54 protein-coding genes, 1 tRNA gene and 2 pseudogenes (1 of these 57 only partly in view) are annotated in these 57288 nt (G+C 58.4%); 38 read left to right on the top strand and 19 right to left on the bottom strand.

The features are described from left to right. From ATY80_RS14795 to ATY80_RS14725, 14 genes and pseudogenes are all read left to right on the top strand, one after another. On the top strand, positions 1 to 158 hold the 3' end of the coding sequence (locus ATY80_RS14795) for an acetyl/propionyl/methylcrotonyl-CoA carboxylase subunit alpha (protein ID WP_088693127.1). It extends 1828 nt beyond the left edge of the window; 158 of the gene's 1986 nt are visible here — the last part of the coding sequence; the start codon falls outside the window, past its left edge; its stop codon occupies positions 156 to 158. After that, positions 155 to 1042, top strand: a complete 888-nt coding sequence (locus ATY80_RS14790) for a hydroxymethylglutaryl-CoA lyase (RefSeq protein ID WP_088693126.1) — start codon at positions 155 to 157, stop codon at positions 1040 to 1042. The genes ATY80_RS14795 and ATY80_RS14790 overlap by 4 nt, the downstream gene beginning before the upstream one ends. Continuing rightward, on the top strand, positions 1042 to 1818 hold the full coding sequence (locus ATY80_RS14785) for a crotonase/enoyl-CoA hydratase family protein (RefSeq protein WP_088693125.1): 777 nt from the start codon (positions 1042 to 1044) through the stop codon (positions 1816 to 1818). The genes ATY80_RS14790 and ATY80_RS14785 overlap by 1 nt, the downstream gene beginning before the upstream one ends. A 143-nt stretch (positions 1819 to 1961) precedes the next feature. Further along, positions 1962 to 2210 (top strand): annotated as a pseudogene (locus ATY80_RS29610) (transcriptional regulator); the annotation flags it as partial. Between the two features lie 206 nt (positions 2211 to 2416). Further along, a complete protein-coding gene (locus ATY80_RS14775; RefSeq protein ID WP_088693124.1) occupies positions 2417 to 2683 on the top strand; it encodes a helix-turn-helix domain-containing protein in 267 nt (88 codons plus the stop codon). Positions 2684 to 2695: 12 nt separating this feature from the next. Beyond that, positions 2696 to 3940 (top strand): type II toxin-antitoxin system HipA family toxin, encoded by a 1245-nt coding sequence (locus ATY80_RS14770; protein ID WP_088693123.1) that lies wholly within the window; start codon positions 2696 to 2698, stop codon positions 3938 to 3940. A gap of 403 nt (positions 3941 to 4343) precedes the next feature. Continuing rightward, positions 4344 to 4640: pseudogene (locus ATY80_RS14765) on the top strand (helix-turn-helix domain-containing protein); the annotation flags it as partial. 809 nt (positions 4641 to 5449) lie between these two features. Then, the gene (locus ATY80_RS14755; protein ID WP_088693121.1) at positions 5450 to 5785 is read left to right on the top strand and encodes a hypothetical protein; all 336 of its coding nucleotides are present in this window, start codon (positions 5450 to 5452) and stop codon (positions 5783 to 5785) included. Between the two features lie 239 nt (positions 5786 to 6024). Continuing rightward, entirely contained in the window at positions 6025 to 8469 is a 2445-nt protein-coding gene (locus ATY80_RS14750) for a DEAD/DEAH box helicase family protein (protein WP_088693249.1), read from the top strand. Between the two features lies 1 nt (position 8470). Then, on the top strand, positions 8471 to 9316 hold the full coding sequence (locus ATY80_RS14745) for an FRG domain-containing protein (RefSeq protein ID WP_189637157.1): 846 nt from the start codon (positions 8471 to 8473) through the stop codon (positions 9314 to 9316). Positions 9317 to 9334: 18 nt separating this feature from the next. Continuing rightward, positions 9335 to 10789 (top strand): class I SAM-dependent DNA methyltransferase, encoded by a 1455-nt coding sequence (locus ATY80_RS14740; protein ID WP_088693119.1) that lies wholly within the window; start codon positions 9335 to 9337, stop codon positions 10787 to 10789. Then, entirely contained in the window at positions 10786 to 12516 is a 1731-nt protein-coding gene (locus ATY80_RS14735; RefSeq protein ID WP_088693118.1) for a restriction endonuclease subunit S, read from the top strand. Before ATY80_RS14740 ends, ATY80_RS14735 begins: the two co-directional genes overlap by 4 nt. Before the next feature lie 19 nt (positions 12517 to 12535). Further along, positions 12536 to 13714, top strand: a complete 1179-nt coding sequence (locus tag ATY80_RS14730) for a phospholipase D family protein (protein WP_088693117.1) — start codon at positions 12536 to 12538, stop codon at positions 13712 to 13714. Beyond that, positions 13714 to 14649: a restriction endonuclease gene (locus ATY80_RS14725; RefSeq protein WP_088693116.1), complete on the top strand. Its 936-nt coding sequence runs from the start codon at positions 13714 to 13716 to the stop codon at positions 14647 to 14649. Before ATY80_RS14730 ends, ATY80_RS14725 begins: the two co-directional genes overlap by 1 nt. A gap of 155 nt (positions 14650 to 14804) precedes the next feature. Here the strand turns inward: ATY80_RS14725 and ATY80_RS14720 are convergent, their stop codons facing one another. From ATY80_RS14720 to ATY80_RS14695, 6 genes are all read right to left on the bottom strand, one after another. Next, positions 14805 to 15677, bottom strand: a complete 873-nt coding sequence (locus tag ATY80_RS14720) for a hypothetical protein (RefSeq protein ID WP_088693115.1) — start codon at positions 15675 to 15677, stop codon at positions 14805 to 14807. A gap of 1 nt (position 15678) precedes the next feature. Next, a complete protein-coding gene (locus tag ATY80_RS14715) occupies positions 15679 to 18039 on the bottom strand; it encodes a S8 family serine peptidase (RefSeq protein WP_189637156.1) in 2361 nt (786 codons plus the stop codon). Between the two features lie 139 nt (positions 18040 to 18178). Further along, the gene (locus tag ATY80_RS14710; protein WP_088693113.1) at positions 18179 to 19264 is read right to left on the bottom strand and encodes an ATP-binding protein; all 1086 of its coding nucleotides are present in this window, start codon (positions 19262 to 19264) and stop codon (positions 18179 to 18181) included. A 275-nt stretch (positions 19265 to 19539) separates the two neighbouring features. Next, positions 19540 to 20304 (bottom strand): hypothetical protein, encoded by a 765-nt coding sequence (locus tag ATY80_RS14705; protein WP_141105561.1) that lies wholly within the window; start codon positions 20302 to 20304, stop codon positions 19540 to 19542. Next, positions 20288 to 21331 (bottom strand): hypothetical protein, encoded by a 1044-nt coding sequence (locus tag ATY80_RS14700; protein WP_088693111.1) that lies wholly within the window; start codon positions 21329 to 21331, stop codon positions 20288 to 20290. The genes ATY80_RS14705 and ATY80_RS14700 overlap by 17 nt, the downstream gene beginning before the upstream one ends. Before the next feature lie 90 nt (positions 21332 to 21421). Continuing rightward, positions 21422 to 21511 (bottom strand) — tRNA-Ser (locus ATY80_RS14695). 305 nt (positions 21512 to 21816) lie between these two features. Between ATY80_RS14695 and rplU the strand changes: the two genes are divergently transcribed. The 4 genes from rplU (at position 21817) to ATY80_RS14675 (ending at position 23805) form a co-directional block, all read left to right on the top strand. Continuing rightward, positions 21817 to 22134 carry a 50S ribosomal protein L21 gene (rplU, locus tag ATY80_RS14690; protein ID WP_007528566.1) on the top strand — a complete coding sequence of 106 codons (318 nt, stop codon included), beginning with the start codon at positions 21817 to 21819 and terminating at the stop codon, positions 22132 to 22134. A 34-nt stretch (positions 22135 to 22168) separates the two neighbouring features. Then, positions 22169 to 22438, top strand: coding sequence for a 50S ribosomal protein L27 (rpmA, locus tag ATY80_RS14685; RefSeq protein WP_004127267.1), 270 nt, complete (start codon positions 22169 to 22171; stop codon positions 22436 to 22438). A gap of 126 nt (positions 22439 to 22564) precedes the next feature. Beyond that, a complete protein-coding gene (locus tag ATY80_RS14680) occupies positions 22565 to 23221 on the top strand; it encodes a GNAT family protein (RefSeq protein WP_088693110.1) in 657 nt (218 codons plus the stop codon). Next, entirely contained in the window at positions 23218 to 23805 is a 588-nt protein-coding gene (locus ATY80_RS14675; RefSeq protein WP_189637155.1) for a GNAT family N-acetyltransferase, read from the top strand. The genes ATY80_RS14680 and ATY80_RS14675 overlap by 4 nt, the downstream gene beginning before the upstream one ends. Before the next feature lie 41 nt (positions 23806 to 23846). Here the strand turns inward: ATY80_RS14675 and ATY80_RS14670 are convergent, their stop codons facing one another. After that, a complete protein-coding gene (locus tag ATY80_RS14670; protein WP_088693248.1) occupies positions 23847 to 24710 on the bottom strand; it encodes an endonuclease/exonuclease/phosphatase family protein in 864 nt (287 codons plus the stop codon). A gap of 84 nt (positions 24711 to 24794) precedes the next feature. Here ATY80_RS14670 and obgE point away from each other — a divergent pair, with 84 nt between their 5' ends. From obgE to modC, 7 genes are all read left to right on the top strand, one after another. Further along, entirely contained in the window at positions 24795 to 25877 is a 1083-nt protein-coding gene (gene obgE / locus ATY80_RS14665; RefSeq protein WP_088693108.1) for a GTPase ObgE, read from the top strand. Further along, on the top strand, positions 25864 to 27033 hold the full coding sequence (gene proB, locus ATY80_RS14660; RefSeq protein ID WP_088693107.1) for a glutamate 5-kinase: 1170 nt from the start codon (positions 25864 to 25866) through the stop codon (positions 27031 to 27033). The genes obgE and proB overlap by 14 nt, the downstream gene beginning before the upstream one ends. Continuing rightward, positions 27026 to 28309 carry a glutamate-5-semialdehyde dehydrogenase gene (locus tag ATY80_RS14655; RefSeq protein WP_088693106.1) on the top strand — a complete coding sequence of 428 codons (1284 nt, stop codon included), beginning with the start codon at positions 27026 to 27028 and terminating at the stop codon, positions 28307 to 28309. Before proB ends, ATY80_RS14655 begins: the two co-directional genes overlap by 8 nt. A 37-nt stretch (positions 28310 to 28346) precedes the next feature. Further along, positions 28347 to 28940 carry a nicotinate-nucleotide adenylyltransferase gene (locus ATY80_RS14650; RefSeq protein ID WP_245306845.1) on the top strand — a complete coding sequence of 198 codons (594 nt, stop codon included), beginning with the start codon at positions 28347 to 28349 and terminating at the stop codon, positions 28938 to 28940. A 489-nt stretch (positions 28941 to 29429) separates the two neighbouring features. Continuing rightward, entirely contained in the window at positions 29430 to 30215 is a 786-nt protein-coding gene (gene modA, locus ATY80_RS14645; RefSeq protein ID WP_088693247.1) for a molybdate ABC transporter substrate-binding protein, read from the top strand. A gap of 72 nt (positions 30216 to 30287) precedes the next feature. Beyond that, entirely contained in the window at positions 30288 to 30989 is a 702-nt protein-coding gene (gene modB / locus ATY80_RS14640; protein ID WP_088693104.1) for a molybdate ABC transporter permease subunit, read from the top strand. Continuing rightward, the gene (gene modC, locus ATY80_RS14635) at positions 30986 to 32053 is read left to right on the top strand and encodes a molybdenum ABC transporter ATP-binding protein (RefSeq protein ID WP_088693103.1); all 1068 of its coding nucleotides are present in this window, start codon (positions 30986 to 30988) and stop codon (positions 32051 to 32053) included. Before modB ends, modC begins: the two co-directional genes overlap by 4 nt. Here the strand turns inward: modC and ATY80_RS14630 are convergent, their stop codons facing one another. Next, positions 32054 to 32425 carry a winged helix-turn-helix domain-containing protein gene (locus tag ATY80_RS14630; RefSeq protein WP_088693102.1) on the bottom strand — a complete coding sequence of 124 codons (372 nt, stop codon included), beginning with the start codon at positions 32423 to 32425 and terminating at the stop codon, positions 32054 to 32056. A gap of 204 nt (positions 32426 to 32629) precedes the next feature. Between ATY80_RS14630 and rsfS the strand changes: the two genes are divergently transcribed. From rsfS to ATY80_RS14600, 6 genes are all read left to right on the top strand, one after another. Beyond that, positions 32630 to 33073, top strand: coding sequence for a ribosome silencing factor (gene rsfS, locus ATY80_RS14625; protein ID WP_007791018.1), 444 nt, complete (start codon positions 32630 to 32632; stop codon positions 33071 to 33073). 111 nt (positions 33074 to 33184) lie between these two features. Next, on the top strand, positions 33185 to 33667 hold the full coding sequence (gene rlmH / locus ATY80_RS14620; protein WP_088693101.1) for a 23S rRNA (pseudouridine(1915)-N(3))-methyltransferase RlmH: 483 nt from the start codon (positions 33185 to 33187) through the stop codon (positions 33665 to 33667). Between the two features lie 149 nt (positions 33668 to 33816). Beyond that, positions 33817 to 35226, top strand: a complete 1410-nt coding sequence (locus tag ATY80_RS14615; protein ID WP_189637165.1) for a murein hydrolase activator EnvC — start codon at positions 33817 to 33819, stop codon at positions 35224 to 35226. Continuing rightward, positions 35216 to 36538, top strand: coding sequence for a S41 family peptidase (locus ATY80_RS14610; RefSeq protein WP_088693099.1), 1323 nt, complete (start codon positions 35216 to 35218; stop codon positions 36536 to 36538). Before ATY80_RS14615 ends, ATY80_RS14610 begins: the two co-directional genes overlap by 11 nt. A gap of 81 nt (positions 36539 to 36619) precedes the next feature. Then, complete coding sequence (locus ATY80_RS14605) at positions 36620 to 37825, top strand: divergent polysaccharide deacetylase family protein (protein WP_088693098.1); 1206 nt, start codon at positions 36620 to 36622, stop codon at positions 37823 to 37825. Positions 37826 to 37838: 13 nt separating this feature from the next. Then, positions 37839 to 38372 carry an RNA pyrophosphohydrolase gene (locus ATY80_RS14600; protein ID WP_088693097.1) on the top strand — a complete coding sequence of 178 codons (534 nt, stop codon included), beginning with the start codon at positions 37839 to 37841 and terminating at the stop codon, positions 38370 to 38372. Positions 38373 to 38410: 38 nt separating this feature from the next. Here ATY80_RS14600 and bfr read toward each other — a convergent pair whose 3' ends face one another. The 5 genes from bfr to ATY80_RS29605 form a co-directional block, all read right to left on the bottom strand. Further along, a complete protein-coding gene (gene bfr, locus ATY80_RS14595) occupies positions 38411 to 38896 on the bottom strand; it encodes a bacterioferritin (protein ID WP_007528518.1) in 486 nt (161 codons plus the stop codon). Beyond that, the gene (locus ATY80_RS14590; protein WP_088693096.1) at positions 38862 to 39263 is read right to left on the bottom strand and encodes a (2Fe-2S)-binding protein; all 402 of its coding nucleotides are present in this window, start codon (positions 39261 to 39263) and stop codon (positions 38862 to 38864) included. The genes bfr and ATY80_RS14590 overlap by 35 nt, the downstream gene beginning before the upstream one ends. Before the next feature lie 74 nt (positions 39264 to 39337). Then, positions 39338 to 42772, bottom strand: a complete 3435-nt coding sequence (locus tag ATY80_RS14585; RefSeq protein WP_088693095.1) for an error-prone DNA polymerase — start codon at positions 42770 to 42772, stop codon at positions 39338 to 39340. Further along, the gene (locus ATY80_RS14580) at positions 42772 to 44217 is read right to left on the bottom strand and encodes a DNA polymerase Y family protein (RefSeq protein WP_280950688.1); all 1446 of its coding nucleotides are present in this window, start codon (positions 44215 to 44217) and stop codon (positions 42772 to 42774) included. The genes ATY80_RS14585 and ATY80_RS14580 overlap by 1 nt, the downstream gene beginning before the upstream one ends. 10 nt (positions 44218 to 44227) lie before the next feature. Then, complete coding sequence (locus tag ATY80_RS29605; protein WP_245306843.1) at positions 44228 to 45175, bottom strand: hypothetical protein; 948 nt, start codon at positions 45173 to 45175, stop codon at positions 44228 to 44230. A gap of 161 nt (positions 45176 to 45336) precedes the next feature. On the opposite strand from ATY80_RS29605, the gene ATY80_RS14575 reads away from it, so the two are divergent. Next, positions 45337 to 45774 carry a metallopeptidase family protein gene (locus tag ATY80_RS14575; protein WP_088693093.1) on the top strand — a complete coding sequence of 146 codons (438 nt, stop codon included), beginning with the start codon at positions 45337 to 45339 and terminating at the stop codon, positions 45772 to 45774. Between the two features lie 8 nt (positions 45775 to 45782). Here ATY80_RS14575 and ATY80_RS14570 read toward each other — a convergent pair whose 3' ends face one another. After that, entirely contained in the window at positions 45783 to 45989 is a 207-nt protein-coding gene (locus tag ATY80_RS14570; protein ID WP_088693092.1) for a DUF1737 domain-containing protein, read from the bottom strand. Positions 45990 to 46002: 13 nt separating this feature from the next. Next, positions 46003 to 46911, bottom strand: a complete 909-nt coding sequence (locus ATY80_RS14565) for a CoA ester lyase (protein ID WP_088693246.1) — start codon at positions 46909 to 46911, stop codon at positions 46003 to 46005. Positions 46912 to 47023: 112 nt separating this feature from the next. Here ATY80_RS14565 and ATY80_RS14560 point away from each other — a divergent pair, with 112 nt between their 5' ends. From ATY80_RS14560 to leuD, 3 genes are all read left to right on the top strand, one after another. Beyond that, positions 47024 to 47266, top strand: a complete 243-nt coding sequence (locus ATY80_RS14560; RefSeq protein ID WP_016556764.1) for a hypothetical protein — start codon at positions 47024 to 47026, stop codon at positions 47264 to 47266. 112 nt (positions 47267 to 47378) lie between these two features. Then, a complete protein-coding gene (locus ATY80_RS14555; RefSeq protein WP_088693091.1) occupies positions 47379 to 47807 on the top strand; it encodes a VOC family protein in 429 nt (142 codons plus the stop codon). 138 nt (positions 47808 to 47945) lie between these two features. Then, complete coding sequence (gene leuD, locus ATY80_RS14550; protein WP_018855928.1) at positions 47946 to 48554, top strand: 3-isopropylmalate dehydratase small subunit; 609 nt, start codon at positions 47946 to 47948, stop codon at positions 48552 to 48554. A gap of 61 nt (positions 48555 to 48615) precedes the next feature. Here the strand turns inward: leuD and ATY80_RS14545 are convergent, their stop codons facing one another. Next, positions 48616 to 49548, bottom strand: coding sequence for a pyridoxal-phosphate dependent enzyme (locus ATY80_RS14545; protein ID WP_088693090.1), 933 nt, complete (start codon positions 49546 to 49548; stop codon positions 48616 to 48618). Positions 49549 to 49720: 172 nt separating this feature from the next. On the opposite strand from ATY80_RS14545, the gene leuB reads away from it, so the two are divergent. Both leuB and ATY80_RS14535 read left to right on the top strand, forming a co-directional pair. Continuing rightward, on the top strand, positions 49721 to 50833 hold the full coding sequence (gene leuB / locus ATY80_RS14540; RefSeq protein ID WP_088693089.1) for a 3-isopropylmalate dehydrogenase: 1113 nt from the start codon (positions 49721 to 49723) through the stop codon (positions 50831 to 50833). Between the two features lie 117 nt (positions 50834 to 50950). After that, positions 50951 to 51712 (top strand): phosphatase PAP2 family protein, encoded by a 762-nt coding sequence (locus ATY80_RS14535; protein WP_088693088.1) that lies wholly within the window; start codon positions 50951 to 50953, stop codon positions 51710 to 51712. 65 nt (positions 51713 to 51777) lie between these two features. Here the strand turns inward: ATY80_RS14535 and ATY80_RS14530 are convergent, their stop codons facing one another. From ATY80_RS14530 to ATY80_RS14520, 3 genes are all read right to left on the bottom strand, one after another. After that, positions 51778 to 53664: an MFS transporter gene (locus ATY80_RS14530; protein WP_088693087.1), complete on the bottom strand. Its 1887-nt coding sequence runs from the start codon at positions 53662 to 53664 to the stop codon at positions 51778 to 51780. Between the two features lie 210 nt (positions 53665 to 53874). Continuing rightward, positions 53875 to 54228: a VOC family protein gene (locus ATY80_RS14525; RefSeq protein ID WP_088693086.1), complete on the bottom strand. Its 354-nt coding sequence runs from the start codon at positions 54226 to 54228 to the stop codon at positions 53875 to 53877. A gap of 113 nt (positions 54229 to 54341) precedes the next feature. Then, positions 54342 to 56105, bottom strand: coding sequence for a glucan ABC transporter ATP-binding protein/ permease (locus tag ATY80_RS14520; protein ID WP_088693085.1), 1764 nt, complete (start codon positions 56103 to 56105; stop codon positions 54342 to 54344). Positions 56106 to 56423: 318 nt separating this feature from the next. On the opposite strand from ATY80_RS14520, the gene ATY80_RS14515 reads away from it, so the two are divergent. After that, positions 56424 to 57164, top strand: coding sequence for a LuxR family transcriptional regulator (locus ATY80_RS14515; protein WP_088693245.1), 741 nt, complete (start codon positions 56424 to 56426; stop codon positions 57162 to 57164). Positions 57165 to 57288 lie beyond the last annotated feature (124 nt).

The following is a 57288-nucleotide window of genomic DNA, read 5'->3' as shown; positions in this document are numbered from 1 at the left end:
TCTCCAAGGGCGATGCGCTTGTCGTCATGGAGGCCATGAAGATGGAACTCACGCTTGTCGCGGCCCGCGACGGCACGGTGGAGGCTGTCGAGGTGAGCGAAGGACAGCAGGTCGATGAAGGCGCGGTGCTTCTGACACTCCGGGTAGAGGAGACGTGATTGTGCAGCCCGGAGAATCCACACTGCTGCCGCGGGATGTCTCGATCGTCGAGATGGCGCCGCGCGATGGCCTCCAGAACGAGAGGGACCTGATACCGACGGCGACGAAGATCGCCCTGATAGATATGATCTCGGAATGCGGTTTCGAGCGAATCGAAGCGACGAGCTTTGTCAGCCCGAAGTGGGTGCCACAGCTTGCCGACGCCGCCGAGGTGATGGCTGGTATCAAGCGCAGGCCAGGGGTGCGCTATGCAGTTCTGACGCCGAATATGAAAGGGTTCGAGGCTGCAATGGCCGCGGGCGCGGACGAAGTCGCGATCTTCGCTTCCGCCTCGGAGAGCTTCTCGCAACAGAATATCAACTGTTCCATCGCCGAGAGCATCGAACGCTTTAAGCCGGTTGCCGAAGCAAGCCGTGCGCGCGCCATCCCGATGCGTGGCTATGTCAGCTGCGTCGTCGAATGTCCCTACGAGGGAGCCGTTTCGCCCGATGCGGCGGCACGCGTCGTCGAGAGCTTGCATGCATTGGGTTGCTACGAGATCAGCCTGGGCGATACGATTGGTAAAGGACGACCGGAAGAGGTCGATCAGATGCTGGTGACCGTCCTCTCCTATGCACCCGCGACGATGCTCGCCGGTCACTTCCACGATACCGATGGTTGGGCCCTCGACAATATCGATGTTTCCTTGAAGCACGGACTGCGGGTTTTCGATGCGTCGGTTGGCGGATTGGGCGGTTGCCCTTATGCACCGGGCGCAAAAGGCAATGTCGATACGCTGGAAGTCGCACAGTTCCTTTCCCGAAAGGGGTACCGAACAGGGCTCTCTCCGGAGAAGCTCGAAGAGGCTGCGCGTTTTGCCCAAAGCCTTAGGAGCGCAGGATAATGCCGGAAACGCTGATGATTTCGATCGACGAACGGGGTGTTGCTCGGCTTACGCTGAGCCGCGAAGACAAGCACAACGCAATGTCCGCCGAGATGATCGACGAATTGACCGAAGCTGCAAGCACTCTCGGGTCGGACAGGAATGTGCGCGTCATCGTGCTTGCCGGGGCGGGAAAGAGCTTCTGTGCTGGCGGCGATCTCGAGTGGATGAGAGTCCAGTTCAAGGCAAGCCGGGCGGAGAGAATCGCCGAAGCGCGACGACTGGCGATGATGTTCAAGGCATTGAACGAGGTTCCGAAGCCGCTCATTGGCAGCGTCCACGGGAACGCTTTCGGCGGTGGGGTCGGGCTGATCAGTGTCTGTGACACGGTTATCGCTTCGGAGGCCGCACGTTTCGGTTTGACAGAGGTCCGGCTTGGCCTGATACCGGCAACGATCAGCCCTTATGTCGTGGCGCGGATCGGCAGCCCAGCCGCTAGATCCCTGTTCGTATCAGGGCGAACGTTTGATGCTGCCTACGCCAAGTCGATCGGTCTTGTCGTTTCCGTTGTTGCGCCCGCCGGTCTCGATCGCGCGGTCGACAAGGAAATCGATGAATTCATCGCGGCCTCGCCACAAGCTGCTGCACGCGCCAAGGCCCTCGCGCGTTCTCTCGCCTCGCCTATCACGGACGAGATCATCGACAGCGTGATTACTCAACTAGCAGACAGTTGGGAGACGGAAGAGGCACAGGCGGGCATTGCCGCCTTCTTCGAAAAGCGTCGATCGAATTCTTAAGCGGCAGCTCGGACTGTGGGAAGAGCTTGGGATCAAATTGAAAGCGACGCATTCTGTCCAATGGTTGAGAGGGGACTGTCTCACAGCGGTAGCGCGATTCTTGTTTCTGGGATTGCCGGCAAGGCCGACACAGGAGAAGCGAGATGATCAGGTCCGCACGTGACTTCGGAACTGCCGTCAGAAAAAACGCAAGGGACTCGGCAGGACTCAAGCCGAGCTTGCAACCCGCTCCGAGACGGGGGAGCGTTTCATCGTCAAACGTGAACCCGGCAAGCCGAGCTGCCGGCTTGAAAATGCTTTGATCGCCGCGCACACCGTCGGGATCGAGATTGGAGATCTCAACGCGACGCCACCGTCGCCGGTCGCTGCTTAAGGATGATCTCCGTTTCCTGTATAAAACTCCAAGCGAGCAACTTGTCTCGCTCGCCTCCATCCATCGTCAGCTTACCAAAAGTTCAATGGTGATCAAGTTCAGGATTTTAGCCTTCCCGATCGGGAGGATTCCCCAGATGGATGCGATTCCTTCCTCTTCGGTAAGTTTTCATGGATTCTTGAAAATTCTTCCTGTACGGTAAGCTCTACATAAGGAGAGCGTATCATGATCCGTTCGGCCGCGGAGTTCGGCGCACTTGTTCGAGAAAATAGGAAAAAACAGGGATGGACGCAAACCCAGCTAGCGGAACGCTGCGGGACGGGTGAACGCTTCATCGTCGATCTGGAAAACGGCAAGCCCAGTTGCCAACTCGAGAAATCCCTCATCGCGGCCCGAACGGTCGGCATCGATCTCGGCGACCTGAAAACCGCAGCACCGCCTGCTGCAACGGATGCCGATGACGATCTCGGCTATCTGCCCCGTTTCTCCTGATCAGGCGTCGCCGTGACCGCGATCTTCTACGAGACATTGCCCGTTGCCAATCTCATCGACCGCGATGGGATTTCGCTCACCTACGAGCCAAGCTGGGAACAACGCGCTTCGGCCTTCCCGATCTCGCTGACCATGCCCTTGCGATCCGGCACGTACGGTGCTGAGCGGGTTATGCCCTGGCTTGCCAATCTTCTTCCGGAAACATACCTCTCCGAGATCGGTCAGCAGTTGAAGGTCTCGCCTCAGGACATTCTCGGTCTTCTCATGCGTCTTGGCCGCGATACCGCAGGAGCCTTTTCGATCGGAGAACCACGCCGAGACGGAAATAATTTCCGCGTCGTGCCGGACGAGGCAGCGCTTGAGCGGATTCTGAATGAACTGCCCGAGCGACCTTTCCTGGTCGGAGAACAGGGCGTGTCGATGTCGCTCGCCGGAGTGCAGGATAAACTGCCTGTCTACCTTGCTGCAGATGGCAAGATCGCCATTCCCGTCGACGGCACGCCATCCACGCATATCCTGAAACCCGACATCAGACGCCTAACCTGCAGTGTTCAGAATGAAGCCTTCTGCATGACCCTCGCCAGGTTGTGTGAACTGGAGACCGCCGAGGTGACGACCGGTAGAGCCGGCAAGCGAGACTACCTGCTGGTCAAGCGCTATGACCGCATAGCCGACCCTCAAGGCACGATCCGCCGGATTCATCAGGAAGATTTCTGCCAGTTACTCGGCCTGTTCCCGTCGGAAAAATACGAGCGGACTGGACTTGGGCATCGGGGCGGTGCATCGCTCGTCCAGATGTTTGACGCGCTGGCGCGTTACGTGTCGCCCGCCGAACGACTGAAGCTCTTCGACGCCGTCATGTTCAACATCCTGATTTGCAACTCCGACTCCCACGCCAAGAACTATTCCGTTCTCGTCGGTGCCGCAGGGACAGCCAAACTCGCGCCGCTCTACGACCTGATGTGCGCGGCTGTCTATCAGCAGGTTGACCAGTCGCTTCCTCAGCAGATCGCGACAAAGAGTAATGCCAACGAACTTCACGGCAATGACTGGCGGCATTTCGCATCGACCGTCGGCCTGAGTCCTGCTGTCGTGACAAAACGGATACGGGAGCTTTCCGACAGGGTTGCCTCAAAGCTCGAAGAGGCACTGGGGGAGACAGAGCGCTATCCCTCATTTCATCGAGATTTTGGGGCGAACATCGTGTTTCTCATTCGCAAGAGGTGCCAGCGGATCGGACGACAGGCTATCGGCTAGCCCGTATTCGCCCTGCCCCGAGCTTTGACGTCGATTGAGACAAGACAGAGGATGCACCTGATCTTGTTGGCTCCAAAAAGCTATTCCGCGCGTGTTGGGGTGGAACCGGATTTTCCGAAGCAGCGGTGACAAAAACAGGTTGTTTGGTCGTTGCCGATGAAAAGGTCTCGCGATCAATCGCGAGCTCGGCATTGGGGACGCGCTACCTGATTAGCGGAGGTGTCCGTGCATACTCACGAACACCCGACGGCAACTATGAAGTGCATCTGTCAGGAATTTACGAGGAAACCCAAGGGCTTGTGAGTAATTGGGGAAGAGTGACCCCTGCCCGACCTGAGAGATAGGTGACGTTTCGTACCGGAGACATGGGTGACACTTTTCGCTTTTTTTGCGGGAGGTGTTGATGCCGTGGAAAGAGACTTCGGTGATGGAGGAACGTCTACGTTTTGTCGCCCGGCTGCTTGAGGGCGAAGGCATGAGCGATGTGTGCCGGGAGTTCGGCATCTCGCGCAAGACCGGCTACAAGATCTTCAATCGCTACAAGGATGACGGCCTGGAGGCGCTGACGGATCGGTCTCGACGGCCGGTGCGTTACGCCAACCAGCTGCCTGAGCCGGTCGAGGCAATGATCGTGCGGCTCAAGAAGGAGAAGCCGCATTGGGGTGCCAGGAAGATCAGGGAGCTTTTGGTGAAGCGCCTGCCGTATCCGTCGGCTGGCCATCCTCGATCTTTACGAGCGCGCCTCAGTCGTCGGGTTGCTGGAGGGGGACTTCATCGTCGCCGGCGACGAGACGACCGGCACGGTCTGGCGCGTCCCTGAGCAATTCCTGCGGCTGCTCGACGCTGACCCCGCCAAGGCGCGCGCCGAAATCATGCGGCGTCTCGGAAGGGCACCGCGCCAGATGACGACGATCGATGTGCTGATCCAGGTTCATCGTTCCAGAATGCCGATTCCGAAGTCGCGGAAATCGATTCCGATCTGCGGCAGGTCGATTCCTGTGCCGCCACCGGCACCGTTGGGATGAGTTCGGGTGACCTGCCATCGGCACAACCGCCTGAGGTATCTGAGGCTACAAGAATAAGGCGCGGTGCCAGTGATAGGACCAGTTGGTGCCTCGCGGGAATATGGCCGGATAGCTGATGCCAGGGGTAGGTCGAGAATGATTACGTAGGCCGTCCCGCAACACGTCATCTCAAGTTGGCGACGAAGCGCCTCAAGCCGGATCAAGTCGTCTGTAAATCAACTCCCGTTAGATCAAAGCGTCACGCCCTGGCCTACGTTTCGGGCAACTCGAATCACATCATCTCAAATTACCCTTCCGCGATTCCTGTTCCAGTTTTGCCGTTGCCAAAGTCCCGATTGGCGATTCCGGCAAACCGCGTTTGCGGGCGGCCGTCCGGCTGGCGATTGGAGACGAGCCGGCTGTCCGAAATGTCAACACAGGCAGTCGCCCTTGTTCCTTGCATGGCCGGCCCCGAGGCTGAGGCTCCACAACAAGGAGACAGGCAATGCCCCGGAAATCGAAACAAGAACGCAGTGCAGAACAAGTCGCCCGGCAGCAGCGGGTGAGGGATGCGGCCAAGGCCCGACGTCGGCCGTCTCGCGACGATCTAGCGAGGGTGCTGCTCTGGCAGATGATCACGGCCGCTCAGGGACGGGAAGATGCGCGGCTCGCCCTGAACAAGCTCAGCGAAGCCATCGTCGGCGAGCTGGAACGCCAGGGCTTCGATGTCCGGGAGAGCGAGAACGTCTTCGAAGACTTGGCCGATCGGTATTCGGATGGCCTGTTTCCATTCCGGCCCAAATGGCATCTCAAGCCCCTACCTAAGGTCTCCCAACCATGATGGTGATGGCGCGGTATAGTGGTGTTTGCTCACACTTCCTCTGAAGGCCTGCAACATTGTTCCGCAAACGGCGTTCCATACTTCCCAACGTCTTCCCCCCCATTACTCCTCATCACGGCGTTTGCAGTGGAATCGAAAATACTCAGCAGTTCGTGATTGCCTGTTCTCTGGGTTGCAATGGTGCTGCGAACACTATTCATATTGAGTAATCAATGGGAATGCGGGGGAACGGCATCCAGATGGACAAGCGCTCTTTGACGGAACGCGATATCTGCACGAAGTTCATCCTGCCGGCCGTCAAGCAGGCCGGCTGGGATATGATGCTGCAAGTTCGCGAAGAGGTCTTCTTCACCAAAGGACGCATTACCGTACGCGGTAAGCTTGTCGCCCGCGGCAATGCTAAGAAAGCGGACGTGGTCCTCTACTACAAGCCCAATATCCCCATCGCGCTCATTGAGGCGAAGGACAACGGTCACGCGCTGGGTGACGGCCTGCAGCAGGGGTTGGACTATGCCGAGACGCTCGCTATTCCCTTCGTCTTTGCCTCGAATGGCGATGGCTTCGTATTCCACGATCGTACAGGCCTGCGGGACGTGAAGGAGGAAAACCTCCGCCTCGACCAGTTCCCGTCGCCGGAGAAGCTTTGGCGGCTCTACAGCCGATGGAAGGGGCTGGATACCTCTGCAGAGGCTTTGGTGCTTCAGGACTATTATGATGACGGCAGCGGCAAGGCTCCGCGCTATTATCAGGTCCATGCCGTCAACGCCGCCATCGAAGCCATCGCCAAGGGACAGGATCGTGTCCTGCTGGTCATGGCGACCGGGACCGGCAAGACCTATACCGCCTTCCAGATCATCTGGCGTCTGTGGAAAGCCGGTCGCAAGAAACGCATCCTGTTTCTGGCAGATCGCAACGTGCTGATCGATCAGACCATGGTCAACGACTTCAGACCCTTCGGCGGCGCGATGGCCAAGCTCTCCACCAAGTCGAAGACGATCGAACGCTCGGACGGAACTGAAGTGGATGTGCCGCTGGCGCTGGATCGCAAGCGCCGCATCGACACCTCGTTCGAAATCTATCTCGGCCTCTATCAGGCCGTCACCGGCCCTGAGGAACGACAAAAGCTATTCCGTGAGTTCTCGCCAGATTTCTTCGACCTGATCGTCATCGACGAGTGCCATCGCGGTAGCGCTGCCGAAGATTCCGCCTGGCGGGAAATCCTCGAGTATTTCTCCGAGGCCAGCCAGATTGGTTTGACGGCGACGCCGAAGGAGACGGAATATGTGTCCAACACCGCCTATTTCGGCGAGCCAGTATTCACCTATTCCCTGAAGCAGGGCATCAGCGATGGTTTCCTCGCTCCCTACAAGGTGATCAAGGTCCATATCGATCGCGACGTGGAGGGCTATCGACCCGAGAAGGGCCAGCTAGACCGCGACGGCGAGGAGGTCGAAGACCGCATCTACAATGCCAGGGATTTTGATCGCACCTTGGTCTTGGACGATCGCACCAAGCTGGTCGCCGCTAAGGTGACGGAGTTCCTGAAGGAGAGCGGTGACCGATACCAGAAAACCATCGTGTTCTGCGTGGATGAGGAGCATGCCGCCCGCATGCGCCAGGCGCTGATCAACGACAACAAGCACCTCTGCGACGAGAACGCCCGCTATGTCATGCGCATCACCGGAAGTGACACACTCGGCCAGGCCCAGATCGGCAACTTCATCGATCCGGAATCGCGATACCCGGTGATCGTCACGACATCGCGCCTCCTATCCACCGGCGTCGATGCCCAGACCTGCCGTCTCATCGTGCTGGATCGTCCCGTCGGCTCGATGACAGAGTTCAAGCAGATCGTCGGCCGCGGCACGCGCGTACATGAGGATACGCAAAAATTCTACTTCACCCTCATGGATTTCCGCGGTGCGACGAACCACTTCGCCGATCCCGAATTCGATGGCGATCCGGTGCAGATTTATGTGGCGGGCGAGGATGATCCGATCACTCCGCCCGAGGTGGAGCCTCCCGGCTTCGAAGACAACGGCCAAGACGGTTACACCACCCAGCCGCCGACTACCGGTGGCGATGACGTGACGTTCCCAGGTGGTGGCGGTGAGCGCCAGAAGAAGGTCTATGTTGATGGCATCACCGCGCGTGTTGTGGCCGAGCGTGTCGAATACCTTGATGCCAATGGCAAGCTTGTCACCGAAAGCCTGCGCGATTTCACCAAAGCAGCGCTGCTTCGGCATTTCGCCAGCCTCGATGATTTCCTGAAACGCTGGAAATCGGAAGAGCGCAAGGATGCGCTGGTGAAAGAGTTGGCAGCCGAGGGGCTACCGCTGGACGTGATCGCCAAGGAGCTCGGTATTGACCTCGATCCCTTTGATCTCGTCTGCCATATCGCCTTTGACCGCAAGCCGCTGACGAGGCAGGAGCGTGCTGAAAACGTAAAGAAGCGCGACGTCTTTGGCCGCTACGAAGGCAAAGCACGGGCGGTATTGGATGCAATATTGGCAAAGTATGCAGATGATGGAGTTTTGTCTTTTGATCGTGCGGACGTGCTTCGCATCCCTCCGATCAACACGCTTGGTACGCCCATGGAATTAGTGAATGCCTTCGGCGGAAAAGACGAATTCCGTAGGGCGGTTTCAGCGGTCGAAGAGGCCCTATATGAGGGGGCAGCTTAGCATGGAAACCATTGCAAAGGAGCAACTTTTCAGCTTCACCGACACGGGTCGGCTTGCGAAACGCACGTGCCTTTCCATTAGAAAGGGCGATGGTTGCAGAGTGAGTGATTATCTCGATCTCGCCACGAAGGTCGCTAAGCTACAGTACAAGAATCCGAACTATGTAATGCTGTTTAGAGGGCAAAAATCCGACTATCGACGAACAACGAGCGGCTCCGAATTTTCAACCCTCAAGCCAACTTTGTTTCGCGGTAGTCCCGCACCGTCAGAAGCGACACTCCAGCAGAGATTCGCAAAACTTGAAGCCGCAGAGAATAATCTGTTGATTGAATTCGAAAGAGCCGGGTTCCCTGATTTAGAGCGGTTGCAACGGCATCGAATTCTTCGGTGGTCGATCCTGCAACATTACGAAGTGTGCGACACCCCCCTTCTGGATGTTACGCATTCGCTCAGGATTGCCGCCTCGTTTGCCTCTCAGAATGCACACGCCAAGGCTTATATTTTTGTTTTAGGTGTTCCAAATATCAGCGGAGCGATAACCGCAAGCGCTGAAGCGGGCCTTCAAATTATAAGATTAGCAAGTGTTTGCCCGCCTGCTGCCGTTCGCCCACATATCCAAGAGGGGTATCTGTTGGGCGAATATCCCGATATGGGAGGCAATCACCAGAAGCAGTTCTACGGCCATTACGAGATTGATTTTGGGCGAAGGGTTGCTGCAAAATTTTGGTTTCGTCCTGATGAGTTCAGGAGGAATTCTGATTTTCCGCTAGTCGGGCGGGGTGCACTGTATCCGGATGCGAACGACGAAATGTATGACGTCGCACAGACTATCAAAAACAACCTTTAAGAACGAGTAGCTAATCCAATGTCAGTCCGTAACACCGTCAAATCCATCCAGGATATCATGCGCCAGGATGCCGGCGTCGATGGTGATGCCCAGCGCATCAGCCAGCTCTGCTGGATGTTTTTCCTCAAGATCATGGACGATCAGGATCAGGAACTAGAGCTGACCCACGACAAATACGTCTCGCCGATCCCGGAGAAGTTCCAGTGGCGCAACTGGGCAGCCAATCCGGAAGGCATCACGGGTGAGGCGCTTCTGAACTTCGTCAATAATGAGCTTTTCCCGACTTTGAAGGGCCTGCCGATCTCGGCACAGCCGGGTGATCGCCGCCGCGTGGTGCGCGATCTTTTCGAGGATGCCTATAACTACATGAAGTCCGGTCAGCTGATCCGCCAGGTGGTCAACAAGATCAGCGATGTCGATTTCAACAGCCTGACGGAACGCCAGCATTTTGGCGAAATCTACGAACAGATTTTGAACGACCTGCAATCGGCCGGTAATGCGGGTGAATATTATACGCCCCGCGCGCTGACCTCTTTCATGGTGGAGCGCATCGACCCGAAACCCGGCGAAACCCTTTTCGATCCCGCATGTGGCACTGGCGGTTTCTTGACCTGCGCCATCCGCCACATGGAAAAACACCACGTGCGCACACCGGATCAGCGCGAGAAGATGCAGGCCGGCTTTCGCGCCGTGGAAAAGAAGCCTCTGCCGCATATGCTTTGCGTCACCAACATGCTGCTGCACGGCGTCGAAGACCCGAGCTTCGTACGCCACGACAACACGCTCGCCCGCCCGCTGATATCTTGGGGCAAGGATGAGCGCGTCGATATCGTGCTCACCAACCCGCCCTTTGGCGGGCGTGAGGAAGACGGCATCGAGAACAACTTTCCGACTTTCCGCACCAAGGAAACCGCAGACCTGTTTCTGGCGCTGATCGTGCGCCTGTTGAAGGATGGTGGCCGCGCCGCCGTCGTCCTGCCGGATGGCTCGCTGTTTGGCGAGGGCATCAAGACGCGGCTGAAGGAGCATCTCCTGGAGGAGTGCAATCTCCACACTATCGTCCGCCTGCCCAATTCCGTCTTCAAGCCCTATGCCTCGATCGGCACCAATCTGCTGTTTTTCGAAAAGGGAACCCCGACCAAGGACATCTGGTACTGGGAACACCGGGTGCCGGAGGGCCAGAAGGCCTATTCCATGACCAAGCCCATCCGGCAGGAGCATCTACAGGATTGCGTCGACTGGTGGGGCGGCAAGGAGCGCAAGGGTCGCGAAGAAGGCCCCCAGGCCTGGCGCGTGACCCTGGAAGAAGTGAAGGCGCGCGGCTACAATCTGGACTTCAAGAACCCCCACACGGTGGCTGATGACCATGGCGACCCGGAGACCCTGCTGGAAGAGCTGACGGCCGCTGAAACCAGCGCGGCCCGCCTGCGCGACCAGCTGAAATCCATTCTGGCCGAGGCACTGGCCCGATGAACGCCGAACGCCTGTTGCAGCATTACGAACAGATTGCCGATGCCCCGGATGTGGTTGCCCGGTTGCGGCAGTTCATCCTCGATCTTGCGGTGCGGGGCAAGCTCGTACCGCAAGATTCTAAAGATGAACCGGCATCGGAACTGTTGAAGCAGGTCGCGGCTGAGAAGGCGCGGCTGGTGAAGGCGGGAGACCTTCGTAAGCCCCGTGAAATCAGCGATGGAAACGAAATCGTTGAGCCTTGGCTTATTCCCTCGAACTGGCAATGGGCGCGGCTTGATGCTGTCGGCGCGGTCGTTGGCGGCGGCACGCCGTCCGCGACGGATGCGAGTAATTTCGCTCCACCGGGCGAAGGTGTGCCGTGGCTTACGCCAGCGGACCTTGGGGGATATCCCGACCTCTATATCTCAAGAGGTTCCCGCGACCTTTCCGAAAGAGGTTTGAAAGCATCATCTGCAACCATCATGCCCAAAGGCACCATCTTATTCACGAGCCGCGCACCAATCGGTTACGTTGCGATCGCCGCCAATCCAATCTCAACTAATCAGGGCTTCAAATCGATCGTTCCCTATGTTGCGGATTGTTCGAATTTCATCGCAACCGCAATGAAGGCATTTGCACCACAGATAGATGCTAAAGCCCCTGGGACTACGTTCAAGGAGGTTTCAGGTAAAATTGTTGCTGGAATCCCATTCCCTCTCCCGCCGCTTGCCGAACAACACCGCATTGTCGCCAAGGTCGATGAACTGATGGCGTTGTGCGACGAGCTGGAAGCGGCGCGAACGGAGCGGGAGACGAAGCGGGACCGGCTGGCGGCGGCAAGCCTTGCCCGCCTCAACACCTCCGACCCGGAAACCTTCCGCGACGACGCCCGCTTCGCGCTCGATGCCCTGCCGACACTCACCGCTCGGCCAGACCAGATCAAACAGCTGCGCCAGACCATCCTCAACCTCGCCGTCCGCGGCAAGCTCGTGCCGCAGGACCCGGCGGATGAGCCGGCGGTTGAGTTGTTGAAGCGGGTCCAGTTGCGTAAGCCGAGAGGCCGGAAGCCAACTCCCAGGATCGATTCACGTGACGCGCCTTACGACGTACCAACGACCTGGATTTGGGTATCCCTTGAGCAACTTGTTATTTGCGGGCCGCAAAACGGTATCTCGCCACGCCCAACGACCCGCGAGGACGCACCAAAAGCAATCACGCTGACAGCGACTACGAGCGGTAAATTTAATCCCGCGTACTACAAGCGGGTAGAAGGAAAATTTCCCCCAGAATCCGATTTCTGGCTGTCGGAGGGTGATCTTCTTTTCCAGCGCGGGAACACCCTAGAATACGTGGGAATGGCTGCCATCTATGAGGGCCCGCCACACACGTACTTGTTTCCTGATTTGATTATCAAAGTACGTGTATCTGACGATGTTGATCTGTCATATGTGCATCTTGCTTCGATATCTCCCTCGGGTCGCAGATATTTGACTGAGAACGCATCTGGCGCACAGGCAACCATGCCGAAGATCAACCAGACCACGCTGCTATCGCTTCCCATCCCCCTGCCACCGCTCACCGAACAACACCGCATCGTCGCCAAGGTCGATGAACTCATGGCGCTGTGCGACCAGCTGGAATCAAGCCTGACGAGCGCCGACAAGACGCGGAAAAAACTGCTCGACGCGCTACTGGCCGAGGCCCTTGCGCCAGTGGATGCCGTTGCCCTTCAGGAGGCGGCGGAATGACGTTGAGTAAGCACGGCACATGACATCTCGACTGGTCGATCATGGATGGGCAGAGGAGCTTGATGCCGCACTTCGCGTTGAGCATCTAAACCTTTGCATAGTCTCTCCCTTTCTCAAGAAGCGAGCCGTACAACGGATTCTTGCGCATGCACCCCGACCGGTCCGCGTCATAACACGCTTCAACCTTGCCGATTTTGCTGATGGCGTCAGTGACATTGACGCATTGAGGAGCCTGCTTGCCGCGGGCGCACAGGTTCGCGGGATCAGAAGCCTTCATGCCAAGGTCTACGTTTTTGGCGCACGGCGAGCCATTGTCACCTCCGCTAATCTCACGGAAGCGGCGTTGACTAGAAATCATGAATTCGGGCTTGTATCGGATGATCCGGAAATCATTTCCGCATCCAAGGGATACTTCGAGAAACTTTGGGCAGCTAGCGGGATAGAGTTGACCATTCGACAACTGGATGAATGGGAGCAGACAGTCGCAAACCATTTAGCCCGAGGAGCGCCCCATCACATGATCGAGAGCCTGGGGGACTTCGGCGCAATCAGCGCTGATGTGTTGAGCTCTCCACTGCCTTCCGCTGTTATCAATGCCGAGCAAGCCTACGTGAAGTTTCTTGGTGAAGGCAATAACCGAGTTTCGTTGTCATTCCCGGTGCGTGATGAGGTGGAGAGCGCTCTCTGCCACTGGGCTTTGACGTACCCGGCCAACAAGCGACCGACCGCCGTCAAGGACGGTGCCTTGATGTTTATCAGCCGTCTCACCTACGACCCGAGGGACATCATCATATTCGGCCGCGCTATCGGCATGAAATACGTGCCGGGGCGAGACGACGCATCAACCACAGAAACGGAGGCGCGCGACTGGAAGCGATTGTGGCCACGATACATCCGGGTGCATCATGCAGAGTTTGTTGCAGGCACCATGGCAAACGGTGTTTCCTTGAATGCCTTGATGGAAGCGCTCGGCCATGACTCGTTTATCTCCACGCAGAGAAATCATGCGTTGGGCCAGGGCAACACCGATCCGTATAATGCCTACAGGCAACTGGCGGCGGTGCAGCTATCCTCGAAGGGGCAGGAATGGTTGACCGATCGTCTGCAAATTGCCTTGGAGCGGCACGGCAGACTGCCGCAAGACGAATTGGACAAGATTGGATGGCCCACTCTACCTCCAGAATGGACCAGCAATTGATGACAATTCCCGATTACCAATCCCTGATGCTTCCCGTTCTGCGGCTTGCGGCCGACAGGGAAACGCGCGTGCCGGATGCCGCGGAAAAGCTGGCCGATCAGTTTGGTCTGTCCGTCGCGGAGCGGGAGGAAATGCTGCCGAGCGGCCGTCAGCGCATTTTCCACAATCGCATCCACTGGGCAAAGTTCTACATGACCAGGGCCGGCCTGATCGACAGCCCGGCGCGCGGCCGCTTCGTGGCAAGCCAGGCGGGCAGGGCGCTATTGGCCACCAATCCCGCCAGCATCAATGTTGATACGCTGAAAACCTATCCGGCCTTTGCCGAATTCTACGCCTCTAGCACGTCGGGCACTGGGAGAACGGATGCAGCTTCAGCCGGTGCCGGTGAATCCATCGATGCAACCACCTCTGCGACGCCTGAGGAACAGATCGATGCCGCGCAGGCCGTGCTGCATCAGGCGCTGAAGGCTGACCTGCTGCAACGCATTCTGGCGCAGAGCCCGGCCTTCTTCGAACGCGCCATCGTCGATCTGCTGGTCGGCATGGGGTATGGCGGCAGCCACGAAAACGCCGCGCGACGTCTCGGCAAGTCCGGCGACGGCGGCATCGATGGCGTGATCGACGAGGACCGCCTTGGCCTCGACCGCATCTATGTGCAGGCCAAGCGCTACGCCGACCACGTCAGCGTCGGCCGGCCGGAGGTGCAGGGGTTTCTCGGCAGCCTCGTCGGCGTCGGTGCAGCCAAGGGTGTTTTCGTTACCACATCCAGCTTCTCCGCCCCAGCCGCCGATTTCGTCCGCCACCTGCCGCAGCGCATCGTGCTCATCGACGGCGACCGGCTAGCCGACCTGATGATCGAGCATGGTGTCGGCGTGCGAATCGCCCAAACGGTAGCGGTGAAACGGCTCGACGAGGATTTCTTCGTCGAGGAGTGATGGTGCCGCCTGAGGGACAGACGCGGAAATCATTTCCGCGTCTGCTGCACTAGCGAAGGTCCAATTTGCGTGTAGGCCGACCGTTTAGCTGGTCGCGATAGCCATGATTAAACGAGGAAGCAGACGACAGCGAAACTGAGCAGCGAGCGCCAGCCTCAGGTGTACTCAGATACTCTGAATACAATGTAGTTAAAAGGAATTGGTTCTTTTGTAGATTTATCGACCACCTGCGCAGAGCTTGGATTCCATACCACCGTTTCCCAATTCCACTGAGAAGCGTCTCCTTGCACCACTACGAACGAACCGATCCTCAGCGGCACGGAGGTCTGACTAACTGCAAAATCAAGCCCGAGTTTGAAATTGAAGACCTGCTTGTTTTTACTGCGCCGCAGAACGGATTGTACGACGCTTGATGTCAGACTTACGAAAGGTTTGAGTGCGGGTTGAGCCTTGGTCAGTAGTCCCAGGCCTTCCTTAAACGGCCCGCTACCAATCGCATCCAGAATGGTGTCGTCTACGTCGCTCGAAATGTTGATCGTCTTCCCCTCGAATGCGATTCCGTTTTCCCCGACGGACACCCCAAGGAAGATCGGAGAGCCGCTGATCGCTGCGCTTGCTACGTCCTTTGCTTCGGTGGTCAGAGCAAAACGCAATTCCTCTGGCTCGCCTTGCAGCTGGTTCTTTCCAGTGAATTCGCAAAGAATTTTGTGCGTGCCAAATCCTGGGTACCGATGCACCCAGAACTTTTCCAACGTGACCTTGACCCTTGAGTTCTTTAAGGATTCATCTGGTGCAAGCGTCATTGCGCTTTCGATCGTAGAAATCTTGCTGCCCGGCTCAGGAGGAAGGAAGCCACAAAGCATCCCGGTGTATCCCCAAACCTGACTCCCCCACAAGGCAGTGATACCTTGACCAGAACCGCCGGTTGATTGCAGCTCTTCAACGGCTTGGTCATCCCCGATGTCCCGAAGATATTTCAATACACTTGTTCGGCTTTTGGAACCAATACTGTCCTTTTGGTCCGCCATTTCAGCTCCTTACGCGGGTCGGAATCCGTTGCGCTACATCGACACGCTTCGCGCGTACGCGAGCCTCGACGTCGGTGAAAAGGTCTGTTCTGACGGGTTGCCCCATCTCTAGCGTCACCGCCAGTCCATAGGGCACCTCAACCTTCTCGAATGCCGTCATTTCAGCCATCGCCTGGACGCCGAGGAAGAAGTCACCAGCGCCGCCCGCTTGGATAAGATTTTTGCCCTCAAAGACAAGGTGCTGGAGCGTCCCCCGGCGCGCCGCCCTACCGTCGGGAGCCAAGATGCGTTTGATCCCCTTCCAGAAATCACGCTTGCCATTGCGATCGACCACCTCAAGTCGGACGCCGCGATACCGCTGCGTCAGCGGGTCAATGGGTGAGCTCCAAGCAAGCGTCACAACGACGCGACGGAGCTCGCGATTGCTGATCATCGCACGAGGTATTGGAAGCTTGTATTCGTGAAGAATGTTATGGGAGATTTTATCATCCGCAAGCAGCGTGATGCGACTACCATGCGCGGTCGACACCCTTGAGTGATCCGGACGACCGTAGCCGAGCACACGACTGATCGCCTCCTTTTTGCGCAGGGCCTTGCCATGGTAGAGTTCGTAGAGGATGTCTCCTGCCGCACCCCATGCGCAGCCATGAGCAAGCAGCGCTTTTAGAACCACCGCGCGGGTATCAGACTCGAGCCAATCCTCGCCGTTCCCATCGAATACCTCCTCAAGAACGTCTACCAAGCGCGCGGCCGCTCTCGTGGTCAATGCCGTTGCATTGCTGGTCCCTGTGCTCCGTCGAACTTGGTCGAGTAAGACGCCGATACCGGGTGCGGCTGTAAGTTGGCCGACGTCCGGATGCTCTGAAGCCCACGCCAACACATAGCCGGAGTCGTCATCGGACCGGGCCATTTGCCGGCCGCCCTGTTCCACGATTTCCGGCTTTATCGCTCGGTTAAGGCCCAGGCCTATGCTCGACGCGAGATTGGTCACGCCGGAAACCGTGTCAAAGGGGTCTATGACACCTGCCGGGACACCAGTGGAGCTGTCGCCGTGGACCGCGCCGACTGTCAATGCGTTGATCGCTTCAGCAGGGCTGAGCATGACCCTGCTTGCCTTGCTTTTGTCGAGCGCACTGAGAAGTGCAATCTGGCGCTCGACCGTATCAGCGGTCTCAAAAGTGTGGCAATCCACATAAGCGTTAACCGCGAAGGGCTCGAGGCTGTTGCCCGCGCTCACGATAAACAGCAGACGGTATCTGTGGCTCAAATGGTCAAGCAGCTTCGCCCAATAGCTCGCGCGTTGACTGAAGGGAGCTTCGGTATCGCAGATCGAGTGATTGATGACGACCACGCTTTCAGCCTGTGGCGCGGTTCCATCAAGGCCCTCCACCAATGCCATCACGGCGCGATATACCATGCCGATAGGCAACTTTCCCGGCGGGGTACACTCCTCCGCGAGGTTCTGCGGCGCACCCAGTATCGGCACCACCTGCAACACGCGGTCTATGGGCGGAACACCATCACCCAAGTCGCCATGCAAAATAAGAGACGCCATTGCCGTACCGTGCCTGCGCCTCACCACGGGGACGTCCACCGCATGGACATCCACCTCGCTCACTCGGAGTCTGTTCCTGAGAAGCGCATGGTTTTCGACCGGATATCCGTCGAGGAGGGCGACGACCGGAGGCCGTTCGTCCGGTGTCGGAGGAACCGCGCGAACATTCAAGTTCTGCTTGGCAGCATCTCCTGACTCGCTGGTGTACAAAGACTGCGGTCGGACGCGCATGACCCGGTCAGCGGTCGACAGCGGGCCTTCCAATGAGCCAAGCAGGAGCGCCTGCTGGTTCGGTAACTCGACCAAAGCCGCCTGATACTGGATTGCAGGGATTGTGACGAAATCAAGTACCGATCCCTCGACCAGCGTCATGAGTTCGGAAACGTAGCCGGCAGCGGCTTCCCTCAGATCGGGATCGCTTCGGAACCATAGGTCCAGTTCCAGCCGAATGGGCCGATCCGGAAATTTCCGCATCATCTTATCGACAAACAGCGACAAGCCGGGATCGACGCGGTCCTTTGGGGACCAGGTCCTGATGTCGCTCAGATAGCTGAATAGGGGCCACCATTGGCCATCGTCCGTCTTCGGCTTTGTATTCCCCGCCTTGTATTGCTTCCAGAGGGAGAGAATCTTCTGGAGCCCCCGCATGCTGGGCATGGTGACGTAGAGCATGTTCTGCCCGCTGTCCGGCGCAGACTCGTCCTCGGTGGTTTCCTCCCCCTGGCCGTCTTCGTCCTCCTCTTCGTCGGCATCGTCGACAAAGTCCTCACCAAGCCACTCAAACCCGGCATCACGAGCTGCGGACACAAATCTCGCGACATTGGAGAGCGGGCCGATGACCTCGAATACGAGCGCCCGCTCCGGGATGACCTCAGTGGACGATTGCGTGAGGTCCGCGCCGCTCAGAACCTGAGCGATACTGTTTTCGATGCCCCTGAATTTCGCGTCATGGCGCTTTGACTGTTCGGCCGAGGAGATCGCCCTCGGGAACCTCGGTCGCTGCCCCGTCATTCTTGCCTGACTTGCGGGTTCGCGGCTTATTCGTACTATTGGACCTTGCGCCATGCGCCTGAGCACCCCCCACGTCTCGACGTCTACCCCATCTGTCGAGTGCCTGGGCGAATGCCTCGCGGGAACTCAACTTCCCATGCGATAGCACAACTTTTCTGCGAGCGTCGAGCGTAACTGCTTCAATTTCCGAGAAGGTTTCGCCTTGGAACATCTTTACGAAGCTCTCGGCTGTAACCCCCAGATCGCCGAGGGCTTTTTCGGTCCTTAAATACCATTCTCGCAGCTCTCCGGCTCCGGGCCTCGGCAACTCGAGCCGTACCTCGAACCTGCGCCACACGGCACGGTCGAGGAGCTCTGGGTGGTTGGTAGCGCAGACCACGACGCAACTGCTCGGCAGCGCATCCATGTTCAACAGCAACGAACTAACGACCCGCTTGATTTCTCCGGTCTCGTGGGCGTCCGCCCGCTCCTTGCCAACGCTGTCGAACTCGTCGAAAAAGAGTACGCATGGTGTGCGGGATGCATAGTCGACAACCGATTGCAGTCGTGAGGCGGTTTCACCCAAATAGCTGCCAACCAACCCATCGTAGCGCACGGTAAAGAAGGGAAGCCCAAGCTCCGTCGCGACGGCTTCAGCGAGGCTCGTCTTGCCCGTTCCCGGTGGCCCGATCAACATCATCGTGTGGCGCGGCTCTAGCGAATGGGAGCGAAGCAACGCTGTCTGGCGGACTTCGTTGAGCAACTCGTGAATCTCGCGCGAGATTTCCTTCCGAAGGACCAGGTCTCCCATTCGCCGAGCCGGTACGATCTCGCGGAGCAGGAGCTGAAGGGCTTCCGGAAGCATGTTCGAACCTCCGCTGAAATGGCTCGGCGACGAGAGCTCGCCTGCCGGCGCGCGAACGGAACCTTGCCGCTTGTTCTGGCGATGGGCTTCTTCTATCAGCGCTGTGAGGGTGTTACGGGCCGCATCGCCATTCGCCATGTCCGGTCGCAACTTGTGCACCGTTGTGTGTTTGGCCATTTAACCTTCCTTTGCCGCTGCCTCGGCACGGTCGACGGCACATCGCCGCGAACCAGTCTACCCAGACAACATTAACGATTGCTCTGCGGCATGCAAGGTGAGCATGACCGCGTAAGCAAGCTTTGAACCATCCTTGCGTCACACAATGCCAACATCGACCACACTTGAGTAGAGTCGGCTCCGCCGGAATTGTTCCAAAATCAATTGTAACTATTGGCAGGACGGCAGATTCGGAGATCGCCTCGTTCGCCGTGATGCACGGCCGCAGTATAAGTCTACCGCCCTCCCGGTTTCCGTCCCTTCGTTCTCTTCGCCTTTGCAAGCTTGTCGAAATCCAACCCGCGGTACATCGACAGATCGATCTCCGGATTCAGGGGCAGGTTCGCGAGGAGCCTCGCTTTCTTTTCCGTCAACGTGCGGAAGCCATACTTGTCATGCTCATCGTCACCGACATCATGACCAACCTGCAACATTCGATCGCGCTTCTCGATATTCTGGTCACCTGTCTCGGAGATATATCCGCCTCGCAATGAGTGGAACACTTCCCCCTTCGCTTCTTTGACTTTGGCCTTCACGAGTAGGCGGCTCATATAGGATGATGCGCTCTTGCTTGGATCGGCAAGCCTCATCAGCTCACCGAACAGAAACTCGTCGCCTTGTTCCTGCGCCCATTGAACAAAACCGATTTCGGCGAGAAAATTGTGAATGACGAAAAATGTTGCACTGGCGTCAGTCTTGATCGGAATGCGTTTCCACACTCCGTCAATCTGGACAATACCGCTGGTCTGCGCGACCCACACGCCTTGGTATTTTTCTCGGAAATCTGTGCCCTTGAGATGGATAAGAAGACCCAGTCGTCGGCCGGTCATGAAGGCCAACAATGGCAGCATGGCGTTGTCGAGCAGCCCCGTTCTCACTCCCGTATCAAGGAGCTTTTTGGTTTTTTCGTACCCCAGAGGCTCGGTCGGAACAGAGGCAGCTGCTGAATCTGGATACGTAAGATTGGCCCCAATAGAAGGGCTGTTAGGCGATGATCTCATGGGCCGACAGATGCGCTGGGCGGTACTTCGGGTTCGATGGCCAATGTTTCAACAGCTCGATGAACGCCTGCAGGTCGGTGGCAGTATAGGTATCGACTGGGTGATCGCCGATGAGTTCCACGAACAGGTTGAGACGGTTTTCGGCAATAGAAATGTCTTTATTCTTACCTGATTTTGATGATGTTCTGACTGCCAGATAATTCGACGCCAAATCGCTGAACAACGGCTTGTTCGACGGTCGCCGATCGACTGTGCGCCGATCCAACATGAAGTCAGCGACAAAGGATGCGGAAATTCGAGGTGTGATCGGTTTCCTGTCGCGAGGCTCCGGGTTCGGCGCTGGGGCGACCGCAATGGTTTGCTGCAGTGGTGCATCGGATAGCTGAGTGGAGGAATAGTAGCGATGACTTGATGTTCCGGGCTCCGGGGGCTTCTCGTGCTTGGCAATATGCCGTGCGACGAGCATGTCTGCGTTGTCGGCAATCATCTCATCATGAGGCTGCCCGGACTGCTTCGCCGAAACCTCCCGACCGATGCGCACAAGCCCACGCATCATCTCGAGACCTTTGGCCTCTTCCGGCGTCGGGGCGCGAGCGGGCTCGCGCAAGTCGAACAGTCCGCCTTTGAGAATCAGCGTCGCGAACTCGAATGGCCAGTCGTCGGCAGGAATATCCTCGTCAGCGAAAGCACTCACGATGTGCGCCAGATCGGGTCCCTCGTAGCCAGCCATTCTCTTTTCAATCTCCTTGAACGCCATTCGTGCCAATGCCGCCAGCGCATCGGCAAGCTCCCTTGCTTCCTGATGCGGCACAGCACCGAGGCTGACGCGTATCGGTCGCGAGCCTGCGCCGCCGCCGATGCGTTTCGGCAGTCTGATCTGGAAAAGATAGGTTCCGCCGCCCCTCACCAGATAGAGCCCGGAAGATCGCGGTTTAAGCTTGCGATTCCGTTTCTTCGTGGAAATGATTTCCGCGTCGGGTGTTACATCGGACTGTACATGGAGCGATACAATGCGCGATACATTCATGACTGAACTTCCCTTTTGAGGGCAATCTGTCAGGAATTTGCGAGGAAACCCAAGGGCTTGCGGGTAATTGGGGAGGAGTGACCCAACAAATGGCGGAGAGGGTGGGATTTGAACCCACGATACCCTTGCAGGTATGCCGCATTTCGAGTGCGGTGCATTCGACCACTCTGCCACCTCTCCGCGGTCAGGTCGGCGCGTGTTCGGCGCGGGGGGCTACATAGCGACAGAATGGCGGGCTGGCAAGACGAAATCTCAAAGCTTTTCATCCTTTTGCCTTGACAGTGTTTTGGGCCTCGCGTATCTCGGCTTCGCAATAGGTGTGGATAAGTCCGTGCCTGCCCGTCTTGCGCTCGCGCGGGCGGATCACCGGCAGCGAGAGTTCTGGGCGAAAGCCTCTGAAATCCCTGCTTAACCTCGACTGATAAAAAGACGGCCACCTGCTTGTTTGGCGGGTATGAGCCGGAACGAACATGAAAGGATAAAAAATGTTCGCAGTCATCAAGACCGGCGGTAAGCAGTACCGTGTGGCGGCAAACGACGTGCTGACCATCGAGAAGCTTGAAGCAACCGCTGGCGACGCAATTGAATTCACCGAAGTCCTCGTAATCGGCGAAGGCGCCGACGCTGCGATTGGTGCTCCCTTTGTCAAGGGCGCTTCCGTCAAGGCTGAAGTGGTCGAGCATAACCGCGGCAAGAAGGTCATTGCCTTCAAGAAGCGCCGTCGTCAGAACTCGAAGCGTTCGCGCGGCCATCGTCAGCATCACACCGTTGTCCGCATCACGGACATCGTGGCTGCTAAGTAAGATCACGGGACTGAAGGTTTAAAGGAGAACACCAATGGCACACAAAAAAGCTGGCGGTTCGTCGCGCAACGGTCGTGATTCCGAATCCAAGCGCCTTGGCGTGAAGAAGTTTGGCGGCGAAGCCGTCATCGCAGGCAACATTATCGTGCGTCAGCGCGGTACGCAGTGGCATCCGGGTTCCAACGTCGGCCTCGGCAAGGATCACACGATCTTTGCTCTCACCGCCGGCAATGTGAACTACCGAACGAAGGCCAACGGTCGCGTATACGTGTCTGTAATGCCGAAAGCGGAAGCAGCGGAATAAGCCGGTAGCGCTCTAAAACAGCCGGCGTCTCATCGACCCGGCTGAGCGTATCAGGTTCAGTCCAGAAAACAGGGGAGATGGGGCGCCATCTCCCCTTTTTTCTTGTCCAACGAAGGAGGACTGAACATGCAAGGCGAATTGTTGAGGGAAGGCCAATCGTGGTCTCCCCGGGAAGACCAGCGGTCTCCCAAGGAACGGCTGAGGCCGGAGCGGTTAAGGACCGATTGCCCTGTCTTACTATCGGAGCGACTCGTTATGCGCGCGCCGCACGAAGAAGACATTGACGCCCTTGCCCATCTTGCCAACAATGCCAAAGTCGCCACCATGGTGTCGCGTATGCCGCACCCGTACACGGCCAATGATGCCGCCGACTTCGTGCGACGCACGAAAAACGGCGAGATTGGCAAGTGCGTCTATGCGATCACCAAGGCCGAGAACGGCGCCTTTATCGGGTGCTGTGGGGTCGAACCACATCTCGACGGGCGGACCGTCGAGATCGGTTACTGGCTTGGAGAACATTACTGGAATCAAGGCTTTATGACCGAGGCATGCCATGCTCTGGTCGATATGGTCTTCCGCACGCGGCAGGATGTCGACCAGATCGATGCCCGGTGCCGGGTGATGAACGTCGCTTCGCGGCGAGTCATCCAGAAGTGCGGTTTCCAGTTCCAGGGATCGGGGCTGGCGGCATCGCTTGCGCTTGGAAGCAACGTGCCAGTCGAGTGGTACAGACTCGACCGCAAGACCTGGATGTCGCTGAGAAGCTGGGGGAGCGTCTTATGAACGCTATCAGTCTTCAAAGAGCCAGGAGCCAGTCGATGACGCCCGGTCCGTTGCCGGTCATTACAACGGACCGGCTGGTGCTGCGCCCGCACAGACTGAGCGATGCAGATGCGATCGCCGACACGCTGTCCGACTTCGCCGTTACCCGCATGCTCGCGCGTGTCCCTGCGCCTTACGACAGGCAGGACGCGCTCGACTGGCTGGTGCCGGTGACGGCGGGCGGCATGCCCGACTGGCAGTTTGCCATCACCGCCGGTGACGACGCCCATATCGGCGTCGTCGCCATCGAGCTTCGCCATGGTCTTTGGCACCTCGGTTACTGGCTGAACCGCTACTACTGGCGGCGCGGCTATATGAGCGAGGCGGTATTGGCTGTGCTTGAGCGGTTTTCGCGCCGTATGCCTGAGACGGTGGTTCATTCCGGCGTCTTCGCCGATAACCCGGCTTCGCTGAAACTGCAGGAAAAGCTCGGCTTCCGCATGATCGGCTGCAGCGAAATATACAGCTACGCACGCAACACCATGGTTACACATGTCGAGACGATGCTGAAGCCGGGCGCCCTGCAACAGGCCAGGATCGCTTGAGATGAAAAGGAGGCGTCCCGATGTGTCGGGACGCCTCAACCCTAGCCATCGATCTCTGCCCAGACAGGGAAGTGATCGGAGCCGACCGAATTTGTGTCGATCTTCACGGATTTCAGGCGGCCCGTGAGGCCGCAGCTGACGAAACAGTAGTCGAGATGCATGCGTTTGCAGTGGTCCTTGGGATCCATCCAGCTGTAGCTGCCGGGCGTGTAGGCCTTCAACACGGCAAATGCGTCAACCGGCGTGCCGATACGCTGGACACGGCCGTAATAGCCGTCGCTGGCGCCGGCAAAAATGCAATATTCCGGCGATTCCGGCGTCATGTTGAAGTCGCCCATCACGACGTAATCCTCGGTCAACGGCGGATCGCTGATATCGAACTCTTCGCCACCCGTAAGCGATCCGCCTTCGGACACGAAGGCGTTGATACGCTCGTTCAGATGAGAAAGCTGCCGGCTGCGCTCGTCGATGGAGACATGATCGAGATGCACCGAATAGACGCGCAGCGCGCCGGCAGGCGTCTCGATAACGGCCTCGGTCGCGCCACGCTGGAGATTGATCTTGGAGATCGTTCGGCTGCGCGGCAGATGCAGCGTTCGGGTCGAGAGGATCGGCCAACGCGAGAGCACCATGTTTCCGAACTGGAAGCGGGTTCCGCGCAGCGGCCAGCCTTCCGAGGCTTCCTCGACATGCAGGTCGCAAGCCGGTCCATAGACCCAGAAATGGTTGGGAAAAAGCGCTGCGAGATCCGCGGCCATGTCGGCATAATCGTTGCGGACGAAGCCCCGGGTCACCTCCTGGAGTGCGATGATGTCGGCGCCCTTAAGGCTCGCAGCGATTCGGTCGAGGTCGTAGATGCCATCAAGACCGAAGCCGTACTGTATGTTATAGCTCGCAAACTTCACGATAATCCTTTGACCTCCGATTGAACCGCCTATATCGAAAGCGGCAAGAGGGGCGATGAACTGCCACCGCACAATGGAAGTAAGATGAAATTTCTCGACGAAGCAAAGGTCTATATCAAGTCCGGAGACGGCGGCGCGGGCAGTGTCTCGTTCCGGCGCGAGAAGTTCATCGAGTTCGGCGGCCCTGATGGTGGTGACGGCGGACGCGGCGGTGATGTCTGGGTCGAGGCGGTCAATGGTCTCAATACGCTGATCGACTTCCGCTATCAGCAGCACTTCAAGGCCAAGATCGGCATGCATGGCATGGGCAAGAACCGCACCGGCGCGAACGGCGACGACGTGGCGCTCAAGGTGCCTGTCGGCACGCAGATCTTCGAGGAAGACAGGGAGACGTTGATCTGCGATCTGACCGAAGAAGGACAGCGCTTCCGGCTCGCCGCAGGCGGCAATGGCGGCTTCGGCAATGCGCACTTTAAATCCTCGGTCAATCAGGCGCCGGACTGGGCCAATCCCGGTCTCCCCGGCGAGGAAAAGACGATCTGGCTGCATCTGAAGTTGATTGCCGATGCGGGCCTTGTTGGATTGCCGAATGCCGGTAAGTCCACGTTCCTCGCAGCCGTCACCCGCGCCCGACCGAAGATTGCGAACTATCCTTTTACGACGCTGCACCCGAACCTCGGTGTCGCGACCGTTGACGGGCAGGAATTCGTCCTTGCCGATATTCCGGGGCTGATCGAAGGCGCACATGAGGGTGTCGGCATCGGGGACCGCTTCCTCGGCCACGTCGAGCGCACACGCGTACTGCTGCATCTCGTGTCCTCGCAGGAGGAAAAGGTTGGCAAAGCCTACACGACCGTCCGCCGCGAACTCGAGGCATATGGCGGCGACCTTGGCGACAAGGTTGAGATTGTCGCTCTGTCGCAGATCGATGTTCTCGATGACGTCACGTTGAAGAAGAAGACGAAGGAACTTGCCAAGGCCTGCGGCAGGGCGCCGTTCCAGATTTCCGCGGCGACGGGCAAGGGCATGACGGAAGTGTTGCGTGCCCTGCGCGATATCATCGTCGAGGCGAATGCCGGCGCGGCGGAAAAGCTCGCCAAGGCACCAAAACTTCGTCACCGCGACATGGTGTCGGAAGATGAAGGCGAGGCCAATGACGACGCGTAAGTCGCTTGGGCGTTATCGCCGCGTCGTTATCAAGATTGGCTCGGCTCTCCTTGTCGATCGCAAGACGGGTCTGAAAAAGGCATGGCTGGATGCAATGTGCCGCGATATTGCGGCGCTGAAAGCCAAGGGCGTTGACGTCCTCGTCGTTTCCTCGGGTGCCATCGCACTTGGTCGTTCGGTCCTCGACCTGCCTTCTGGCGCGCTGAAGCTGGAGGAAAGCCAGGCGTCGGCGGCCGTCGGCCAGATCGCCTTGGCGCGCGCCTGGTCAGAAAGCTTGTCGCGCGACGAGATCGTCGCGGGCCAGATTCTGCTGACGCTCGGCGACACCGAAGAGCGTCGCCGCTATCTGAACGCGCGCGCCACCATCAACCAACTTTTGAAGATCGGTGCCGTGCCGATCATCAACGAGAACGACACTGTTGCTACCAGCGAAATCCGCTATGGCGACAATGATCGCCTGGCTGCGCGTGTCGCGACGATGGCCGGCGCCGATCTGCTGATTCTGCTGTCGGACATTGATGGCCTCTATACGGCGCCGCCGCACCTCGATCCGCAGGCGGAGTTTCTGGCCACGATTGCTGAGATCACGCCTGAAATTGAAGCCATGGCTGGCGGTGCCGCGTCCGAGCTGTCGCGTGGCGGCATGCGCACCAAGATCGATGCCGGCAAGATTGCGACGACGGCCGGCTGCGCAATGATCATTGCCTCCGGCAAGGCAGGCAGCCCGCTCTCGGCAATCGAGAATGGGGCACGGTCCTCATGGTTCGCCCCTTCAAGGACGCCCGTTACGGCACGAAAGACTTGGATTGCCGGACAGTTGCAGCCGGCAGGCGAACTTCACGTCGATGAGGGCGCTGCTGCTGCGCTCGGCGCCGGCAAGAGCCTGCTGCCAGCCGGTGTTCGCAAGGTTATCGGGCTTTTCAGCCGTGGCGATACGGTGGCGATTGTGGGCCCTCAGGGCCGCGAAATCGCGCGCGGGCTTGCTGGCTATGATGCCGAAGAGGCCCGGCAGATTACTGGTCGCAAATCGACCGAGATCGAGGCAATCCTCGGTTACGCGGGACGCGCGGCAATGATCCATCGCGACGACATGGTGATGACGTCGCAGATCGGTTCGAAATCGGAAAGGCAGAAGAAGGACACAAGCTATGCTTGATACTGTTGCGCAGAGCCCTGACATTGACGCGCTGATGAATGACATCGGCCGCAAGGCCAAGGCTGCGGCGCGACCGTTGGGCTTCGCGTCCACCGAAGCTAAGAACAGGGCATTGAATGCTATGGCCGATGCGATCCTCGCCAACAAGGATCATATCCTCTCCGAAAATGCCAAGGATCTGAAGGATGTTGCCGGCACGGAGATGCTCGCGTCCTTCGTCGATCGTCTGACACTGACCGACAAGCGCATCGCCGAGATGGCTGATGGCATCCGCGCAATTGCTGCTCTGAGGGACCCGGTCGGCGAGGTAATCGCGGCGTGGGAACGGCCGAATGGCCTGAAGATCGAGCGCGTCCGCACGCCGCTCGGCGTGATCGGCGTGATCTTCGAGAGCCGTCCGAACGTCACGGCAGATGCCGGTGCGCTCTGCTTGAAAGCCGGCAATGCGGTCATTTTGCGGTGCGGTTCGGATTCCCGGCGTTCATCGCAGGCAATCCATGCCTGCCTTGTGCAGGGCCTGAAGGCTGCCGGACTTCCGGAGCATGCAATTCAGCTCGTGCCGGTGACCGATCGCGCTGCTGTTGGCGCTATGTTGCGCGGATTGGATGGTACGATCGACGTTATCGTTCCGCGTGGCGGCAAAAGTCTTGTTGCACGAGTTCAGAACGAGGCGAGGGTACCCGTTTTCGCGCACCTTGAAGGACTTTGCCATATCTATGTGGACGCGTCAGCCGATCTCGGCATGGCCAAGGAGATCGTCGTCAACGCCAAGATGCGGCGCACCGGTATCTGCGGTGCGGTGGAAACGATTCTCGTAGACCGGGCTGTTGCCAAGACCCATCTTCGCCCGCTGCTGGAGGCCCTAGCAGGAGCCGGTTGCGAGATTCGCGGTTCGGCTGAGGTTGTTCAGGCAATGCCTGGCGCGAAGGCGGCCACCGAGGAGGATTGGTCGACGGAATATCTGGATGCGATCGTTTCGGTTGGCGTTGTCGACGGCATTTCCGGGGCGATCCAGCATATCCAGACTTATTCCTCCAACCACACCGAGGCAGTGATTGCCGACGATCCTGATGTAGTGGAGCGGTTCTTCACCGAGGTCGATTCCGCGATCCTGTTGCACAACGCATCGACCCAGTTTGCTGATGGCGGCGAGTTCGGAATGGGGGCCGAGATCGGCATCGCGACCGGCAAGATGCACGCCCGCGGCCCCGTCGGCGTCGAGCAGTTGACATCATTCAAGTATCGGGTGCACGGCACCGGACAGACCCGGCCCTGACGTGATCAACGACGAAGTCGGTCGACGTTATCTTCGCATGCCGCATACGGAGCGCGGCATGGTCGTCGGTCTTTTCGGCGGCTCCTTTAATCCGCCGCATGACGGACACGCGCTAGTGGCCGAAATCGCGATCAAGCGGCTCGGCCTCGATCAGTTGTGGTGGATTGTCACGCCGGGCAATCCGCTCAAGGATCGACGCCATCTGTTGCCGCTTTCCGAACGCATAGCGCTGAGCGAGCGGCTTGCTCGCCATCCCTCGATCAAGATCACAGCATTCGAGCGCGATTTCGCGACAAGCTTCACGGCAAACACGCTGGCTCGTGTGAAGGCGCGCAATCCACATGTCCATTTTATCTGGATCATGGGGGCGGACAGCTTGAAGACTTTACATCAGTGGCAACGCTGGCAGGACATCGTCAACACATTCCCGATTGCGGTGATTGACCGCCCCGGTTCCACTTTGTCGTTCCTTTCATCGAAGATGGCGAGGACGTTTGATTTCGCCCGCGTTGACGAGGACGATTCCCGCGCGCTCTGGAAGCGCCGGGCGCCAGCCTGGACCTTTATACACGGTCCGCGCTCCGGCCACAGCTCGACCGCCATTCGCGCCACGAACGGTGCCATCAGATAATTCGATTTTTCCGGGGTTTGACAAATGAAAAGCCCGACGGGGGAGGAGATCCGTCGGGCTTTATAAACTTGATCGACAACTGGGAGGAGGAGTGTTGCCGATCCATATCCAACGGCTTTGGGAGGAGGAGATCGCCGTTCGATGAGTGTGTTGTATCATATACGCCGGATTTTTGAACCGGGTTCATTGCATTGCAGCAATGCGACACAAGCATGGCTCCGGGCCGAGACCTCTCCGTTCTTGCCTAATTATTTCGCAATCTTTGGCTACTTTTGCAGAAATTTCAAACCTTTGGAGAATCTTACCCTAAAATCATAGGGCCATTTCTGCGATTTTGTGAGTCGATGGTGCTTAGATATGCGATTCACGAATGCGTGAAGTCTGAGATTGATGGGCGACTCGAAGGGTTATGCTTGGGAAAATATAGCGCTAGCCAAGGCACTGGCGACGTTATATCTCTACGAATATTTCGAACTCGGGGAGATATCAATGCAAAGTCGCCGCCAATGGATCAAATTCACTGCCGCCGCCATTTCGGCCGCCTTTCTGGGTGTTGCCGCGACACCTGCCGCGGCTGCGGAGAAGGTTACTGTTTTCGCAGCCGCCAGCCTGAAGAATGCTCTCGACGCGGCGAATGCCGCTTGGGCGAAAGAGGGCGGTAAGGAGGCTGTTGCTTCGTACGCTGCGAGCTCTGCACTTGCTAAGCAGATCGAAGGCGGCGCACCTGCGGACATCTTCATCTCCGCCGACCTGGACTGGATGGACTACCTTGCGAAAAAGAATCTGATCAAGTCCGACAGCCGGTCCAATCTGCTGGGTAACAAGATCGTGCTTGTCGCAGCCAAGGATCACGCCAAACCGGTCGAGATATTGAAGGGCTTCGATCTTGCCGCGTTGCTCGGAGACGGCAAGCTTGCCATGGGTGAGGTGAAGTCGGTTCCGGCCGGCAAGTACGGCAAGGCTGCGCTTGAAGCGCTTGGCGTGTGGCCCTCGGTTGAAGCCAAGGTCGCCGGCGCTGAAAGCGTTCGTGCCGCGCTCGCGTTGGTATCGCGCGGTGAGGCTCCCTATGGCATCGTCTATCAGACCGATGCCTCCGCGGACGCGGGCGTTGCCGTTGTCGGCACTTTCCCGGCCGATTCGCATCCGCCGATCATTTATCCGATCGCCATTCTCTCAGAGAGCAAGAATCCGGATGCTGCGGCCTACCTCAACTTCCTGAAGTCGGAAAAAGCCGCTCATTTCTTTACTGAGAAGGGCTTCACCATCTTGAAATGATTGCGATTTTTCGCATGAAGACATAGCGTGAGAAGGCCCGCTCGGACGGGCCTTATATTTTGGAGAGATGGCTTGGATGCACTCGGCCTGAGCAACGATGAATGGACGGCGATCTTGCTCAGCCTGCGCGTGTCAGTGGTCGCGATGCTGGCGAGTTTGCCATTCGGCATCGGAGTAGCCCTGTTGCTGGCGCGCGGACGGTTTTGGGGTAGGTCGATCCTGAATGTGGTCGTTCACTTGCCGTTGATCCTTCCTCCTGTCGTCACCGGTTTCATCTTGCTGATCCTCTTTGGACGTCGCGGACCGATCGGCAGTTTTCTCGACCAGCATTTCGGCGTCGTCTTTTCTTTTCGCTGGACAGGTGCTGCGCTTGCCTGTGCCGTCATGGCCTTCCCCTTGATGGTGCGTAGCATCCGGCTCTCGATCGAAGCGGTCGATCGAAAACTGGAGGAGGCAGCTGGCACGCTGGGAGCCGCCCCACTCTGGGTTTTCATGACGATCACGTTGCCGCTGACGCTGCCCGGGATCATCGCCGGAATGATCCTTTCCTTCGCCAAGGCGATGGGGGAGTTCGGGGCAACCATCACGTTCGTCTCCAACATCCCCGGGGAAACACAGACCATTTCTTCGGCGATCTACTCCTTCACGCAGGTCCCGGGCGGTGATGCCGGTGCCCTGCGGCTGACGCTCGTCGCTGTCGCCATTTCGATGGTCGCTTTGCTTGCCTCGGAATTCCTCTCGCGCATCGCCGGCAGGAGGATTGATCCGGAATGACACTCGTCGTGAAAGCAAAGCAGCAGCTTGGCACCTTTTCCCTCGATGCCAGCTTCACCTCTGAGCGGGGGATCACTGCCCTTTTCGGTCGTTCGGGCTCCGGCAAGACATCGATCATTCGTATCATCGCTGGGCTAGCGAGGCCCGACAACGGGCAAGTGATCCTGGATGGCGATGTCATGACGGATACCGACAGGCGGATCTTTGTCCCCAAGCACCGCCGAAGATTCGGCTATGTGTTTCAGGAGGCGCGATTGTTTCCGCACCTCAGTGTCCGTCACAACCTGTCATACGGTCGGTGGTTTGGCAAAGTCGTCGGTCCGGCGGAGAGCCTGGATCGAATTGTCGCGCTGCTCGGTATCGAAAGCCTGCTCGAGCGCAGGCCGGAAAAACTCTCCGGTGGCGAGAAGCAACGCGTAGCAATCGGCCGGGCCCTACTCTCGACTCCCCGCCTCTTGCTGATGGACGAACCCTTAGCGGCATTGGATGATGCGCGAAAAGCAGAAGTCATGCCCTACCTCGAGTGCTTGCGCGACGAGATGGATATTCCGATCGTCTATGTCAGCCACTCGATCGCCGAAGTGGCGCGCCTCGCCAATCAGGTCGTGGTCATGCGGGATGGCGCGGTGGAGGCGGTCGGCCCAGCCGTGGATGTGTTGAACCATCCGCCTGCCTCGTTCGAGCGGCGTGATGCGGGTGCGCTCCTTGAGGGAAAGGTCGAAAGCGTCGATGCGCAGCATCGCATTGCCACGATTACACTGAAATCAACGCAGCTTCATGTCCCGGGCGCGGCGCTGACGCCTGGGAAGGCAGTTCGGGTCCGGATCCCCTCTCGCGATGTGATGCTCGCAATGAGAAGGCCCGAGGCGTTGAGCGCGCTGAACGTGCTTGAAGGCACTGTTCAGGACATGACGCAGGCCGATGACGCCACGATCGATGTGCTCGTCGATTGCGGTGGGGATATAATTCTCTCGCGGATCACGAGTTTTTCGGCGGAGCGGCTAGGTGTGTGCATCGGAGCCCCCGTTTTTGCCGTCATAAAGACCGTCGCGCTGGAACAGTGATCAACGACCGGTTTGGGGCGACCGGTTGGCCTCGAGCCAGGCCAGATCCTCCGCAAGGGTGAACTTCACCATCCGCTCCATCTTTCGAAAGCGGGCAAGGAGTTCATCACCGAACGGTGTCAGCGCTGCGCCCCCGCCCTTCTGGCCACCGCGCTGAGACTCGACCACCGGATCCCGGAACATCCGATTCAAGTCGCTGACAAGTAACCAGGCGCGACGATAGGACATGTCCATCGCCCTGCCTGCGGCGGAAATCGATCCGGTTTCTCTGATGTGTTCGAGCAGTTCCATCTTGCCGCGGCCGAGCCGGTCCTCGTGAGGAAAGCTGATGCGGAGTACAGGAATGAGCGTGTCTTCTGCGGGGTTTTTCATCGGACGGATCTTTGCGGTCGGAACGGAACTTACTTTACGTGTGGTGATAAGGACTGTACACAGCAGGCCGCATGCGCAGTCCTCCATTCAACAATGGTTTGTGATCAAGACGGACATTCACGCTTTGTGATTGCACACGTCTTGAAACGTTAATGGTTTGGTGCCTATCTTAATTATGATTTGGTCACCAAATCAGTGATGTGCATGTTTTGTCATTCCGAGAAAGGGAAAGCACTGACAACAGTACACGCCAAGGGAAAAACGCTTGCCGTTGTCCCGAAGAGCCCGGAACGTGGCGCCGATGCTGCCGCCCGCGCCCTGCACGCCGTCCTCACAAGCCTTGAGGACTCTAAGGCTGAAGATATCGTTACCATCGACATTGCTGGAAAATCGGCACTGGGAGACTTCATGGTCGTCGTCTCCGGGCGCTCGAACAGGCATGTCATGGCGATCTCCGACCACCTGCTGACTGATCTCAAAGACGAAGGGCTTGGAAGCGCCCGTGTCGAAGGTCAGGAAGGCGGTGATTGGATCCTGATCGACACCGGCGATGTCATCGTCCATGTCTTCCGTCCTGAAATACGCGAGTTCTACAACATCGAAAAGATGTGGGCCGCGCCCGATATGGACGAAGAAACGGTGCACTAACAGGCTGCTGGACGCTAGGTCCGCCGCCTGATAGACGGCATTTTATTGGCCGGACGAATCCGGCCGGCGGTAGGTGTGTGCCGCCCTATGCCGAACTGCAGGGAGCGGATGATGCGTGTTGGTCTTTTTGCAGTGGGGCGGCTGAAGTCCGGCCCCGAGAAGGACCTTGCGGCCCGCTATTTCGATCGTTTTGCCAAGGCCGGCCCGGCGGTCGGCCTCGAATTCTCCCGCGTGGCCGAAGTTGCCGAAAGTCGTGCGTCGAACGCCGATACCCGCAAGCGTGACGAAGCGGCGATGCTGCAGAAGTCGCTGGCGGACGGGAGTGTTCTCATTTTGTTGGACGAGCGAGGCAAGGCGCTGGACAGCGAAGGGTTTGCCAGTCTCCTCGGAAACTATCGCGACCAGGGCAAGCGCGACCTGATGATTGCCATCGGCGGCGCCGACGGTCTCGATCCGTCTTTGTACAACCTTGCCGATGCAACCCTTTGTCTCGGCAAGATGACTTGGCCGCATCAGTTGGTTCGTACGCTGATCGCCGAACAGCTTTATCGAGCCGTGACGATCCTTTCCGGCCATCCCTATCATCGCGTATGATGGGCTTTGCTGCTCACGCAGGCGTGTCTGTTGCGACGTGCGCTAACCCTCAATCGATCTGGCAAAGAACGCCAAATCAGCCTAATCTCCGCGCGATTTGAAAGGATTTCAAGGTTCGTATGCCGCCACGTGCGTTCAAGCCAAAATACATCATTCTGACGGCCCTGGCCGTAGGCTTGGGTGTGTCTGTGGCAGCAGTTGAGAACCGCGCCGTCGCCCAGGATGCGCCGGAAGCTGCGCAGATGCCGCCGGCCGAAACACCTGCCGCCACAACTGGTACGGCCGCTGAGGAGCGGCCCGATCCGGCAGCTGATCTGGCAAGGAAGCGGGACGAGACGCGGGCTGAACTCGAAGCCTTGTCTAAAACGATCGACCTTTCATCGGATAAGGTTGCCGAGCTTCAGAAGAGCATTGCGGATCTGGACAAGAACAGCAGCAGTGTTCGTCAGGCGCTGATCGATTCAGCGACGCGGCGCAAGGCGCTTGAGAAACAAATCCTGGAAAGCGAGAAGAAGCTCGCCGATCTCGGCGTCAAGGAAGACGCGGTTCGCCGGTCGCTGCATGAACGGCGCGGCTTGCTGGCCGAGGTGCTGGGTGCCCTGCAGCGCATGGGCCGCAATCCGCCGCCGGCCCTCCTCGTGACACCCGACGATGCGCTCGCTTCGGTCCGAAGCGCAATCCTGCTTGGCGCAGTGGTTCCCGGTATCCGAAAGGAGACCGACAAGCTAGCCGCCGATCTTGCCAACCTGTCTTCGTTGCAGGCAGCCAGTGCTGCGGAGAAATCAGCCTTCACCGCAACGATGACGAACAGTATCGAGGAAGAGCGACGGATGGATTTGCTTCTCGCCGAGAACGAGAAGCTGAGCCGCAGCAGCGCCGCGGAACTGGATGCACAAAAGAAGCGCTCGGAAGATCTTGCCAGCAAGGCGACAAGCCTGGAGGGGCTGGTCGCATCGATGGAAACCGAGATCGCATCGGTTCGCGACGCCGCCGCTGCAGCCCGCCAGGCCGAGGAGAACCGCAAGCTTCTCACCGACGAGCAGCGCGCCCACGCCAAGGCGCTCGCGGAAAGCGGTGTGCCTGATAAAAACCGCATTGCGCCCGCATATCCCTTCGGAGACTTGAAGGCGAAGCTGGAATTGCCTGTGGCAGGCGATGTGCTGCGCCAGTTCGGCGATGCCGACGGAACCGGCCATGAGGCGATGGGAATGACGCTTGCCACCAATCCGGAAACGGTGGTTACCGCTCCCGCTGACGGCCTTGTCGTCTATGCAGGTGCATTCCGCAGCTACGGCCAGATGATCATCCTCGACGCAGGCGACGGCTACCACCTTGTCCTTTCTGGAATGGAGACGATCAGCACGCGTCAGGGCAAGTTCGTTTTCGCCGGCGAGCCGCTTGCCGCCATGGGTGCAAAAAGAGTAGCGAGCGCGACTGCATTGGCGCTGGAAACCAACCGTCCAACGCTTTACATTGAATTTCGAAAAGATGGAAAACCGGTCGATTCCCGACCATGGTGGACCGCTAAAGACACTGGAAAGGCACGCAATGATTCGTAGGGCTTCTTTTGTTCTGGTCGGCGCATTGATGGGTGCGACCGCGATGAGCGTCATCTATTCGGCGGGCGTGCCTGCAGAAGCAGCCGGAGCCTCCACTTACAAGGAGCTTTCCGTTTTTGGTGACGTTTTTGAGCGTGTGCGCGCACAGTATGTGACGCCGCCGGCCGAAGACAAACTCATCGAAAACGCCATCAATGGCATGCTTTCTTCGCTGGATCCGCATTCGAGCTATATGAATGCCAAGGATGCAGCTGACATGCAGACCCAGACGAAGGGCGAATTCGGCGGCCTCGGTATCGAGGTCACCATGGAAGACGAGCTCGTCAAGGTCATTACGCCGATCGATGATACGCCTGCAGCCAAGGCCGGCGTTCTTGCTGGTGACTATATCTCCGAGATCGATGGTCAATCGGTTCGCGGCCTGAAGCTGGAAGACGCGGTCGAAAAGATGCGTGGTCCGGTCAACACACCGATCAAGCTGACGCTGATCCGCAAGGGTGCCGACAAGCCGATCGAGCTGACAATCGTCCGCGACGTCGTCGCGGTTCAGGCCGTGAAGTCGCGCGTCGAGGATGATGTCGGCTATCTGCGCGTCATCTCCTTTACCGAGAAGACTTACCCTGATCTCGAGAAGGCGATCGAGAAGATCAAGAAGACGGTCCCGGCTGACAAGCTGAAGGGCTACGTCCTCGATCTTCGTCTGAACCCGGGCGGTCTGCTCGATCAGGCAATCCAGGTTTCCGACGCGCTGCTGCAGCGTGGCGAAGTGGTATCCACCCGCGGTCGTAATCCGGACGAGACCCGCCGCTTCAATGCTGGTCCGGGTGATCTGACGGATGGCAAGCCGGTGATCGTGTTGATCAACGGCGGTTCGGCATCGGCCTCGGAGATCGTTGCTGGCGCGCTGCAGGATCTGCGTCGTGCAACTGTTCTCGGCACGCGTTCGTTCGGCAAGGGCTCGGTCCAGACGATCATACCGCTCGGCGAAAACGGCGCGTTGCGACTGACGACAGCGCTCTACTACACGCCGTCTGGCCGCTCCATCCAGGGCACGGGCATCACGCCTGACATCAAGGTCGATGAGCCGCTTCCCGATGACCTGAAGGGGAAGATGACCACGGAAGGCGAGTCGAGCCTGCGCGGGCACATCAAGGGCCAGAGCGAGACAGACGAAGGCTCCGGTTCGGTTGCCTATGTTCCGCCGGATCCCAAGGACGACGTCCAGCTCAACTACGCGCTTGACCTGCTTCGCGGCAAGAAGACCGATCCGGCCTTCCCGCCCAATCCGGACAAGGCCGTCAGCGCCAAGTAATTGCAATTTGAGGCGTCAGGCCGGATGGTATGTCCGGCCTGACGCCTTTTTGCTGTCCTGATTGTGAAGCGGAAAAGAAGTTTGAATACCGATCTGCACGCCCCCCTCGGACAGAGCCGCAAGGCCAAGCGGCAACGGCCGGGTATTTTGCGCACCGGGCGTGTTGTCGCCGGGATCTGCCTCGTGCTGATCGGGGCGACGTCGCTCTATACGGCGTTTCGCGGCGACGGATTGAAGCGAGAGAAGCCGCTGGCGCAGGACCAGACGGCTGTGCCACCTTCCGACACCGTCCAAAATCAGGCGCCGTCGCAGACTTCATCGGCTGCCGCTCCCAATGGCATGGTGCCATCCGATCCGAGATCGGGCGCAAATGTGGAGCGGATGGTTACCGGCGACGGATCTGTCGTCACGAAATACTCCCCCAGACAACGCGACGGAAATGGACCGGTGTTGGTCGATGCCTCGCAGGTCGGGCAGGATCCACGGATGGCGGCGCTACCGAACGACGCGCTTCTGGAAGACACGCCGTTGGGACGGCTACCGATCGTCGGGCCGGACGGACGTCGCCCGATGGACCAGTATGCGCGACCATGGTCCGGCGCTCACGGGACTCGTATCGCGATCGTCGTCAGCGGGCTCGGGCTTAGCCAGACGGGCACACAACGGGCCATCCAGCAGTTGCCGGAGGAAGTCACCTTCGCCTTTGCCGCCAGCGGCAACAGCTTGCAGCGCTGGATGCAGGAAGCGCGCCGTGGCGGCCACGAAATCCTGCTGCAGGTTCCGTTCGAGCCTTTTGATTACCCGGCAAATGATCCCGCCCCGGACACGCTGCTTACGTCAACGTCGGTTGCGAAGAATATCGAAAACCTGCACAGGGCGATGGGCGAGATCACGAATTATACCGGCATCATGAACTATCAGGGTGGGCGCTTCCTTTCCGACCCCAACGCTATGGAGCCGGTCATGCGGGATATCGGAAAACGCGGGCTGCTGTTCCTTGATGACGGAACGTCGGCCCAATCCAAGACCGCCGCGATCGCAAAGGGAACAGAGGCGCCCTACGCCCTCGCAGATGTGCAGTTGGACAAGCAGCTTGATGTGAACGCCATCATCCAGAAACTGGACGAACTGGAACGCGTCGCGAAGCGTAACGGCCAGGCGATCGGCGTCGCTGCCGCCTTCGATGAGAGCATTGACGCCATCGCGCAATGGACGCAGGAAGCGGCAATGCGAGGCATTGAGATTGTCGGTGTAGCAGCGCTGACCAATGATCCGAAAAGACCTTGAACAGAGAGAGCCTATGAGCAAGCCGATCGTCAAAGCCGAAGACCTGCCGTATCGCCCCTGCGTCGGTGTCATGATTCTCAACCGCCAGGGCCTTGTATGGGCAGGGCGACGGATTCCTGAAGAAAATTCCGAGTATGACGGATCGCCGCAGCTTTGGCAGATGCCGCAGGGCGGCATCGACAAGGGCGAGGATCCTCTTGAGGCGGCCTACCGCGAGCTTTACGAGGAGACAGGCATTCGCACCGTGACGCTGCTGGCCGAGGCGCATAATTGGATCAACTATGATTTACCGCCCCAGCTGATCGGCATCGGATTGAAGGGCAGGTTCCGCGGCCAGACGCAGCGCTGGTTTGCGTTCCGTTTCGATGGTGACGAGAGCGAGGTCGCGATCAATCCGCCGCCCGGTGGCCATGCGCCTGAGTTCGATGCCTGGGATTGGAAGCCGATGGAAAGCCTGCCCGGTCTCATCGTGCCCTTCAAGCGGGCCGTCTATGAGCAGGTGGTCGACGAGTTCAGGCATCTGGTTGGCCTGAGTGCCGCAGGGTAAATGACCGGCGGCTTTAGGGCTGCCGATCATGACAATCATTACTCGGCCTCGTTGGCGGAGTCGGCGTTGAGCTGGCCGTACTTCGATTCGCCGATCTTGCCGAGCAGCTCCAGCTGCGTTTCGAGGAAGTCGATGTGGCCCTCCTCGTCCGCCAGGAGTTCCTCAAAAAGCTTCATCGAGACATAGTCGCCGGCCTCGTGACAGATGTCGCGTGACTTCTTGTAAGCGGTGCGCGCATCGTATTCGCCGGCAAGATCGGCTTCCAGAACTTCCTTGACGTTCTGGCCGATGCGAAGCGGAGCAAGGGTCTGGAGGTTGGGGTGACCTTCGAGGAAGATGATGCGTGCGACCAAGCGGTCGGCGTGATGCATTTCCTCAATGGATTCTGCCCGTTCCTTCTTGGCGAGCTTGGTATAGCCCCAGTCTTCAAGAAGTCGGTAATGGACCCAGTATTGGTTTACGGCGCCGAGCTCGAGAAAGAGGGCCTCGTTAAGCCGCTCGATGACTTTTTTGTCGCCTTTCAATGTCCGCTCTCCTGTTTTCTTCATGGAATTTTCTCAGGCGGGACATGAAATCAAATATTTCGGCTTCCGTCGAGTGGTGACGGGCGTGATATTCCTCGGTCGTCTGGATGATAATATCGACCACGTTTGGGAAGCAGCCACAGCAGCGGCCGCGCTTTCCCATGGCGTGGTATACCTTTGCAGGCACGATCAGCTGCCAACAATCTTGCTCGAGAAGCTCGGTGATAACTTCCCGGATTTCATGATCAGTTATGTAATTGCAGCTGCAGACAAGCACGGCGTCATTCCAAACATGACATTCACTATCGTCTTTTCTGCAAAAGGAGACGGCGAGTGTCAAGAAAAATCGAGTGATGGACGAGGCCATTCATTGCATGTTGAAACGTAAGAGGCTCTTCGTGGGTGCTGCGATCCAGCAGGTCACGACCTGATGATCTCTCCTCAATGAAAATTACGACCTTTCGGCATGACTTGAGTTGTTTCTATCGCTCCGACATGGCTGCTTGAAATCAGCCTTTTCTCCATGACTGCCTTCTCAAGTGAATTTGCGAGTTTCCCTTGGCGCGGATCCATCGTTGGATTGAGCGCTTCATCCGAACGATCACTAACGCCGAAACGACGGGCTTCCTTCTGCAGGATGCCAAGTGCGGGCGTCATATCCTCGATATGATCGACGACTGTGTGGATCACGCCGCTCTGGCTTTGAAGCTTGCCATATATCTTCACGAGCCGTGCTCCCATGACGATCGGGCGGTACTTCTCGAATACCTTCTTCCAGACAATGGCATTGGCAACACCCGTCTCGTCTTCCAATGTCATGAAGATGACGCCCTTGGCCGAGCCGGGGCGCTGACGCACCAAAACCAGGCCGGCAATCGTCACCCTTCTGCCGTTCGGGACGGTGAGAAGATCGACATTCCGAACGACTCCTGCCTTGTGGAATTCTTTGCGCAGGAATGAAACCGGATGGCCCTTCAAGGAGAGCGAAAGGTAGCGGTAATCCTCAACGACTTGTTCACCAGCCAACATTTCCGGTAACCGTGTCTCAGGCTCGACCTGCAGGTCGATGTGGCTCACCTGGTCGAACAGAGGTAGCTTTTCCGCAGCGCTCTTCGCATCAAGCGCCCGCACAGCCCAGAGCGCATCCCGTCGCGACAGTTTTATGGAATGAAAAGCATCCGCATCAGCGAGCCGTTCTATATCCGCTTTCTGCAGGCCTGAACGCAGCCAGAGATCGCGGATGGAAGAATAGCCCTTGCCTCTATTGGCAACGAGCTGCTCCATGCTTGTTTCCGAAAGGCCCTTTATCTGCCTGAAGCCAAGCCGAACGGCTCGCTTTGTCTTGATGATATCCCGCATGCTGGCATGCCGGAAATCGACTGCGCGCTTGTTGAATTCGGCCTCCTCAAGCAAGCAGTCCCAGTTCGATTCATTGATGTCGACGGGCCTGATCTCAACACCATGCTCCCGGGCATCCCTGACAAGCTGCGCGGGGGCATAGAAGCCCATTGGCTGCGAATTCAGCATCGCAGCACAGAAAACGTCGGGATAGTAAGCCTTTACCCAGGAGGAGGCGTAGACGAGCAAGGCGAAAGAGGCGGCGTGGCTTTCCGGGAAGCCGTATTCGCCAAAACCTTTGATCTGGTTGAAGCATTGCTGGGCAAAATCGCGGGGGTAGTTCTTCGCGACCATGCCTTCGATGAACCGCGTTTCGAAATTGCCGATGGTGCCTGTTCGTTTGAAGGTCGCCATGGCGCGTCTAAGCTGATCCGCTTCAGCCGGCTTAAAACCCGCGGCTGTGATTGCGATCTGCATGGCCTGTTCCTGAAACAGCGGCACGCCGAGCGTTCGTTTGAGGACCTCTTTAAGCTCAGGGCTCGGGTATGTCGTCGGGATGCCACGTGCTTTTTCCTCCCTACGTTTCAGGTATGGGTGGACCATGTCACCCTGAATGGGGCCGGGCCTGACGATGGCAACCTCGATGACAAGGTCATAGAACGCCTTCGGCTTCAGACGCGGTAGCATGCTCATCTGCGCCCGGCTCTCGATCTGGAAGACGCCAAGCGTGTCGGCCCGGCACATCATCGCATAGACCGGTTCCTCGTCTTCATGCGTGGCGTTGCCAAGATCGGCGAGCGTCTTCTTGACGTCGTAGTGCAGGAGAAGCAGATCGAATGCCCGCCTCAATGCGGTCAGCATTCCGAGCGCCAGGATGTCGACCTTGAGGATCTTCAGATTGTCGAGGTCATCCTTGTCCCACTCGACCATGTAGCGCCCGGGCATTGCCGTCTTCATGATCGGAACGACTTCATCCAGCCTGTCCCTGGTGATGACGAAGCCGCCGACATGCTGGGTGAGGTGCCGGGGAAAACCGAGAAGCTCGGATGCATATTTCAGCACGTTCCTGGTCATGGGATCGGAAGTTTCGAGCCCGGCGGCCCTCGCTTCACGCTCGGACAGCTTTTCGTCCGACCAGCCCCAGACCAGGCTGCCGATCGCAGATTGGACGTCCTCGGAAAGACCGAAGGCCTTCGAGACTTCGCGCCCGGCGGACCTGGTGCGGTAGGTCGTTACCCCTGCCGTCAAGCCGGCATGTTCCTTGCCGTATTTTTCGTAGATATGCTGGATGACCTCCTCGCGCCTCTCGTGTTCGAAATCGACATCGATATCCGGCGGCTCGTCACGGTCCATCGAGAGGAAGCGGTCGAAGAGCAGGGTGCTCTTCTCCGGATTGACCTCGGTTATCTCGAGGCAATAGCAAATGACCGAGTTTGCCGCAGAGCCGCGACCCTGGCAGAGGATTTTCTTCTCGTGCCGGGCATGCTGGATGATCCTGTGGACCGTCAGGAAGTACGGTTCATATTGCTTCTGGCGAACAAGGCTCAACTCGTACTCAATGTTCTTCCGAACTTTCTCAGGCACGCCGTCGGGGAAGCGCTTTGCGGCACCTGATCTGGTAAGACGTTCCAGTGTTTCATATGGCGTTTCCCCCTCGTCATTCTCGGGGGGGTAGTTGTGCTCCAGTTCGTCGAGTGAAAAGGAAAGGCTTCCAAAGAACTTGCCTGTGTTTGTTACGGCGTGCGGATAGTCTCTGAAAAGTCGCAGAATTTCGCTGCCACTCTTGAGATAGCGTTCGGCATTCGGAGCCAGGAGAAAGCCAGCCTCGGGAACGGGAACATGCTCCCTGATAGATGTCACGATATCGGCGAGAGGGCGGCGGGTCGTATCGTGATAGAGCGGCTGGTTGGTGGCGATCAGCCGGATACGGCTGCGGTCAGCCAGCATGGAGACGGTTGCAAACATGCGCTTATCGCGGCCGTCATAGGCGGGAGCGAGCGCCATGTGGATGTTTTTCTGGAAGCGCTTTCTGAAACGCTCCAGACAGGTTTCGAACGCGGCGTGATTGTTATCATCAGCAATGGAAGGGTGCGGAATGATCGCAAGCATCATGTCGTCGCCCCATTCCATTAGATCCGCTTCCGACAGAATGCATTTTCCCTTCTCGGCTCTCAGGTTTCCGGCGCTCAGCAACCGGCAAAGATACGCCCAACCTTGACGATTTCGGGGGTAGGCAAGGATGTCAGGGGTTCCATCCGAAAAGACCAGGCGGGCGCCCGGCTGGAAACGGATCGGATCGAGAATGACGTCACTCTTTTCGTGCTCCTCCAAAAGTCCGGCTCTCATTCGTTCGAACTTCTTTTGGATCGCCTTTGACTGGGCATGCGCCCGAACGACACCCGCAACCGAATTACGGTCAGCAATGCCAAGTCCTCCAAGCTTCAGAACGGCAGCCTGGACGATCATTTCCTCAGGCTTGGAGGCACCCTCCAGAAACGAGAAATTGCTCTTCGCGCCGATTTCGAAGAAGGCGGACATCAGGCGATGACCCCATGCATGTACCAGTTCTGTGCTGCGTCACGCTCATAATGGCCATGGCGATAGATCCAGAAGCGGCGTCCCTGATCGTCTTCGATCCGGAAGTAGTCTCGATCCTCAGCATCCGATCCATCGAGCCACCATTCCATTGCCAGCCGTTCCGGCCCCTCGCTCTTCAGGACACGGTGCTGCATTCGCCGCCAATGAAAGCTCGCCGGTGCGCCATCGGGGACTTCGACGGCAAAGGCGTCCATCGGCTCCGGTTTCCGCAATAGCCGGATGGGTCGCTCGTTCCTGGCCGGCGGCGGATGTCCTTCCCGGGTTTTCTGGGCGGATAGCTGATCGATTGCAGGCAGGGCAATGACGGCTCTTTCGGGTATGTGGCTCTCCCGCAATTGGAAGGTTTGCAGGCAGTCCCCCCCAAGGCGGGCGGAAACCCGATCCACGAAGGCAGCAAGCGACGCATCCTTCTGCTGGCGGTGTTCGAAATCACCCTGTGACGTCACGAAATCTTCGTGCAGGAGCACGTTGAGACGAAGGATCTCGAATCCGTAACCGGCATCGAAATCGTCGTGAATTGCCTGCAGGCGTTCGGCAAAGAGAGCGGCGATGCGCTTGGGCTCTCGCAAGGGCTGCGCGGTCCCGGCAGAAATCCGGAACACCTTGCCATCGACACGGAACAGGACCAGTTCGAAGATGCGGCCGCCGACGCCACGCGCTTCCAATGAGGGCTTCAGGGAGACGGCAATCTGATCGGTGAGCGCAAGGATATCGTCTTCGGCTCCGATCGGCTCAATCAGGCGACGTTCGACCGAGAGGCTCGCGACCGGAAGGCGTGGAGAGACTGGCTCCTCATCTGTTCCAAGCGCCTGATCGAGCCTCAAGAGCAATGCTCCTCCAAAGCGACGGGCAAGCGGGGCGCGTGGCGCACTCAGTAAATCGCCGACATATTTGAGTCCCATCTTATGCAGGGCGCTTACGGTTTCTTCTTCGAGACGCAGGGCCGCGACGGGCAAGGGCGCAAGCGCCTGCTCGGCCTCCCCATGTTCGATAATGCCGCCTTGGCCGAAACGGCTGATGGCCCAAGACAATCCCGGCGACGAGGAGATGGCGCCACGGGCGTCAATTCCCATCTGGAAGAGCCTTGCGAGAATATCCTTGAGAAGGGACGTCTCACCGCCGAACAGATGGGCGCAGCCGGTAATGTCGAGAAACAGGCCATCCACGCCGTCGAGAGCGACAAGCGGGGTATAGCGATCGCACCAGTCGGCGATCGCTTCCAGAAAGCGCCGGTTGGCGGCTGGGTCGTCCTCGATCACATCAAGCGTGGGGTAGATGGCGCGGGCTTCGGCGACGCCCATATGCTTTCGGAGATTGAGGGTTTCGGCTGCCTCGTCCAGCGCTGTCAGCCGCATCGTATTGTTGAGGCGGCTGGAACAGACGATTGGTGCGGCCTCAGGACGTCCGTGCGAACGCCAGGAGAGCCCCCATTTCTTTCTTGCGATCCGGTCGGTTGGAAGATGCGGAAAGTGGAGTGCCAGAATGCGCTGCGCGTTCGTCTGGAAGGCGAGGGTCGACTGATTGGGAGACGGCGAAAAAACGGCGGTCATGAGGGTTCCACTCCAGTAGAAAGGAGAGGGGAGCCGGGTTGCGGCTCTTCTCCAGGGTGAGATGAAAAATCGGATTGCCGATGCTACCGCCCAGCATCGTGCCATCCGGCAAGGGGCGCGCCTGTGCCGGCGCGGGTGCCGCAAGGAAGCGGAAATAAGCGCTGCTGGCCTCTTCCTCTCCAGCCTGCCGCAACAGCAAAAGCGGGCGTTTCGATGCTTTCGCCCGCAAGCTCAACCGGCGGCTTTCCGTCAGGCCGAAGGGCTTCGGATTGCCGCGAACCTCCAGAATTGTCGCAGGAAAGACGCCGCTTTCGACTGCGGCCTCGGCAAGCCACAGAGCGTCCTCAAGCTTGCGTGGACTGGCATAGAAGAACTGGTCCGACTTCAGACCGAAATCGCGCAGGCCCACCGCGTAAGGGGCGCCTGCTTCCATCGTGGAAACCATGTCCGCGATCCACAGGATCGGCAGCGATGCACTGGGGCTCTCTTCCACTTGGCGCTGCAGCATGGCGGCAAGTGCCAGCACAAAGCCGCTGCCGGCACCGGCTTCGCGCAAAAGATCGGAGCGAACCTCGGTGACCCCATCGAGCGGTAGACCGCCATCAATCGCCTCGTCAAGCGCGGGTATTCCAAGCGGAAGACGCAGGACGCTCTCGTTCTTCGCGGAGAGTCCCTTATCGACCAAGGCTTCGCTTTCCGCGGCAGCCAAGGCCGGCGCGGGCTTTCCTTCAAGCTTTGCAATGGTTTCGCGGAGCGCAAAAAGCCGCTCGCGCGTCACGGCCGACTGTGCCATGACGTTCTCCAAGTCTCATATGTTCCTGTTATGTTCTTATGGATTCCAGAGGTGGACGGAAGAGTCAACAGCCATTTGATGTGAATTTATTCCTGCCTTTGATTCCGCTCTCGAAAATCGTACGCAAAGGTTCTATATGGGCCGCAAAGGAAGGAATATTCATGGCCCGCATAGACCAGAGCGAGGATTGGCGGGATCGCCACGCGCCGACGATCAGCACTTTCGAGTCGTTGGCAATGGAGGCGTATAGCCACCTGCCGGAAGAGTTCCGCTCACTGACCACCAATCTGACGATCGAGATCGAGGATTTCCCCGACGACGACGTGTTCGAGGACATGGCTCTGGAAACGCCGTTCGATCTTCTCGGCCTCTTTGAGGGCCGAGGCATCTCGGAGCGTTTCACGATGGAAACCGGCGAATTGCCGAACCGTATCCGCCTCTACCGGCGGCCGATCCTCGATTACTGGGCAGAGAACGACGAGACGCTGGGCGATATCATCACTCACGTCCTCATCCATGAGATCGGCCACCATTTCGGTCTCAGCGACGACGACATGGAACGGATAGAGGCGAGCGCCGAAGAAGCGGGCGAACGCTAAGCTTTCGCTTACTGTTCGGACAGCTTCATGTCCGGTTGGTAGTCCTTGCCTTCGACTTCCTTGACGATCGCCTGAGCGCACATCACTTGGCCGGTCTGGGTGTTGAAGGTCAGCGACGGCGAGCCGTTCAGCGACCAGCCCTTGTTGAGGGCGTCGGTCACGCGGTGACAGAAAGCGGCATCATCCTGGCCGGTCAGAAGGCGATAAAGCTTCATCTAAAGTCGTCTTTCACTTCGCCGTTTGGCGTTCTGCAATCAGGCGGGCTTTATGAACCAGACTTTCCGCCTGGACAAGGTGCAGCCGCTCGATCATCCGACCGTTGACATTGATGACATTCAGGCCCTCGGCGGCAGGATCGGCAAAGGCGGCGATGATCGCCTCCGCCTCGGCAATTGCCGCCTCATCGGGGCCGAAATGCAGATTGGCGGCTTCGATCTGAGCCGGGTGGATCAGCATCTTGCCGTCGAAGCCCATGGCACGGGCATGTGCGCATTCGGCATCAAAGGCATCGGCATCCTTGAAATCGTTGAAGACGCTGTCGATCGCGTCGAGGCCATAGGCGCGCACGGCAAGTACCACCTGCATCAGCCAGGGCACGAGATAGGTGCGGCCCGGTTGCGGCAGGGCGCCTGTTTCCTTGCGCAGGTCGTTGAGGCCGACGACGAAACAATCGAGTCTTGAGCCCGGTGTGCGCCCGGCTTCGGCAATCGCTGCCGCGTTCAGAATGCCGCGGGGCGTTTCGATCATCGCCCAGATGCGGAGGCTTTCCGGCGCGTCGGCATCGGCGAGCCGGTCGCTGATGGACATCACATCCTGAGGCTCGTCCACTTTCGGCAGGAGCACGGCATCCGGCTCCAGTGCCAGGACCAGTTCCATGTCCGCATTGCCGAATATGGAGTCAAGCGCATTGATGCGGATGATGCGCTCCTTGTTCAGAAGAGGAGCGCCTGAAAAAAAGGCCTTCAGATTTTCGCGGGCTTCCGCCTTTCGCTCCGGTGCCACGGAGTCCTCGAGATCGAAGATCACGGCGTCGCAATCGAGCGCACAGGTCTTTTCCAGTGCGCGTGCATTAATGGCCGGAACGCTCAGCACCGAACGGCGGAGATTCAAGGAGCGAGTCGGAGAATTGCGAGTCATCACAAATGTGTGCCAAGCTTTGTGATGGGTGGCAAGACAACAAAAAGCCATGCTCACCTTGCAGAGAAAGAAATGAAGGACCACATTCCTTTCCGAAGAAAGGTCTAAACTCATGCAAAGCATCCGTTCCGTCTTCCTCCTGCTCGCAGGCATCACCGCCTTCGTTGCGCTGGCGTTCGTCACCTTTTCCGTGACGCTCGCAGTCGGCGGTATTCTGACGGTACTCATGGTTGGCCGCGCGCTTTCGTTGAAGATGAAGCCGGCCCCGGTCCGCGCCACAGCGAAGGCGAAATCACATTCCGGCGAAAACATGCGCATCTGGAACGACGGGCGCGGTACGATCATCGACCTGTGACTTTCGCGTCGACTCCAGAAAAATTTCGACATTGCTGTCGGCTCGACTGATCTTCCCGCGTCTTTGAGAGGCCAGGGCTTCTGCCCGAACCAATCAAACGATGGAGGACAGTATGGATACCGCAACGGGAACCGGCACGATGAAGATGCCGCCGGTCAAGAATGGCTTGCTGCCGTATGTCACGGTCGATGGTGCGTTAAAGGCCGCGGAATTTTACGGGCGTGCGTTTGGCGCCGAGGAGGGGTTTGTTGTCCCTCCGGATGAAAACGGGCGCACGATGCATGTCCACCTTTACATCAACGGAAGCTCGTTGATGCTATGCGATGCCTATCCCGAGCATGGTCACCCGTTCGAAAAGCACCAGGGCTTCACCCTTCAGCTTGTTATCGACGATATCGATTTCTGGTGGGATCGTGCGGTTGCTGCCGGCGCAGAGGTGATCATGCCTGTTCAGCTGATGTTCTGGGGTGATCGATACGGCCAGCTCCGGGACCCGTTCGGGGTTCTCTGGGCGATGAATGCGCCAGCGAATGCAAACTGATCCCATGTCGACCATAGCCGGCTGCGCGTCGAATCCGCGCGCAGTCGCACCTACGATATAAATTTTCCTTCATTTCGGCGGCAATCTGGACTAAACGCTGATCAACAAAACTACGTCTGCTGATATTGGAGCCAGGCCATGGACAAATTCGTAAAGCTGACGGGCGTCGCAGCCCCTCTGCCGGTTGTCAACATCGATACCGACATGATCATCCCGAAGGACTACCTGAAGACGATCAAGCGCACCGGTCTTGGCAAGGGTCTTTTCGCCGAGGCTCGTTACAATGAAGATGGCTCGCCGAACCCGGATTTCGTGCTGAACAAGCCGGCCTATCAGAATGCGAAGATCCTCGTTGCCGGCGACAATTTCGGTTGCGGCTCCTCGCGCGAGCATGCGCCGTGGGCGCTCCTCGACTTCGGTATCCGTTGCGTCATCTCGACCAGCTTCGCCGACATCTTCTACAACAACTGTTTCAAGAACGGCATTCTGCCGATCAAGGTCAGCCAGGAAAACCTCGACAAGCTGATGGACGACGCTTCGCGCGGCTCCAACGCGATCCTGACGGTCGACCTGGAAAACCTCGAAATCACTGGACCGGACGGCGGTTCGATCAAGTTCGATCTCGATGAGTTCAAGCGCCACTGCCTGCTGAACGGCCTCGACGATATCGGCCTGACGCTCGAGAAGGGCAAGGCGATCGACAGCTTCGAAGCCAAGAACGCGGCATCCCGTCCTTGGGCTGCGTAAGTCTGACAAAACACAGCATTTCGTCAAAGCCGGGTTTTCGCCCGGCTTTTTCTTTGGCGGCTCACAACAGCCGTTCTTTCCAGACCTTGAGCTTCTCCAGTGAAACCCCGATGCCGCCGCAGACTTCGATCAGCGGATTGTTGAAGCGGGCGAGGATATCGGGATGCACGTCGGCCACCGCCAGGGCAGCCCCGCAGGCGGGTTCGACCAGAATACGATAGGCATCGGCGAACTTCAGGCAGGCGGTGACTGCCTGTGGGTCGGTAACCGTCACGCTCTCGATCGGGTGGTGCTTTGGCAGGTCGAAGACGTGCTGCGCCACCTGGCGCGCGCCGAGCGAGCTGGCGATGGAGGTAATACCAGGCAAGGTGATGCGCTTTCCTGCGGCAAGGCTGGCATGGAGGGACGCGGCCCCTTCGGTTTCGACGGTAATGACGGGCACATCAGACAAGCCGTTTCGCTGAAGGCCGGCAACAATGCCCGCAAGCAAACCGCCGCCGCCGACGCTCGTGATGACGCAATCGAAGTCGGCACCTTTGGCGACAACCTCGTCGATCAATGTGCCATGCCCTTCCCACAGAAGCGGATGGTCGAACGGGTGCACATAGGCCGCCTTGCTGGCTTTCGCCTGCTCGATCGCGAAAGCGTTGGCTTCATCAAAGACCGATCCGTGCACCAGAACAGTGGCGCCGGTTGCTTCGATCGATTGGCGCACTTCCAGCGACGTCGTCTCCGGTACGACGATCGTCACCGGAATGCCGAGTGCCCGTCCCGTATAAGCGGCGGCGATCCCGGCATTACCACCGGAGGCGCAGAAGATTTCCCGGGCGCCGTTCTCGATCTCGTGCTGACAAAGCCTGCCAACACCGCGAAGCTTGAAGCTTCCAGAGGGCTGCAGTGCGTCGAGCTTCAGCCAAAGCGGCTTGTTGCTTGCGCTGTAATCGGCGGAGGTACGGAAAAGCGGGGTGTCGAGGTGGAGCGGTGCAGATGACATGGCGGTATCCGATGAGCTTGGCGATGCTCTCCTTGTGGACCCGCTTGCGTTGACCGGTCAACGAGCGATCTCACAGTAATTCCGCAACCGTACCGAATCGGCCTTCCACTCGCTTGAAATGCCGTTTTTGCGGGTCTAATAAGCCGCAACTTGTTTTTCCGCGGAGGGTTTCATGACAGCGCGCAATCTTTTCCTGCTGCCGGGCGACGGCATCGGCCCAGAAGCCATGGGTGAGGTCCGCAAGATCATTGCCTATATGAACGAGGCGATGAATGCCGGCTTTGTCACCGACGAAGGCTTGGTCGGCGGCAGCGCCTATGACGCGCATGGTGCCGCGATCTCTGAAGCCGACATGCAGAAGGCGCTTGCCGCTGATGCGGTTCTCTTCGGCGCCGTCGGTGGCCCGAAGTGGGATGACGTTCCCTATGAAGTGCGCCCCGAAGCCGGCCTGCTGCGCCTGCGCAAGGATCTGGAGCTCTTCGCCAACCTGCGTCCGGCCATCTGCTACCCGGCGCTCGCTTCCGCTTCCTCACTGAAGCCGGAGCTGGTCGAAGGCCTCGATATCCTGATCATCCGCGAACTCACCGGCGGCGTCTATTTCGGCGAGCCGAAGACCATTACCGATCTCGGCAATGGCCAGAAACGTGCAATCGACACGCAGGTCTACGATACATACGAAATCGAACGCATCTCGGCCGTGGCCTTCGAAATGGCGCGCACGCGCCAGAATCGCGTCTGCTCGATGGAAAAGCGCAACGTCATGAAGTCGGGCGTGTTGTGGAACCAGGTCGTCACCGCGACGCACAAGGACAAGTATTCCGACGTCAAGCTCGAGCACATGCTAGCGGATGCCGGTGGCATGCAGCTGGTGCGCGCGCCGAAGCAGTTCGACGTCATCGTCACCGACAACTTGTTTGGCGACATGCTGTCCGACGTTGCAGCCATGCTGACGGGCTCGCTCGGCATGCTGCCGTCCGCTTCGCTCGGCGCCCCGGACGCCAAGACCGGCAAGCGCAAGGCACTCTACGAGCCGGTGCACGGTTCGGCTCCTGACATCGCCGGCAAGGGCATTGCCAATCCGATCGCGATGATCGCTTCGTTCGCCATGTGCCTGCGCTATTCCTTCAACCTCGTGAAGGAAGCCGACAACCTCGAGAAGGCGATCGCCAATGTGCTCGACAAGGGCATTCGCACCGGCGACATCATGGCCGAAGGCTGCACGAAGGTTGGAACCACGGAGATGGGCGACGCGATCCTCGCCGAGTTCAAGGCGCTTTCTGCCTGATATTTCACGTGAAACATGCTTTGGGCCTCTCGCATCGATCGATGCGGGAGGCCTTTGCTTGAAGGCAGTTGTTACCGCTCCTATCTCCCTTCTGCATTGAGGAAAGAGCGGAGTGGAATGAGCGAGACGGTCGATCGTAAGCCAAGTTTCTGGAGTTATCTGCGAAAGCGCTACGAGGCGCGGCGCACGATCCATCGGCGGGTTGCCTGGAAGGGATTTGCGTTTTCGGCAGTCAATGCCATTGCCATCGCCTTCTTCGTTTTCGATCGCCCGCTCGGCCTGGCAGCTAAGGATCTGGCGCCGCCACTGATCTCGATTGCCGGCGATGTTACCGATGTCGGCAGACTCGCCTGGATTCTTGCCGGCCTCTCTACGATCTTCGCCACGGGCTATCTTGTCCGTCGTCGACTTTGGAAGGTCCGGAGACGGTTTCGCATGGTCTATTTTGGGCAGATGACGGCCTATGTCGCTCTGAGCGTGCTATTCACCAGCATCGCCGCCAACCTCCTGAAGGTCGCGATCGGCCGGGCGCGACCATTGCTCTATGATCAGGAGGGGATTTTCAGCTTCGCGCCCTTCAACATGGATTTCCTGCACCAGAGCTTTCCCTCCGGACATTCGGCCAACATTGGTGCGCTGTTCGTGGCGCTCGCGCTTCTCTTCCCGCGTTTTCGTCTTGGTTTCATCGGTATAGGGCTCTGGCTCGGCGCCACGCGCATTATCATCGGCGTGCATTATCCAAGCGATGTTGTGGCTGGCCTTGCGCTGGGTGCCTGGTTTGCCTTTGCCACTTCCGTCCTCTTCGCGCGCTTCGGCTTGGTCTTCTCCATCGATCGCGATGGCGGCTGGCCGACACCCCGGCTAAGCCGCCTTCTCTGAGTCCCAGAAATGAAAAACCCGGCGCCTTGTGAGCGCCGGGTTCGCGTTTGCAACCTTCCCTCGTCTCAATCCATCGCGTGGATATCGCGGTCCTTGGTTTCCGGCAGGAAGATCAGGCCGATGACCAGCGTGATCGCCGCGAAGACGATCGGATACCAGAGGCCGAAGTAGATATCGCCGGTAGCGGCACTCATTGCGAAGGCCGTTGCCGGCAGCAGGCCACCGAACCAACCGTTGCCGATATGGTAAGGCAGCGACATGCCGGTGTAGCGGATGCGGGTCGGGAAGAGTTCGACCAGCAGGGCGGCGATGGGACCGTAGACCATTGTCACATAGAGAACGAGCACGAACAGAATGGCGATCGTGCCGATCCAATTGACGCGGGCCGGGTCAGCCGTCATCGCAAAGCTGCCGCCATTGGCGATGGTGTAGACCGCCATGTCGGTGGCGCTCTTAGCTTCGTCGGCCGTCAGAAGCTTGTCGGCGACAAGCTTGTCAGCAGGGACCGTCTGCTTGTCGCCGGCGCGTACCGCATCGGCGTTGAGGGCAAGTTCCGGGTTGGCCGCGATGAAGGCGTCCAGCTTTGCATCCGGAACTTTGACGGCGCCGCGTTTCAGCGGATAACCGGCATCATGCAGGGCGATATTGACGCTCTTTTCGAAAGCGCCGGTCATTGCCTTTGCCTTGTCGCCGGCTGCAACGGCATCTAAGCTGGTGATTGTCTCGTCGTTGATCTTGACTGTCGCAGGCTGTCCCGCCGGGCCTGGCACAACATCGTAAGGTACCGAGTTCTTGGTCAGGAAGGCCGTCGCCACGTCGCAGGAGCTGGTGAATTTCGATGTTCCTGTCGGGTTGAACTGGAATTTGCAGTCAGCAGCGTCGGCCGTCACGGTTGCTCGGACCGAGGCCTGGGCTTCAGCAAGCGCCGGATTGGCGGTCCAGGTCATTGCCTTGAACAGCGGGGTGTAGGTGACGGCCGCAATCAAGAGGCCGGCCATGAGGATCGGTTTGCGGCCGATCCTGTCGGACAGGCCGCCGAAGACGATGAAGAAGGGCGTGCCAAGGAAGAGTGCAATGGCGACCATGATGTTTGCCGCCTGCAGGTCGACCTTGAGCACGTTCTGCAGGAAGAACAACGCATAGAATTGGCCGCCGTACCAGACGACTGCCTGACCCATCGTCGCGCCGAGAAGCGCGATCAGCGCGATCTTGGCATTCTTCCACTGCCCGAAAGCTTCCGTCAGCGGTGCCTTAGACCCCTTGCCTTCGGCCTTCATACGCTGGAAAGCCGGAGATTCGTTCATCTTCAGTCGAATCCAGACGGAAACGCCGAGGAGCACGACGGATACGAGGAACGGAATGCGCCAGCCCCATGCCGCAAAGGCTTCCTTGCCCATCAAGAACTGGACGCCGACGATGACGAGAAGCGACAGGAAGAGGCCGAGCGTTGCCGTTGTCTGAATCCATGAGGTGAAGTAGCCACGGCGCCCATTTGGCGCATGCTCGGCCACGTATGTTGCCGCGCCGCCATATTCACCGCCGAGCGCAAGACCTTGCAGCAGGCGAAGTCCGATCAGGATGATGGGTGCTGCGATTCCGATCGTCGCTGCACCGGGAAGAACGCCGACGAGGAACGTCGAGAGGCCCATGATGAGGATCGTCACCAGGAACGTATACTTGCGCCCGACGAGATCGCCGAGGCGGCCGAAGACGAGCGCGCCGAACGGGCGCACCAGGAAGCCGGCGGCAAAGGCCAAAAGCGTGAAGATGTTTCGTGTTGCTTCCGGATACTGCGTGAAATAGGTCGCGCCAATATAGGTGGCGAGCGAACCGTAAAGATAGAAGTCGTACCATTCGAAAACGGTACCGAGCGACGAGGCGAAGATAACCTTCTTCTCTTCGCCCGTCATCGGGCCGGCTTTTGTGCCGTCGACGCTTGCGACATTTGCCATTTTCTGTCCTCCACAGAGCGATGTGAAACGCGGCGCGCGACCATACTCTCCTCAAAGCATACCCCGAGGTCGCGGTTCGCCTGACGAGAGTGTGACAGAAAAGCTCCCTCATACAGAGAGCGGCTTTGGGATTATGACTTTAGTCTAACGCCATCGCGCAGATTGTCGCAGGCAAGAACCGTCGAGCGCTTGCCGCGATGCAGGGAGCATTCAGGCCTTGTGGGAAAGGATATTCACCAGGGTTCCGAAGGGGTCGCGAACATAGAAGCGGCGTACGCCCCACGGCTCGTCGGTCGGGCCGTAGCAAATTTCGAAACCGGCAGTACGCATGGCTGCGTGTGCCTCATCGACGTCATCGACCTCGATCGACAGGCTTGGAACCGGCGTTCCAGCGCCGCCTTCGCTTGCGAAGCTGACCTGAACTGACATCTGCTGGCTCGAGCCGTAAGTTGCGATCCAGCCGTGATCCATCAGGAGATCCAGGCCGAGGATATCCCGATAGAATGCGCTTGCGACGGCCGGGCTGGGAGTTTGAAGATTGGCGACAATTCGTCTGACTTGCATACGACCTCCCCGCGGTTTCGTTTCCGATATTTAGAAAATGATCGCCGGTGGGCAAGAAAAAAGCCGGATGGCAGGACCATCCGGCTTCGATCAATCGATTTGCCTGCTTCCGATCAGGCGGCTTCTGTCGTGTGTGCCTTGCGAACTTCCTCATCCGTCAGGATGCCGCTCGCACGGAGCAACGCAGCGAAGCGACCGTTGCTCTGGCTGAGTTCTTCGAAGCTGCCTTCTTCGACGACACGGCCGCCATCCAAAAACAGGACCTTGTCTGCCTCACGAACCGTCGAAAGGCGGTGCGCAATAATGAAGGTCGTGCGGTTCTGGCGCAGGTTGTCGATTGCGGCCTTCACGCGGTTTTCCGTTTCGACGTCAAGCGCGCTCGTCGCTTCGTCCAGCACCAGGATCGGCGCATCCTTGAGGATGGCGCGGGCGATCGCAACACGCTGACGTTCACCGCCCGAAAGCTTGTTGCCGCGCTCGCCGACATGGGTGTCGTACTGATCTTCGCGTGTCTCGATAAAGTCGGCTGCGGCAGCAGCCTCGGCTGCGCGACGCATGTCTTCATCCGAAGCGCCTTCCCGGCCGAGGCGAATGTTGTCGCTGATCGAGCGGTTGAGCAGGCCGGCATCCTGGAAGACGGTTGCGATATAGCGGCGAAGCGACTTGCGGGTGATCTTCGTGGTATCGTGGCCATCGACCAGGATCTGGCCGCTGTCCGGATCGTAGACGCGTTGCAGCAGGTTGATCATCGTCGTCTTGCCCGAGCCGGTCGGGCCAACGATCGCAACCGTCTGGCCAGCCTTGGCGGTGAACGACACGTTGTGCAGGCCTTGTGCGGTATTGCCGAAGCGGAACGATACGTTGCGGAATTCGACTTCGCCCTTCACATCGGCGATATCGGCATTGCCGGCTGGCTCTTCGCGTTCACGGACCGAGTCTTCGAGCGAGTAGAAATCTTCGAGTTTCGAGCGGGCCTCGAAAATCTGCGTGGCGAATTGACGCATCTGGTCGAGACGCGAGATCAGCAGGTTCGCAAAGCCGATAAAGGCAATGACGTCACCGATGCGGAGTTCGCCGGACTGAACCATCAGCGTACCGATCACCAGGATGATCATCATGGCGATGGTCGATGCCATGCGGTTCATTGCGCCGGCCAGCGCCCACCAGTCGAGAACCGGATACTGAGCCTGCAGCAGGCGGTCGGCAAAGGACTTCAGCGCCTTGGTCTCCGCCTCGATGCGGTTGTAGCTGTGCAGAACCGACACGTTGCTGATCGAGTCGCTGACGTGCGAAAATACCGTATGGTAGTGGTTCTCGACCGACGCCTGGCCATCCTTGGTGCGGCTCATGACGAGACGGCCGATCAGCCAGTAGGCCACGCCAAGCACGACAAGCACGCCCGAAAGACGCAGGTCCATCGACATCGCGGTCGGCACCAGAAGCGCGATCGCTACGGCGGTCGCCAGGTGGTTGCGCATGAACTCGAGCCAAAGGCCGAAGAGCGTCTCGCATGCACGCAGCAGCGTATGCAGCGCATTCGACGTGCCGCGCTGATGATGCCAGGACAGCGGCATCGAGATGATGCGGCCGAACGCTTCCGTCAGCAGCGTGGCGCGGCGGCCATGAGCCAGCCGGTCCGCCTCACGCGCGACCAGAACAAATGCTATGGTGTTGAAGACAGCAAAACCGGCCCACATGAAAAGGATGGGTTTCACGTCGCCCTTGCCCGAGATCGCATCGATGATGCGGCCGAACAAAATGGGTTCGGCGATTGTGATCGCGGCAAGCACGATATTCGCGATAACGACCAGGGATACGCGGAGCTTGTAAGCGCCAAGATAGCGCAAAGCTCTTGCATAGACCTTGAATAGCGACACAGCGATACCTCTTGTGCATCTGCGAAATAGTGGATGTTGCGACGCTACAGAAAGATACCTGAACCGGCGATTAACGAAGCGTTCAGGGAGCTCTCGCAATGAAGATTCTTTGGGTCTCGAAGCGCAGGTAAATGCCTTGGTTCTAAAATTTTTTGGGGCGGTTTGGAAATTTCGCAATTTTCGCTTGCGTTGAACGACTACACTGGCACACGATAATACATATTCTAGATTGATGTTTTGATTGCATCGAAAGGCGTCCCACCATCGGGGCATGGCCTGCTATTCGATGTGAAGCCCAGTTGGGGTGGGGGCGCCTTGGTGAATATTCATTCGTTAATTCAATTGCTTGTGGTTCTAGAGGAGTGCCGGAAGGCGGAGGGCGTCATCGCGGAGCTCGAGGATGTCGTCCACTCCTATGGCTTCCAGTATTATGGTCTTATGCGGCACCTCAGAGCGACTGAAGATCCGGTCAGCCTTATGTTTGCTGGCCATTGGCCCGAGAAGTGGGCACAAATCTATCTTTCGAAAAAGTACGTTCTGACCGACCCGACGGTGCGCTATCTCGCATATGCGCAAAGACCGTTTCGTTGGAAAGACAGCCTGACGGCTTTCCGCAAGGATCCGCATCACCGGCGCATGGAGCAGATGATGGCTGACGCCCATAGCCATGGTCTGAAGGACGGTTACATTTTTCCTATCCATGGTCGAAACGGTATCCTCGGCAACATGAGCATGGGGGGAATGCCCGTGGATCTTTCTCCCGTCGAGATCTCGCTCTTTGGCGCCGTCGCTCGAAAGGCTTTCTGGCGTCTCCTTGATCTCAAGGGAGAGGCTCCGGCACTGGAGGAAGTTTCCGGCATCGACACGCGCTTGACGCGCCGAGAGATGGAGATCCTTCAGTATCTTGCCGAAGGGATGACCTCCGTCGAGATCGGGAAACGTCTGAAGATTTCGAACCACACCGTCGACTGGTACATGAATGGCCTCCAAGACAAGCTGAAGGCAAAAAACAGGCAGCACGCGGTTGCGGTTGCTTTCCGGCATGGTCTCATCACCTAGTTTTCGAGAGTCTTAGAGAAATTCTATTTAGGTCGGTTCCAGAAATTGAACTTTCCGTGACAGCGCGTTAAGACTTCTCTTCGCGGGTGCAGCATTGCCCGTTTCGATGCCGTGAGGAGACAGC

This window comes from Rhizobium sp. R711, from assembly GCF_002211365.1.
Lineage (GTDB): Bacteria > Pseudomonadota > Alphaproteobacteria > Rhizobiales > Rhizobiaceae > Rhizobium.
This window is presented reverse-complemented; position numbering and strand designations above follow the sequence as displayed.

Bases quoted from the DNA above. Each gene is read 5' to 3' on its own strand.
- ATY80_RS14785 (WP_088693125.1), top strand. From the start codon at position 1,042: ATGCCGGAAACGCTGATGATTTCGATCGACGAACGGGGTGTTGCTCGG.
- ATY80_RS14775 (WP_088693124.1), top strand. From the start codon at position 2,417: ATGATCCGTTCGGCCGCGGAGTTCGGCGCACTTGTTCGAGAAAATAGG.
- ATY80_RS14755 (WP_088693121.1), top strand. From the start codon at position 5,450: ATGCCCCGGAAATCGAAACAAGAACGCAGTGCAGAACAAGTCGCCCGG.
- ATY80_RS14750 (WP_088693249.1), top strand. From the start codon at position 6,025: ATGGACAAGCGCTCTTTGACGGAACGCGATATCTGCACGAAGTTCATC.
- ATY80_RS14745 (WP_189637157.1), top strand. From the start codon at position 8,471: ATGGAAACCATTGCAAAGGAGCAACTTTTCAGCTTCACCGACACGGGT.
- ATY80_RS14740 (WP_088693119.1), top strand. From the start codon at position 9,335: ATGTCAGTCCGTAACACCGTCAAATCCATCCAGGATATCATGCGCCAG.
- ATY80_RS14735 (WP_088693118.1), top strand. From the start codon at position 10,786: ATGAACGCCGAACGCCTGTTGCAGCATTACGAACAGATTGCCGATGCC.
- ATY80_RS14730 (WP_088693117.1), top strand. From the start codon at position 12,536: ATGACATCTCGACTGGTCGATCATGGATGGGCAGAGGAGCTTGATGCC.
- ATY80_RS14725 (WP_088693116.1), top strand. From the start codon at position 13,714: ATGACAATTCCCGATTACCAATCCCTGATGCTTCCCGTTCTGCGGCTT.
- ATY80_RS14720 (WP_088693115.1), bottom strand. From the start codon at position 15,677: ATGGCGGACCAAAAGGACAGTATTGGTTCCAAAAGCCGAACAAGTGTA.
- ATY80_RS14710 (WP_088693113.1), bottom strand. From the start codon at position 19,264: ATGGCCAAACACACAACGGTGCACAAGTTGCGACCGGACATGGCGAAT.
- ATY80_RS14705 (WP_141105561.1), bottom strand. From the start codon at position 20,304: ATGAGATCATCGCCTAACAGCCCTTCTATTGGGGCCAATCTTACGTAT.
- ATY80_RS14700 (WP_088693111.1), bottom strand. From the start codon at position 21,331: ATGAATGTATCGCGCATTGTATCGCTCCATGTACAGTCCGATGTAACA.
- rplU (WP_007528566.1), top strand. From the start codon at position 21,817: ATGTTCGCAGTCATCAAGACCGGCGGTAAGCAGTACCGTGTGGCGGCA.
- rpmA (WP_004127267.1), top strand. From the start codon at position 22,169: ATGGCACACAAAAAAGCTGGCGGTTCGTCGCGCAACGGTCGTGATTCC.
- ATY80_RS14680 (WP_088693110.1), top strand. From the start codon at position 22,565: ATGCAAGGCGAATTGTTGAGGGAAGGCCAATCGTGGTCTCCCCGGGAA.
- ATY80_RS14675 (WP_189637155.1), top strand. From the start codon at position 23,218: ATGAACGCTATCAGTCTTCAAAGAGCCAGGAGCCAGTCGATGACGCCC.
- obgE (WP_088693108.1), top strand. From the start codon at position 24,795: ATGAAATTTCTCGACGAAGCAAAGGTCTATATCAAGTCCGGAGACGGC.
- proB (WP_088693107.1), top strand. From the start codon at position 25,864: ATGACGACGCGTAAGTCGCTTGGGCGTTATCGCCGCGTCGTTATCAAG.
- ATY80_RS14655 (WP_088693106.1), top strand. From the start codon at position 27,026: ATGCTTGATACTGTTGCGCAGAGCCCTGACATTGACGCGCTGATGAAT.
- ATY80_RS14650 (WP_245306845.1), top strand. From the start codon at position 28,347: ATGCCGCATACGGAGCGCGGCATGGTCGTCGGTCTTTTCGGCGGCTCC.
- modA (WP_088693247.1), top strand. From the start codon at position 29,430: ATGCAAAGTCGCCGCCAATGGATCAAATTCACTGCCGCCGCCATTTCG.
- modC (WP_088693103.1), top strand. From the start codon at position 30,986: ATGACACTCGTCGTGAAAGCAAAGCAGCAGCTTGGCACCTTTTCCCTC.
- ATY80_RS14630 (WP_088693102.1), bottom strand. From the start codon at position 32,425: ATGAAAAACCCCGCAGAAGACACGCTCATTCCTGTACTCCGCATCAGC.
- rsfS (WP_007791018.1), top strand. From the start codon at position 32,630: ATGTTTTGTCATTCCGAGAAAGGGAAAGCACTGACAACAGTACACGCC.
- rlmH (WP_088693101.1), top strand. From the start codon at position 33,185: ATGCGTGTTGGTCTTTTTGCAGTGGGGCGGCTGAAGTCCGGCCCCGAG.
- ATY80_RS14610 (WP_088693099.1), top strand. From the start codon at position 35,216: ATGATTCGTAGGGCTTCTTTTGTTCTGGTCGGCGCATTGATGGGTGCG.
- ATY80_RS14600 (WP_088693097.1), top strand. From the start codon at position 37,839: ATGAGCAAGCCGATCGTCAAAGCCGAAGACCTGCCGTATCGCCCCTGC.
- ATY80_RS14590 (WP_088693096.1), bottom strand. From the start codon at position 39,263: ATGGCCTCGTCCATCACTCGATTTTTCTTGACACTCGCCGTCTCCTTT.
- ATY80_RS14585 (WP_088693095.1), bottom strand. From the start codon at position 42,772: ATGTCCGCCTTCTTCGAAATCGGCGCGAAGAGCAATTTCTCGTTTCTG.
- ATY80_RS29605 (WP_245306843.1), bottom strand. From the start codon at position 45,175: ATGGCACAGTCGGCCGTGACGCGCGAGCGGCTTTTTGCGCTCCGCGAA.
- ATY80_RS14575 (WP_088693093.1), top strand. From the start codon at position 45,337: ATGGCCCGCATAGACCAGAGCGAGGATTGGCGGGATCGCCACGCGCCG.
- ATY80_RS14570 (WP_088693092.1), bottom strand. From the start codon at position 45,989: ATGAAGCTTTATCGCCTTCTGACCGGCCAGGATGATGCCGCTTTCTGT.
- ATY80_RS14565 (WP_088693246.1), bottom strand. From the start codon at position 46,911: ATGACTCGCAATTCTCCGACTCGCTCCTTGAATCTCCGCCGTTCGGTG.
- ATY80_RS14560 (WP_016556764.1), top strand. From the start codon at position 47,024: ATGCAAAGCATCCGTTCCGTCTTCCTCCTGCTCGCAGGCATCACCGCC.
- ATY80_RS14555 (WP_088693091.1), top strand. From the start codon at position 47,379: ATGGATACCGCAACGGGAACCGGCACGATGAAGATGCCGCCGGTCAAG.
- leuD (WP_018855928.1), top strand. From the start codon at position 47,946: ATGGACAAATTCGTAAAGCTGACGGGCGTCGCAGCCCCTCTGCCGGTT.
- ATY80_RS14545 (WP_088693090.1), bottom strand. From the start codon at position 49,548: ATGTCATCTGCACCGCTCCACCTCGACACCCCGCTTTTCCGTACCTCC.
- leuB (WP_088693089.1), top strand. From the start codon at position 49,721: ATGACAGCGCGCAATCTTTTCCTGCTGCCGGGCGACGGCATCGGCCCA.
- ATY80_RS14535 (WP_088693088.1), top strand. From the start codon at position 50,951: ATGAGCGAGACGGTCGATCGTAAGCCAAGTTTCTGGAGTTATCTGCGA.
- ATY80_RS14530 (WP_088693087.1), bottom strand. From the start codon at position 53,664: ATGGCAAATGTCGCAAGCGTCGACGGCACAAAAGCCGGCCCGATGACG.
- ATY80_RS14525 (WP_088693086.1), bottom strand. From the start codon at position 54,228: ATGCAAGTCAGACGAATTGTCGCCAATCTTCAAACTCCCAGCCCGGCC.